The 57,142-nt window shown below is 71.2% G+C and carries 48 protein-coding genes (1 of these 48 only partly in view); 27 read left to right on the top strand and 21 right to left on the bottom strand.

The features are described 5' to 3' along the window. Window positions 1–27 precede the first annotated feature (27 nt). Both HMPREF2833_RS05475 and HMPREF2833_RS05470 read left to right on the top strand, forming a co-directional pair. Entirely contained in the window at window positions 28–525 is a 498-nt protein-coding gene (locus HMPREF2833_RS05475; RefSeq protein ID WP_070636865.1) for a TadE family type IV pilus minor pilin, read from the top strand. Further along, window positions 512–880, top strand: coding sequence for an Rv3654c family TadE-like protein (locus HMPREF2833_RS05470; RefSeq protein WP_070636863.1), 369 nt, complete (start codon window positions 512–514; stop codon window positions 878–880). Before HMPREF2833_RS05475 ends, HMPREF2833_RS05470 begins: the two co-directional genes overlap by 14 nt. Window positions 881–1,074: 194 nt before the next feature. On the opposite strand, the gene HMPREF2833_RS05465 is transcribed toward HMPREF2833_RS05470, so the two are convergent. After that, on the bottom strand, window positions 1,075–3,405 hold the full coding sequence (locus HMPREF2833_RS05465) for a DEAD/DEAH box helicase (RefSeq protein WP_070636862.1): 2,331 nt from the start codon (window positions 3,403–3,405) through the stop codon (window positions 1,075–1,077). Between the two features lie 298 nt (window positions 3,406–3,703). Between HMPREF2833_RS05465 and HMPREF2833_RS05460 the strand changes: the two genes are divergently transcribed. The 5 genes from HMPREF2833_RS05460 (at window position 3,704) to HMPREF2833_RS05440 (ending at window position 11,122) form a co-directional block, all read left to right on the top strand. After that, window positions 3,704–4,162, top strand: a complete 459-nt coding sequence (locus tag HMPREF2833_RS05460; RefSeq protein WP_070636860.1) for a pyridoxamine 5'-phosphate oxidase family protein — start codon at window positions 3,704–3,706, stop codon at window positions 4,160–4,162. 2 nt (window positions 4,163–4,164) lie between these two features. Then, a complete protein-coding gene (locus HMPREF2833_RS05455) occupies window positions 4,165–6,075 on the top strand; it encodes a DUF7059 domain-containing protein (protein WP_070636858.1) in 1,911 nt (636 codons plus the stop codon). 232 nt (window positions 6,076–6,307) lie between these two features. Beyond that, window positions 6,308–9,250 (top strand): type I DNA topoisomerase, encoded by a 2,943-nt coding sequence (gene topA, locus HMPREF2833_RS05450; protein ID WP_070636857.1) that lies wholly within the window; start codon window positions 6,308–6,310, stop codon window positions 9,248–9,250. A gap of 88 nt (window positions 9,251–9,338) precedes the next feature. Further along, a complete protein-coding gene (locus HMPREF2833_RS05445; RefSeq protein ID WP_070636855.1) occupies window positions 9,339–10,319 on the top strand; it encodes a Ppx/GppA family phosphatase in 981 nt (326 codons plus the stop codon). Then, entirely contained in the window at window positions 10,316–11,122 is an 807-nt protein-coding gene (locus HMPREF2833_RS05440) for a sugar phosphate isomerase/epimerase family protein (protein ID WP_070636854.1), read from the top strand. The genes HMPREF2833_RS05445 and HMPREF2833_RS05440 overlap by 4 nt, the downstream gene beginning before the upstream one ends. A 25-nt stretch (window positions 11,123–11,147) precedes the next feature. On the opposite strand, the gene HMPREF2833_RS05435 is transcribed toward HMPREF2833_RS05440, so the two are convergent. Beyond that, window positions 11,148–11,474, bottom strand: a complete 327-nt coding sequence (locus HMPREF2833_RS05435) for a hypothetical protein (protein WP_070636852.1) — start codon at window positions 11,472–11,474, stop codon at window positions 11,148–11,150. A 469-nt stretch (window positions 11,475–11,943) separates the two neighbouring features. Here HMPREF2833_RS05435 and proC point away from each other — a divergent pair, with 469 nt between their 5' ends. Both proC and HMPREF2833_RS05425 read left to right on the top strand, forming a co-directional pair. Next, window positions 11,944–12,783, top strand: coding sequence for a pyrroline-5-carboxylate reductase (proC, locus tag HMPREF2833_RS05430; protein WP_070636851.1), 840 nt, complete (start codon window positions 11,944–11,946; stop codon window positions 12,781–12,783). A gap of 46 nt (window positions 12,784–12,829) precedes the next feature. Further along, entirely contained in the window at window positions 12,830–13,921 is a 1,092-nt protein-coding gene (locus HMPREF2833_RS05425) for a carboxylate-amine ligase (protein WP_070636848.1), read from the top strand. Window positions 13,922–13,961: 40 nt separating this feature from the next. On the opposite strand, the gene HMPREF2833_RS05420 is transcribed toward HMPREF2833_RS05425, so the two are convergent. Together HMPREF2833_RS05420 and HMPREF2833_RS05415 are read right to left on the bottom strand one after the other, a co-directional pair. Continuing rightward, window positions 13,962–14,630 (bottom strand): potassium channel family protein, encoded by a 669-nt coding sequence (locus HMPREF2833_RS05420; RefSeq protein WP_019311110.1) that lies wholly within the window; start codon window positions 14,628–14,630, stop codon window positions 13,962–13,964. Continuing rightward, entirely contained in the window at window positions 14,623–16,068 is a 1,446-nt protein-coding gene (locus HMPREF2833_RS05415) for a TrkH family potassium uptake protein (protein WP_070636846.1), read from the bottom strand. The genes HMPREF2833_RS05420 and HMPREF2833_RS05415 overlap by 8 nt, the downstream gene beginning before the upstream one ends. A gap of 140 nt (window positions 16,069–16,208) precedes the next feature. Between HMPREF2833_RS05415 and HMPREF2833_RS05410 the strand changes: the two genes are divergently transcribed. The 11 genes from HMPREF2833_RS05410 (at window position 16,209) to ccsB (ending at window position 26,542) form a co-directional block, all read left to right on the top strand. Continuing rightward, complete coding sequence (locus HMPREF2833_RS05410; protein ID WP_019311112.1) at window positions 16,209–17,420, top strand: acetoin utilization protein AcuC; 1,212 nt, start codon at window positions 16,209–16,211, stop codon at window positions 17,418–17,420. A gap of 72 nt (window positions 17,421–17,492) precedes the next feature. Then, entirely contained in the window at window positions 17,493–18,599 is a 1,107-nt protein-coding gene (locus tag HMPREF2833_RS05405; RefSeq protein WP_070636844.1) for an ArsR/SmtB family transcription factor, read from the top strand. 39 nt (window positions 18,600–18,638) lie between these two features. Further along, window positions 18,639–19,979: an NADP-specific glutamate dehydrogenase gene (gdhA, locus tag HMPREF2833_RS05400; protein WP_039100592.1), complete on the top strand. Its 1,341-nt coding sequence runs from the start codon at window positions 18,639–18,641 to the stop codon at window positions 19,977–19,979. A 95-nt stretch (window positions 19,980–20,074) separates the two neighbouring features. Further along, window positions 20,075–20,872, top strand: coding sequence for a FadR/GntR family transcriptional regulator (locus tag HMPREF2833_RS05395; protein WP_070636843.1), 798 nt, complete (start codon window positions 20,075–20,077; stop codon window positions 20,870–20,872). 154 nt (window positions 20,873–21,026) lie between these two features. Next, window positions 21,027–21,125, top strand: a complete 99-nt coding sequence (locus HMPREF2833_RS12125) for a 30S ribosomal protein bS22 (protein WP_005504750.1) — start codon at window positions 21,027–21,029, stop codon at window positions 21,123–21,125. 69 nt (window positions 21,126–21,194) lie between these two features. Next, window positions 21,195–21,545: a glutaredoxin family protein gene (locus HMPREF2833_RS05390; RefSeq protein WP_083310985.1), complete on the top strand. Its 351-nt coding sequence runs from the start codon at window positions 21,195–21,197 to the stop codon at window positions 21,543–21,545. 58 nt (window positions 21,546–21,603) lie between these two features. Next, window positions 21,604–22,275 (top strand): histidine phosphatase family protein, encoded by a 672-nt coding sequence (locus HMPREF2833_RS05385; RefSeq protein ID WP_070636841.1) that lies wholly within the window; start codon window positions 21,604–21,606, stop codon window positions 22,273–22,275. Window positions 22,276–22,319: 44 nt separating this feature from the next. After that, window positions 22,320–22,952, top strand: a complete 633-nt coding sequence (locus HMPREF2833_RS05380) for a TlpA family protein disulfide reductase (protein WP_070636839.1) — start codon at window positions 22,320–22,322, stop codon at window positions 22,950–22,952. Then, window positions 22,949–23,707 (top strand): cytochrome c biogenesis CcdA family protein, encoded by a 759-nt coding sequence (locus HMPREF2833_RS05375; protein ID WP_019311119.1) that lies wholly within the window; start codon window positions 22,949–22,951, stop codon window positions 23,705–23,707. Before HMPREF2833_RS05380 ends, HMPREF2833_RS05375 begins: the two co-directional genes overlap by 4 nt. Beyond that, a complete protein-coding gene (locus HMPREF2833_RS05370; protein WP_070636837.1) occupies window positions 23,704–25,395 on the top strand; it encodes a cytochrome c biogenesis protein ResB in 1,692 nt (563 codons plus the stop codon). The genes HMPREF2833_RS05375 and HMPREF2833_RS05370 overlap by 4 nt, the downstream gene beginning before the upstream one ends. Next, entirely contained in the window at window positions 25,388–26,542 is a 1,155-nt protein-coding gene (gene ccsB / locus HMPREF2833_RS05365) for a c-type cytochrome biogenesis protein CcsB (protein WP_070636835.1), read from the top strand. The genes HMPREF2833_RS05370 and ccsB overlap by 8 nt, the downstream gene beginning before the upstream one ends. A gap of 231 nt (window positions 26,543–26,773) precedes the next feature. Here ccsB and HMPREF2833_RS05360 read toward each other — a convergent pair whose 3' ends face one another. Then, on the bottom strand, window positions 26,774–27,346 hold the full coding sequence (locus tag HMPREF2833_RS05360) for a PLDc N-terminal domain-containing protein (RefSeq protein ID WP_246829083.1): 573 nt from the start codon (window positions 27,344–27,346) through the stop codon (window positions 26,774–26,776). A 103-nt stretch (window positions 27,347–27,449) separates the two neighbouring features. Here HMPREF2833_RS05360 and HMPREF2833_RS05355 point away from each other — a divergent pair, with 103 nt between their 5' ends. Next, the gene (locus HMPREF2833_RS05355; RefSeq protein WP_070636831.1) at window positions 27,450–27,728 is read left to right on the top strand and encodes a DUF4229 domain-containing protein; all 279 of its coding nucleotides are present in this window, start codon (window positions 27,450–27,452) and stop codon (window positions 27,726–27,728) included. Between the two features lie 6 nt (window positions 27,729–27,734). On the opposite strand, the gene HMPREF2833_RS05350 is transcribed toward HMPREF2833_RS05355, so the two are convergent. The 4 genes from HMPREF2833_RS05350 to HMPREF2833_RS05335 form a co-directional block, all read right to left on the bottom strand. Continuing rightward, window positions 27,735–28,619, bottom strand: a complete 885-nt coding sequence (locus HMPREF2833_RS05350) for a 1,4-dihydroxy-2-naphthoate polyprenyltransferase (RefSeq protein WP_070636829.1) — start codon at window positions 28,617–28,619, stop codon at window positions 27,735–27,737. A 135-nt stretch (window positions 28,620–28,754) separates the two neighbouring features. Beyond that, complete coding sequence (locus HMPREF2833_RS05345) at window positions 28,755–29,267, bottom strand: 2'-5' RNA ligase family protein (RefSeq protein WP_070636827.1); 513 nt, start codon at window positions 29,265–29,267, stop codon at window positions 28,755–28,757. A 19-nt stretch (window positions 29,268–29,286) separates the two neighbouring features. Beyond that, a complete protein-coding gene (locus tag HMPREF2833_RS05340) occupies window positions 29,287–30,936 on the bottom strand; it encodes an AMP-binding protein (RefSeq protein ID WP_257965599.1) in 1,650 nt (549 codons plus the stop codon). A gap of 8 nt (window positions 30,937–30,944) precedes the next feature. Continuing rightward, the gene (locus HMPREF2833_RS05335; protein WP_070636825.1) at window positions 30,945–31,901 is read right to left on the bottom strand and encodes a 1,4-dihydroxy-2-naphthoyl-CoA synthase; all 957 of its coding nucleotides are present in this window, start codon (window positions 31,899–31,901) and stop codon (window positions 30,945–30,947) included. Between the two features lie 314 nt (window positions 31,902–32,215). On the opposite strand from HMPREF2833_RS05335, the gene HMPREF2833_RS05330 reads away from it, so the two are divergent. The 4 genes from HMPREF2833_RS05330 to HMPREF2833_RS05315 all read left to right on the top strand — a co-directional run bounded on the left by HMPREF2833_RS05330 (window position 32,216) and on the right by HMPREF2833_RS05315 (window position 38,637). Continuing rightward, window positions 32,216–32,983 carry a sulfite exporter TauE/SafE family protein gene (locus HMPREF2833_RS05330; protein ID WP_070636823.1) on the top strand — a complete coding sequence of 256 codons (768 nt, stop codon included), beginning with the start codon at window positions 32,216–32,218 and terminating at the stop codon, window positions 32,981–32,983. A gap of 33 nt (window positions 32,984–33,016) precedes the next feature. Next, on the top strand, window positions 33,017–35,716 hold the full coding sequence (gene hrpB / locus HMPREF2833_RS05325) for an ATP-dependent helicase HrpB (RefSeq protein ID WP_070636821.1): 2,700 nt from the start codon (window positions 33,017–33,019) through the stop codon (window positions 35,714–35,716). 502 nt (window positions 35,717–36,218) lie between these two features. Further along, window positions 36,219–37,154, top strand: a complete 936-nt coding sequence (locus HMPREF2833_RS05320; protein WP_070637546.1) for an HpcH/HpaI aldolase/citrate lyase family protein — start codon at window positions 36,219–36,221, stop codon at window positions 37,152–37,154. Between the two features lie 514 nt (window positions 37,155–37,668). After that, a complete protein-coding gene (locus tag HMPREF2833_RS05315) occupies window positions 37,669–38,637 on the top strand; it encodes an L-lactate dehydrogenase (protein ID WP_019311134.1) in 969 nt (322 codons plus the stop codon). Between the two features lie 103 nt (window positions 38,638–38,740). Here HMPREF2833_RS05315 and putP read toward each other — a convergent pair whose 3' ends face one another. From putP to gluQRS, 3 genes are all read right to left on the bottom strand, one after another. After that, the gene (gene putP / locus HMPREF2833_RS05310) at window positions 38,741–40,279 is read right to left on the bottom strand and encodes a sodium/proline symporter PutP (RefSeq protein ID WP_019311135.1); all 1,539 of its coding nucleotides are present in this window, start codon (window positions 40,277–40,279) and stop codon (window positions 38,741–38,743) included. Window positions 40,280–40,389: 110 nt separating this feature from the next. Beyond that, on the bottom strand, window positions 40,390–41,127 hold the full coding sequence (locus HMPREF2833_RS05305) for a hypothetical protein (protein WP_070636820.1): 738 nt from the start codon (window positions 41,125–41,127) through the stop codon (window positions 40,390–40,392). Window positions 41,128–41,276: 149 nt separating this feature from the next. After that, the gene (gene gluQRS / locus HMPREF2833_RS05300; protein WP_180956154.1) at window positions 41,277–42,206 is read right to left on the bottom strand and encodes a tRNA glutamyl-Q(34) synthetase GluQRS; all 930 of its coding nucleotides are present in this window, start codon (window positions 42,204–42,206) and stop codon (window positions 41,277–41,279) included. Between the two features lie 187 nt (window positions 42,207–42,393). On the opposite strand from gluQRS, the gene HMPREF2833_RS05295 reads away from it, so the two are divergent. After that, window positions 42,394–43,293, top strand: a complete 900-nt coding sequence (locus HMPREF2833_RS05295; protein ID WP_019311137.1) for an MBL fold metallo-hydrolase — start codon at window positions 42,394–42,396, stop codon at window positions 43,291–43,293. On the opposite strand, the gene HMPREF2833_RS05290 is transcribed toward HMPREF2833_RS05295, so the two are convergent. From HMPREF2833_RS05290 to HMPREF2833_RS05280, 3 genes are all read right to left on the bottom strand, one after another. Continuing rightward, the gene (locus HMPREF2833_RS05290; protein ID WP_246829082.1) at window positions 43,202–44,452 is read right to left on the bottom strand and encodes a phosphatase PAP2 family protein; all 1,251 of its coding nucleotides are present in this window, start codon (window positions 44,450–44,452) and stop codon (window positions 43,202–43,204) included. The genes HMPREF2833_RS05295 and HMPREF2833_RS05290 overlap by 92 nt on opposite strands. Window positions 44,453–44,623: 171 nt before the next feature. Beyond that, complete coding sequence (locus HMPREF2833_RS05285; protein WP_019311139.1) at window positions 44,624–45,826, bottom strand: acyl-CoA dehydrogenase family protein; 1,203 nt, start codon at window positions 45,824–45,826, stop codon at window positions 44,624–44,626. A 72-nt stretch (window positions 45,827–45,898) separates the two neighbouring features. Continuing rightward, complete coding sequence (locus HMPREF2833_RS05280; protein WP_070636818.1) at window positions 45,899–47,170, bottom strand: CaiB/BaiF CoA transferase family protein; 1,272 nt, start codon at window positions 47,168–47,170, stop codon at window positions 45,899–45,901. Between the two features lie 122 nt (window positions 47,171–47,292). Between HMPREF2833_RS05280 and HMPREF2833_RS05275 the strand changes: the two genes are divergently transcribed. Next, complete coding sequence (locus HMPREF2833_RS05275; protein WP_070636817.1) at window positions 47,293–48,216, top strand: LysR family transcriptional regulator; 924 nt, start codon at window positions 47,293–47,295, stop codon at window positions 48,214–48,216. Between the two features lie 6 nt (window positions 48,217–48,222). Here HMPREF2833_RS05275 and HMPREF2833_RS05270 read toward each other — a convergent pair whose 3' ends face one another. The 6 genes from HMPREF2833_RS05270 to HMPREF2833_RS05245 form a co-directional block, all read right to left on the bottom strand. Continuing rightward, a complete protein-coding gene (locus tag HMPREF2833_RS05270) occupies window positions 48,223–49,098 on the bottom strand; it encodes a 3-hydroxyacyl-CoA dehydrogenase family protein (RefSeq protein WP_083310934.1) in 876 nt (291 codons plus the stop codon). Then, window positions 49,095–49,925 carry an enoyl-CoA hydratase/isomerase family protein gene (locus tag HMPREF2833_RS05265; protein WP_039100606.1) on the bottom strand — a complete coding sequence of 277 codons (831 nt, stop codon included), beginning with the start codon at window positions 49,923–49,925 and terminating at the stop codon, window positions 49,095–49,097. Before HMPREF2833_RS05265 ends, HMPREF2833_RS05270 begins: the two co-directional genes overlap by 4 nt. 173 nt (window positions 49,926–50,098) lie before the next feature. Beyond that, window positions 50,099–52,246 (bottom strand): TRAP transporter permease, encoded by a 2,148-nt coding sequence (locus HMPREF2833_RS05260; protein ID WP_039100607.1) that lies wholly within the window; start codon window positions 52,244–52,246, stop codon window positions 50,099–50,101. Further along, window positions 52,243–53,451: a TAXI family TRAP transporter solute-binding subunit gene (locus HMPREF2833_RS05255; protein WP_019311145.1), complete on the bottom strand. Its 1,209-nt coding sequence runs from the start codon at window positions 53,449–53,451 to the stop codon at window positions 52,243–52,245. Before HMPREF2833_RS05255 ends, HMPREF2833_RS05260 begins: the two co-directional genes overlap by 4 nt. Window positions 53,452–53,757: 306 nt before the next feature. After that, entirely contained in the window at window positions 53,758–54,054 is a 297-nt protein-coding gene (locus tag HMPREF2833_RS05250; RefSeq protein WP_019311146.1) for a hypothetical protein, read from the bottom strand. Between the two features lie 245 nt (window positions 54,055–54,299). After that, window positions 54,300–57,142, bottom strand: partial view of a type I restriction endonuclease subunit R gene (locus HMPREF2833_RS05245; protein WP_070636816.1) — the 3' portion only. It continues 358 nt past the right edge of the window; only the last 2,843 of its 3,201 coding nucleotides appear in the window; its start codon lies off the right edge, out of view; its stop codon occupies window positions 54,300–54,302.

Below are 57,142 nucleotides of genomic sequence, written 5' to 3'. Positions count from 1 at the left end.
ATCACCCACCACCCGTCAGGAGGAACCATGATCGACCGGAGCAGAGCTCGTCCAGACCACACCGACCCGGACCGGGGTGCGGTGACCGTGGAGACCGCCGTCATCATGCCCGCCCTCGTGCTGCTGCTCGCGGTCCTGCTCGCGGCGGCCGCCGCGGGGATGACCACCGTCCGCTACGAGGAAGCGGCGCGGGCGTCCGCCCGTGCTGCCGCGCGCGGTGAGAACACGGCGGTGGTCGAGCGCACCGCGCGGGAGATCGCCGGTGAGTCGGCCAACGTTGTCGTGGGCGGGGCAGCCGGTCGCGTGACGGTGGCCGTGAGCGGTCCAGCCCCCGGGATCCTGGGTCAGTGGAGCAACTGGCGCCTCGACGCGAACGCGAGTGCCGCGGTGGAGAGTGGCGCGGGAGCGCGGTCGAACGACGGGCAGAGAGAGGCCGAGGAGCTCAAGCAAAAGGGCGCCACGAACGGATCCGGTGGCAACGAACCCGCCACGGACCAGGATGGAGCCGGTGATGGAGGACCGTGACGATGGTTCCGGGACGGTGCACGGGCTCACCCTCGCGGCGGTGCTGTGCACGCTGCTGATCGCGCTGCTTCTCGTGGCGCAGGCGGGGATCGCCACCCACCGGGCCGCCAAGGCCGCGGACCTGGCGGCGCTCGCGGCCGCGGACGTCGCCCGCGGACTCAGCCCTGGCATCCCGTGCGAGACCGCCCAGGCGGTGGCCCGGGAGAACGGTGCGGACGCCGTCGAGTGCGCGGTGGTGGCCCCGGAGAACACCACGGTGGACGTCACCGCGACCATCGACCTGCCGCCGCCCCTGACCCCGCTCGGCCCGGCGCGCGGGGTGTCCCGCGCAGGGCCGCCGCCGGGGGAGCCGTGATGGTCATCACCCGGGGGAGGCCCCCGGTATTGCCGAGGTCAGGTGGGAACGGAGGGCGCCGGCCGGTGTCCTCGGAAGAAAGTCACCACCGTCTGACGTCCGCCCTGGCCCGCCCTCGCTCTCGCGGTGGTCGCGACCGGCGCCGCGGACGCCAAGGTCACCTGCACGGCCCCACTCGCCCGCGCGGAGGCCGCTCAGGGTGCGAAGCGCAGCACCCCGTGGAGCAGCTTCAGGGCTCCGGCCTTGTCCAGCGGGTTGTTGCGGTTGCCGCACTTGGGGGACTGCACGCAGGACGGGCAGCCGGACTCGCACTCGCACTGGGCGATCGCGTCCCGGGTGGCGGTGACCCACGTGCGGAACATGTCGTAGCCGCGTTCGGCGAAACCCGCGCCGCCGGGGTGGCCGTCGTGCACGAAGATCGTGGGCAGCTCGGTGTCCACGTGCAGCGCGGTGGACAGCCCGCCCACGTCCCACCGGTCGCACGAGGCCAGCAGCGGCAGCAGCCCGATCATGGCGTGCTCTGCGGCGTGCAGGGCTCCGGGGATGTCCGGCTCCTCGATGCCCATGGCGGCCAGCTGAGGCCCGGACACGGTGAACCACGTGGCCACCGTGGACAGCTGCCGCGGTGGCAGCTCCAGAGGCTCCTCCCCGGCCACCTCGTTGGAGGCCACGAGCTTGCGCTGGTAGCTGACCACCTGCGTGGTCACGTCCACGGCACCCCGGTGGACGGTCACGGGACCCCACTGCATGGAGTCCGCCACCGAGTCCACCCGCACCTCGGTGACGTCCCGCGCCACCGTGTAGAAGTCCGGGAACGCCCGCCGCACGGCCGCCACGTGCAGCTCCTCATCCAGCTCGTCCACCAGGTAGGTTCTGCCCTGGTGCACGTACACCGCCCCCGGGTGCGCCTGGTAGTGGGACTGCGGCGCGCCCATGGTGCCCAGCACGGTACCGGTGTCCGAGTCGATGATCTGCACCGGTCCGCCGTCCCCGGAACGGATCGAGACCATGCCCGCGGGCTGCTCGGAGCGGGTCCAGAACCACCCGGAAGGGCGGCGTCGCAGGTGGCCCGCCGCGGTGAGAGAGTCCACCACGTCGCGGGCCGTGGGACCGAAGCGCTCCAGCTCCTCTGGCCGCAGCGGCAGCTCGGCGGCCGCCGCGCACAGGTGGGGTGCGAGCACGTAGGGGTTGGACGCTTCGAAGACCGTGGCCTCCACGGGGACGTCGAAGATCGCCTCCGGGTGGTTCACCAGGTACCCGTCCAGCGGGTCGTCCCCCGCGATCAGCGCCGCGAGCGCCTGCTGCCCGGCCCGCCCGGCCCTGCCGATCTGCTGCAGGAACGAGGCCCGGGTGCCCGGCCACCCGGCCACGAGCACGGCGTCGAGGCCCGCGATGTCGATCCCCAGTTCCAGCGCGGAGGTGCTGGCCACCCCGAGCAGCCGCCCGTCCCGCAGCTGCTGCTCCAGCTCGCGCCGCTCCTCCGGGAGGAAACCGGAGCGGTACGCCGCCACCCGGTGGCCGAGGGAGGGGTCAACCTCTTCCAGCTGCCGGTGGGCGGCCTGCGCGATCGTCTCCGCGCCCCGCCGGGAACGGATGAACGCGATGGTGCGCACCTGGCGCAGCACCAGGTCCGTGAGCATGTCCGAGGCCTCGGCGGTGACCGTGCGGCGTCGTGGAGCGCCGTTGTCCGAACCGCCGGGGGACTGCTCCGGCTCCCACAGCACCACCGTGCGGGAGCCGTGGGGAGAGGTGTCCTCGGTGACCGCCGTGACGTCCTCGGGAGGGCAGCCGATGAGCTTGGCGAAGGACTCCTGCGGGGACGCACTCGTCGCAGACGCCCCGATGAACCGGGGGGACGCCCCGTAGTGCGCCGCGATCCGCGCGAGCCGGCGCAGCACCACCGCCACGTGCGAGCCGAAGACACCGCGATAGGAGTGAGCCTCGTCGATGATCACGTAGCGCAGCCGCCGCAGGAACCGGGACCACCCGGCGTGGTTCGGCAGGACTCCGTGGTGGAGCATGTCCGGGTTGCACAGGATCACGTCCGCGTGCTCGCGGATCCAGCGGCGCTCCCCGAGATCGGTGTCCCCGTCGTACGTGGCGGCCCGGACGTCGTCGAACCCCAGGGAGCGCAGGGACGTGAGCTGGTCCGCGGCGAGCGCCTTGGTGGGGGAGAGGTAGAGGGCGGTGGCCTCGTCCGGGTGGTGGAGCATCCCGGGACGCTCGGCCACAGCCAGGCGGCCGCGATGCACGGCGTCCACCACGAGGGACTGGTAGACGAGCGACTTGCCAGAGGCCGTGCCGGTGGCCACGATCGCGTGCCGCGGGGCGTTCAGTGCGACCACCTGGTGGGCGTAGGGCTCGTGGATGCCCAGGCGTTCGTAGGCGGCCGCCACGTCCGGGTGCAGCCAGTCCGGCCAGGGCGCGTGGACCGGGGCGCGCTCGGGAATCTCCCGGACGTGGCGCACCTGCTCGGGGCGCGGTCCGCGGCCGAGCAGGTCCACCATCTCCTGGGAGGTCGTCATCCCGTCATTGTCGCCCACCCGGTGGGGGATCACGAACGAGCTGCCCGGCTCACGGGGACGGAAGGCGGCCCGCACCGCCGCAGCCCCGCACCGCCATCGCTTCCCACCCCGGCCGGACCGCGTGCCAGCCGTACCGCGCCGGCCACACCGCACCCCGGCCACACGGCGAATCGGCGGCCTCGCCCGCCCCGGCCCCGTTGGTCTCCCCGCTGCCCGCTGCCCGCTCCCCGCCCGGGGTGCCGACGACGCGTCCGGCCACCCTCACCCACCGCGCCCACCTGCGTGGAATCATGGGGGCATGAGCAACGACGCACATCCCCACCCCATGAACATCTCCGGCGAGCACGCGGACGCGCCGCAGGGCTCGCCCGTCACGGAGCTCAGCGAGGAGCAGAGCTGGGAGCTGCTCCGCCAGGCCCGCTTCGCCCGGCTGGCCACCCGCGACGGGGACGAGATCGACATCACGCCCCTGAACATCGTGGCCGACGGCGAGAAGATCTACTTCCGCTCCGCCAAGGGCACCAAGGTGCTGCACCTGCAGCTGAACCCGAACGTGGCCCTGGAGATCGACCGCACCGCTGGTTCCGAGGCACACTCCGTGGTGGTCCGCGGCACTGCTGCCATGATCACGGACGCGGACGAGATCAAGCGCGTGGAGGAGCTCGGGCTGCGGCCCTGGCTGAACACCGAGAAGATCGAGTTCGTGGAGATCACCCCCACCCGCATCACCGGCCGCGCGTTCCGGCTGGGTCACTGAGCGTGGCCGAGGCCGTCTCCGGTCCCGCCCGGTTCAGCACCGTCCCGGACGCACCCCGTTCCGACGACGCCGCCCTGGTCGCCGCCCTGCGCGCGGACCTCTCCACGGCGGGCTTCACGGTGGACCGCGTCACGGACCTGGTGGGCCCGGAGGCCATGTCCGCGTGGTCACGTGACCAGGCCGTGCCCGCCCGGCGCGCCCTGCGCGAGCGCGGGTCACAGGATCCTGCGCTGAGCACACTGTCGGCGTTCTTCCTCCTGGGCGACCCCGTTGAGTCCTCAGAGCTCGACATCGCCCTGCCCACCGTGGGTGCCGCCGGACTGGCGCGCCTCGGGCTGGTGGAGGGAACCTCCGAGCCCACGAGCACCGGCGGGGGCACCGGCGCAGACTCCGGCGCGGGCACCGACCCGTTGCTGAGCGCCGCGATGGACCTGCGTCCCTACGCCACGGACTCCTCCGAGGAGCTCTGGGTCGCGAGCGACCTGGGGGCCTTCCAGCGTCCGGGCGTGCTGCGCCACGACCACGTGCTGGGCATCGGCGGCGCCTCCACCACCCTGGTGCAGTCCACCCCGCGCCGCCCGGTGGCCACGGCCCTGGACCTCGGCACGGGCTGCGGCATCCAGACGTTCCACCTGCTGGCCCACGCGGAGCACGTCACCGCCACGGACATCTCCGAGCGTGCCCTGGCCACCACGCGCTTCAACCTGGTGCTCAACGCCCCGGCCCTGGGCCTGGACCCCGAGCGTCTGGAGGACCGTGTGCGCCTGGAGCTGGGCAGCATGCTGGAGCCGGTGGCCGGGCAGCACTTCGACATGGTCGTCTCCAACCCGCCGTTCGTGATCACCCCGCGCACCCCGGAGGAGTCGGACACCGAACGCTTCACCTACCGGGACGGCGGCCTGCCCGGGGACCGGATCGTGCGTGAGCTGCTGAGCGCGCTGCCCTCCGTGCTGGCCCCCGGCGGCACCGCGCACCTGCTCGCCAACTGGGAGATCCCCCACGATCCGCAGGACGCCCCCGAGGCCACGTGGTCCCGCGGTCCGGCGTCGTGGATCCCGGAGGGCACCGGGGCATGGCTCATCCAGCGCGAGCTGCAGGACCCGTGCGAGTACGCCGAGACCTGGCTCCAGGACGCCTCCCAGCAGCGCGACCCCGAGGGTTTCGACCGCGCCTACGCCGCCTATCTGGACGACTTCGCCTCCCGGGACGTGGCCGCGATCGGCTTCGGCATGGTGTGGCTGCAGCGCCCCGAGGACACCGAGCGCACGGCTGAGTCCCGTCACGGCGCCCTCACCACGGACGACGCCGCGGGGTCCCCGAGCGCGCCGCGGGGTGCCTCCCGTGACGCGGACGACGCCGCCGGCGCCCCGAGCGCCGCACACGCCGCCTCCCAGCCTGAGGTGTCAGCCCCCGGCGGTCCGGAGGGAGAGCGCACGGCGAGCGGGACCGTGGAACCCGGCCGTGCGGCGTCGTCGTCCCTGCCGCGGATCTTCGAGACCGTCCCGCACCCGATCCAGCAGCCGATCGCCCCAGCCCTGGCCGCGGAGTGGGAGCGGACCGTGCGCCTGGGCCGGGAGGCGGCGGACGCCCAGAGCGGTGCCGCCGGGCAGCCCGCGTGGCTGGAGCGTCGTCTCACCGTGGCGCCGGACGTCACCGAGGAGCGCCACGGCACCCCGGGCGCGGAGGACCCGTCCCTGATCCTGCTGCGGCAGGGCGCAGGACTGCGGCGCACCGTGATCCTGTCCAGCGAGGCCGCGGGCTTCGCCGGGGTGTGCGACGGCGAGCTCAGCGCCCAGCAGATCCTCACGGCCCTGGGCGTGCTGCTGGGGTGGGAGGAGGGCCCGTCCGAGCAGCTGGTGGCCGAGATCGCAGGTCTCATCGCCCACGGGTTCCTGCTGGAGGTGTCAGACTGACCCCGTGGGCGAGCGCGTGATCCTGATCCGGACCATGGCCGCCCACCGGGTGTGAACGTCTGCACAGTTGCGAGACACAGCGGGGCCGGTGAGCCGCGTGACGTACGCTGACGTCTCAGACGCGGGACGAGACACCCCACAGAGCACCAGACCGGGCGCCGTCGCCTACGCTGAACGGCGACCACCACAGACAGACCCGCCCCGCAACCACGGGTCACGACGAGGAGCACCTTTGGCACCGAAGGCCACCAAGACCGCCGGCACGGGCAAGAGCCTGCTGATCGTGGAGTCACCGTCCAAGGTGAAGACGATCGCGGGCTACCTGGGGGACGCCTACGAGGTGGAGTCCTCCATGGGACACATCCGTGACCTGCCGCAGCCCTCCGAGCTGCCCACGGACATGAAGAAGGGCCCATACGGCAAGTTCGCGGTGGACGTGGAGCACGAGTTCGACCCGTACTACGTGGTGAACCCGGACAAGAAGAAGAAGGTCACCGAGCTCAAGCGCAAGCTCAAGGACGCGGACGCCCTCTACCTCGCCACGGATGGGGACCGCGAGGGCGAGGCCATCGCGTGGCACCTGCTGCAGGTGCTCAAGCCCAAGGTGCCCGTCTACCGCCTGACGTTCCCCGAGATCACCAAGGAGGCCATCGAGCGCGGCTTCGGCCAGCTGCGGGACATCGACCAGGACCTCGTGGACGCCCAGGAGACCCGCCGCATCCTGGACCGCCTCTACGGCTACGAGATCTCCCCGGTGCTGTGGCGCAAGGTGGCCGCGGGCCTGTCTGCGGGCCGTGTGCAGTCCGTGGCCACGCGCCTGGTGGTCCAGCGCGAGCGTGAGCGGATCGCCTTCGTGCCCGCCGACTACTGGGACCTCACGGGCCAGTTCTCCCGCCCCGAGGGCCAGGACGCCGGGCGCGCCTTCTCCGCGCGCCTGAGCTCCGTCAACGGCCGTCGCGTGGCCACGGGCAAGGACTTCGACGACCGCGGCCAGCTCAAGTCCCCCTCGTCCGGCAACGCCCCGGTCACGCTGAACGAAGCCGTGGCGACGGCGCTCGCGGCCGGTCTGCAGGACGCGCCCTTCTCGGTGCGTTCCCTGGAGACCAAGCCCTACACGCGCCGCCCCGCCGCACCGTTCACCACCTCCACGCTGCAGCAGGAGGCCGCGCGCAAGCTGCGTTTCACCTCCCGCACCACCATGCGCGTGGCGCAGCGGCTGTACGAGAACGGCTACATCACCTACATGCGAACGGACTCGGTGGCCCTGTCCGACCAGGCCGTCAACGCCGCCCGCGCGCAGGCCAAGGAGCTCTACGGCCCCGAGTTCGTGCCGTCCTCCAAGCGCGTGTACGTCTCTAAGTCCAAGAACGCGCAGGAGGCCCACGAGGCCGTGCGCCCCGCCGGGGACACCTTCCGCACGCCCTTCCAGGTGCGCTCGCAGCTGTCCGTGGACGAGTACAAGCTCTACGAGCTGATCTGGAAGCGCACCGTGGCCTCCCAGATGCAGGACGCCAAGGGCGACACCGCCACGGTGCGTCTGGGCGCCACGGCCACCTCCGCCGCCGGTGAGCACGCCGGGGCCGACGCCGAGTTCTCGGCCTCCGGAACCGTCATCACCTTCCGGGGGTTCCTGGCCGCGTACGAGGAGGGTCGGGACGTGAACCCGGACCTCACCGCGGACTCGGGCAAGAAGGGCGCGAAGGACGAAGACAAGCGTCTGCCCGTGATGGCCGAGGGCGACGCCCTGGACGCCTCCGAGGTCACCGCGGACGGGCACACCACCACCCCGCCGGCCCGCTACACCGAGGCCTCCCTGGTGAAGACCCTGGACGAGCTGGGCATCGGACGCCCCTCCACGTACGCCGCCACGATCTCCACGATCATGGACCGCGGCTACGTGCAGGTGCGCGGCTCCGCGCTGATCCCGTCCTGGCTCGCGTTCTCCGTGGTGCGCCTGCTGGAGGAGCACTTCTCCGACTACGTGGACTACGACTTCACGGCGGAGCTCGAGGACGACCTGGACCGGATCGCCCGCGGCGAGGCCGAGCGCGTGAAGTGGCTCTCTGGCTTCTACTTCGGGGAGAACCCGTCCGAGCCCGGGCTCAAGCCCATCGTGGACGACCTCGGGGAGATCGACGCCCGCGCGGTGAACTCCATCCCCATTACGGACGAGATCACCCTGCGCGTGGGCAAGTACGGCCCCTACCTGGAGGCCGGCGGCACCGTGGACCCGGAGACCGGGGAGATCACGGATCCCGTGCGCGCCAACGTTCCCCTGGACCTCGCCCCGGACGAGCTCACGCCCGAGAAGGCGCAGGAGCTCATGGAGATCGGCAAGGCGGACGGCCGGGAGCTCGGCGTGAACCCGGCGAACGGGCGCACCATCGTGGCCAAGGACGGCCGCTACGGCCCATACGTCACGGAGATCGTGCCCGAGCCCACGCAGGAGGAGCTCGACGCGATCCCCACCGAGTACTACAAGAACGGCAACCCCAAGCCCAAGAAGATCGAGAAGCCCAAGCCGAGCACGGCCTCGCTGTTCTCCTCCATGAACCTGCAGGACATCACGCTGGAGGACGCCCTGAAGCTGCTGTCCCTGCCGCGTGAGCTCGGCCAGGACACGGACGGTGAGACCATCACGGTGCAGAACGGCCGTTACGGGCCGTACCTGAAGAAGGGCTCGGACTCCCGCTCGATCTCCTCCGAGGACCAGATCTTCACGATCACCCTGGAGGAGGCGCAGACCATCTACGCGCAGCCCAAGCAGCGTGGCCGCCAGGCCGCGCGGCCGCCGCTCGCGGACCTGGGCGCGGACCCCCTCACGGAGAAGCGCATGGTCATCAAGGAGGGCCGCTTCGGGGCGTACATCACGGACGGCGAGACCAACGTGACCGTGCCGCGCGCGGAGGCGATCGAGCAGATCACCGCGGCGCGGGCCTCCCAGCTGCTCGCGGAGAAGCGCGCCAAGGGCCCCGCCCCGGCCAAGTCCCCGGCGCGCGGCAAGGCCCGCACCGCGTCGAAGAGCTCCACGTCCAAGGCTTCCGCCTCCAAGGGCACCTCCTCGAAGGCCAAGGCCGGGACGACGACGGCGAAGCGCGCCTCCACGACGAAGGCCAAGAGCACCACGGGCACGGCACGGACCACCCGCAAGGCCCCCGCGAAGAAGTCGAGCTGAGCCCGGGGACGCCGCGAGCGGCGTCGTCGACCGGTGAATCCGCGGGGTGGGACACGCACCCGCCCCGCCCGCGAGCGAAGGAGCACACATGCGTCTGTCCGTCCTGGACGTCGGCTCCAACACGGTGCACCTGCTGCTGCTGGACGTCTACCCCGGCTCCCGCCCGGAGCCGTACGCGTCCCACAAGGTGGCGCTGCGGCTGGTGGACTACCAGGACGCCGAGGGGCGGATCACGGACGAGGGCCGGGACCTGCTCACGTCCTTCGTGGTGGAGGCCCGGGACTTCGCGGTGGAGCACCGCGCGGAGGACCTGCTGGCGTTCGCCACCTCGGCCATCCGTGAGGCCACCAACGGCAACGACGTGCTGGAGCACGTGCAGTCCACCTCGGGGGTGACGCTCACGGAGCTGTCCGGGGACCAGGAGGCCGCCATCACGTTCTCCGCGGTGCGCCGCTGGTTCGGGTGGAGCGCGGGGCGCATCCTGGACTTCGACATCGGCGGCGGCTCGTTCGAGATGGCGATCGGCACCAATGCGCTGCCCACGGTCGCCACCTCCGTGCCGCTGGGCGCGGGTCGTCTGTACCGGGCGTACCTGGCGGGGGCCGACGTCGCCTCGCCCGCCCAGTTCAAGGCCCTGCGCAAGCACGTGCGCACCACGCTGCGCCCCGCCGTGGACCGGATTGCCGGGGGTGGGCACCCGAACCTCGTGGCGGGAACCTCCAAGACCTTCCGCTCCCTCGCCCGGATCTGTGGCGCGGCGCCGTCCGCCCAGGGGCCGTACGTGGAACGGCTCATGCACCTGGAGGACCTGCGGCTGTGGACCCGCCGCATGGAGGCCATGACCGTGGGTGAGCGTGCGGACCTGCCGGGAGTCTCCGAGCACCGCGCCGCCCAGGTGGTGGCCGGGGCGATCGTCGCGGAGACCGCGATGGACATGCTCGCGGTGGACACCGTGCAGATCTCCCCGTGGGCGCTGCGCGAGGGCCTGATCCTGCGCCGCATGGACCGCCTGGCCCGGGACGCCACCAGCGAGACCGTCAACCCGAAGGACCTGGTGAACCGCCGATGAGCGAGACCCCCGCCGCCTACCGTCCGCACGTGGCGCTGTCCACGAGCTCGTTGTACCCCCAGGGCGTCCCGGAGACCTTCGAGGCCGCCACGCGCCTGGGCTACGACAGTGTGGAGGTGCTCGTGACCCACGAGCGCATGAGCCAGCTGACCCACCAGCTGCTGGACAGCGTGCAGAAGTACCAGATCCCCATCTCCACCATTCACGCGCCCACGCTGCTGTTCACCCAGCAGGTGTGGGGCAAGTCCTGGACCAAGATCCAGATGGCCGCGAAGCTCACCCACCAGGTGGGCGCAGAGGTGGTGGTGGCCCACCCGCCGTTCCGGTGGCAGCGCAAGTACGCCAGGAACTTCGTGGCCGGGGTCCGGGAGGTCTCCCGCATGACGGACACCAAGATCTCCGTGGAGAACATGTACCCGTGGCGCGTGGCCGGGCGGGAGGCCGTGGTCTACTCCCCGCACTACAGCCCGCTGGGCCAGGACTACGACTGGGTCACGTGGGACTTCTCCCACGCCGCGACCGCCAAGATGGACTCCCTCGCGGCCGTGAAGGAGCTCGGCTCCCGGCTGGGCCACGTGCACCTCACGGACGGTTCCGGCGAGACGCTCGCGGACGAGCACCTGCTCCCGGGCCACGGCGTGCAGCCGGTCGCGCAGACCCTCGAGTACCTGCGGGACCAGCGCTGGCAGGGCGTGGTGGGTGTGGAGGTCTCCACGCGCAAGTGCGAGACCCCGGACCAGCGCGACGAGTGGCTCGCGGAGTCCCTGGACTTCGCCCGTCGTCACATGACGGTCCAGGGCTGAGGCGGCCGCCCCGGCACGGGCACTGTCATTTGTCGAACCGCGCGCTCGCACCGGCAGCGCGGCTGTGGACGCAGCCGGGCGACGTCGCCGGGCCGGCACCGCGCGCGGGGACGGCCCCGCGGCGCAGGTGGCGGATGATCACCGCACCCACCACGGCCAGACCCAGCAGTGCGGCGATGATGCGTCCCACCAGGTCGCGGTCCGTGTCCAGGGGGATCGCGTAGTACGTGGCGGTCACTGCCAGCAGCCCGATCACGGCCCGGACGGGGCGGATGGAACTGGTCAGACCGCGCCCGTGGGAACCACGCCGCGGACGGGACGGGGTCGGCGCCTCAGGCTGCTCCGAGGACATCGCGCACCTCCTGCCCCGTCAGCGGAGACAGAGCCGCCGGGCGGGCCGCCCGTGGGCGCAGAGACGCCACGGGAACCACCCGTGGGCGCCGTGCCACTGCGCGGTCCACCCGCGGATGGTGAGCCGCCAAGAGCGGACGCGGCGCGGCATCCGCGGACGCGGCTCAGAGGCGCTGCCCGACGCTCTGGACGGCGCTGCACCCCCGCGAGGCACGGTGGAGGGAAGCGGACACACGGACTCCTGACTCGTTGCGTGGTGTGCTGGGCCCAACCCTAATCGGGCAACCCGCGAGCGCTCCCGTGTGCTCGGCCCGGAGGGCTCGTCCTGTCGTGAGCTCCCACGGGCCACGGAGCACCCCCGCTCGCGGGCCCCCGGCGCGGCGCGGTACCGTCGAGGGAGCTTCCCGACCACCACAGCCCGTGAACGGCGCCACCCGGCGTGCCCGCGGGGCCCGAGAGGATGAGACACCATGGCTGGACTGACACTGACGTTCCTCGGAGCCGGTTCCATGAACGGCTCCATCCTGCGCGGCGTGCTGGCCGCGGGCACGGAGGCGGGCGGGGTGCGCGCGACGACCCGTTCGGCGTCGTCGGCGGATGCCCTGCACGAGGAGACCGGCGTGGAGGTCTTCGCCGGGGAGTCGGACCCGGAGGCCAACCGGAAGGCCGTGGCGGGCGCGGACGTCGTGCTGCTGGGCGTGAAGCCCTACGCCATCCTGGACCTGGCCCGTGAGGTCGCGCCCGCGCTGGACCCCTCCACCGTGGTGGTCTCCGTGGCCGCGGGCGTCACCCTGGATGCGCTGCAGAAGGCCCTGCCGGACGGCCAGCCCGTGGTGCGCTGCATGCCCAACACGCCCTCCAGCGTGGGCCGCGGGGCGCTGTCCGTGACGCCGGGCGAGCACACCTCGGCGGAGCAGCTCGCCCAGGTCAAGGACGTCCTCTCCACGGTGGGCACCGTGGTGGAGGTCCCCGAGCACCTGATCCGCGCGGTCACCGGCGTCTCCGGCTCGGGCCCCGCGTACGTGTTCTACCTGGCCGAGGCCATGCAGCAGGCGGGCGAGAAGCTCGGCCTGGACCCGGAGACGGCGCGCGTGCTCGCCAAGGAGACGGTCTCGGGCGCGGGTGAGCTGCTCGCCCCGGACGACGCCGATCCCGCGGCCCTGCGCCGGGCCGTCACCAGCCCGGGCGGCACCACCGAACAGGCCATCACCACGTTCGACGAGAAAGGCCTGCGGGACATCGTCGCCGCAGGGGCGGAGGCCTCCGCGACCAAGGGCGACGAGATGGAGAAGGAGTACGACGGGCAGTGACGCCCGCTCCCGCGCCCACCCCACGATCCCAGCAAGGCGGTACACCATGAGCACGTTCGGCATCGAGGAGGAGTTCCTCCTGATCGACCGCGGGGACAGGCTTCCCGCCCGTCCCACCCCCGAGCAGTCCGCGCAGCTGGTCTCCCTGGAGGCGGGCGGCGGCGCGGCCACACCCGAGTGGCTCTCGTGCCAGGTGGAGGAGACCTCCCCGATCTTCCACGACGCAGCCGGGGCCGTGGCCTCGCTCGTGGACTTCCGCACCGCGCTGCACGAGGCCACGGACGCCATGGGCATGGACGTGGTGGGCGTGGCCGCCGCGCCGGACATCCGCCCCGAGCCCGCGGACATCACGGTGAACGAGCGCTACCAGCGCCTCGCCGGGTACACGCCCGCGATCGCCGCGGACCAGTACATCAGCGGCATGCACGTGCACCTGGGCTTCCCGGACATGGAGGACGCCGTGCGGGCCCTGAACGGGCTGCGCGGCTGGCTGCCCGCCCTCGTGGCGATCGGCGCCAACTCGCCGCTGTGGCGGGGCGCGGAGTCCGGCTTCGAGTCCTGGCGCTCCATCCACTACCGCCGCTGGATCGCGAACGACATCCCGCCGCACTTCAAGGACCTCGCGGACCACGAGCAGCGCGTGGCCGTGCTCAGCGCGTTCGACGTGATGGAGAGCCCCTCCACCCTGAGCTGGCTGGCCCGGCTGTCCCACAAGCACGGCACCCTGGAGATCCGGGCGTGCGACGTCCAGCTGGAGGCGCAGGACTCCGTGGCCATCGCGGTGCTGATCCGCGCGCTCGCGGACTACGCCGTGGACGTGCCGCCCACCGTGGAGCTGAGCCAGGAGTACCTGGACATCGCCCTGTGGCAGGCCGCCCGGTGGGGTCTGAGCGGACGGGTCCTGGACCCGGTGGCCGCGCAGCTCGTCCCCGGGGAGACCCTCGTGGACACGCTGCTGCAGCGGGCGCGGGACTACTACCCCTCGGCCGCGGACCGGGAGTTCGCGGAGTCCGGCGTGCGCCGGATCGTGGAGCGCGGCAACGGCGCCATCCGGCAGCGCCGCGCGTTCGCCCGCGCCGGGATCCCCGGGCTCATGGACATGGCCACGCAGGCGATGACGGCGGACCCGCGCGCCTGAGCCGCGATGCGCGCCGGGGAGGCGACCGTGCGGCGTCGTGCTACGGGCGGGCGGCGAAGCGCTCGATGAGGTCCACGTGCCCGGAGACGATGAGCAGGTCCCGTGAGGACACCGTGGTCTCCGGACGGGCGTAGGTGAAGTCCTCGCCGGGGGACTTCACGCCCACCACGGTCACGCCGTACTTGGAGCGGATGTCGGACTCGCCCAGCGTGAAGCCCTGGGTCTCGCGGGGCGGGTACATCTTGACGATCGCGAAGTCGTCGTCGAACTCGATGTAGTCCAGCAGCCGCCCGGAGACCAGGTGCGCGGTGCGCCGCCCGGCGTCCGCCTCCGGGAAGATCACGTGGTGCGCGCCGATGCGCGCCAGGATCTTGCCGTGGGCGGGGGAGATGGCCTTGGCCCAGATCCGGTCGATGCCCAGGTCCACCAGGTTGGCGGTGATCAGCACCGAGGACTCGATGGACGTGCCCACGCCCACCACCGCGGAGGAGAACTCCGCGGCGCCGATCTGGCGCAGGGCGTCCATGTCCGTGGCCTCGGCCTCCACCACGTGGGTGAGCTGCCCGGCCATCTTCTGCACGAGGCTCGCGTCGCGTTCCACGCCGAGCACCTCGCGGCCCTGCTGGATCAGCTGCAGCGCGGTGGCCGCGCCGAACCGGCCGAGACCGACCACCAGGACGGGAGCGGCGTGGGAGGAGTTCTTAGCCAATGATCGGCCTCTCTTCCGGGTAGGAGTACAGTCGGCGGCGGGAGCGCAGCGCCAGGGCGGTGGCCACGGTGGTGGTGCCGATGCGCCCCACCAGCATGATGACGGACAGCACGTACTTCCCGGCGTCCGGGGATGCCGCGGAGACACCCGTGCTCAACCCGCACGTGGCGTACGCGGAGATGACCTCGAACAGCACGTGGTCCAGGGGCAGGTGCGTGAGCGCCACCATCACGGCGGAGCCGGCGAGCACCACGGACGCCCCCATCATGATCACGGAGATCGCGATGCGCAGCACGGAGTCCGGGATGGTGCGGAAGAACGCGATCACGGACTGGTCGCCGCGCGCCTCCGCGAGGATCGCCAGGAACACGACGGCGAGCGTGGTCACCTTGATCCCGCCCGCGGTGGACGCGGAGCCGCCCCCGGCGAACATCATGGCGTCCGTGAGCAGCAGCGTGACCTGGGAGGTGTCCGGCATGTCCACCAGGTTGAAGCCGCCGGAGCGCATCATCACGGACGCGAAGAACCCCTGGAAGATCCGCTCCGGGACGGACTTCCCGCCCAGCGTCTCGGGGTTGTTCCACTCCACGGCCAGGAACAGCACCCACGCGAGCAGCAGCAGGATCGCGGTGGTCACCACGGTGAGCTTGGCGTTGAGGTTCCAGCGGTTGAAGCGGAAGCCCACCTGGCGCAGCACCAGGATCACAGGAAAGCCCAGGGAGCCCATGACCACGCCCACGCACACCGGGAGCAGGATGAGCCACACCGTGGGCCCGGCGTGGTCGTAGGGGACCAGCCCGTCCGTGTGGGGGGTGAAGCCGGCGTTGTTGAAGGAGGAGACCGCGTAGAACACACCGTGCCACAGGGCTGTGCCCAGGGGCTCGCCCTCCGCCAGGAAGCCCACGGAGAGCACCACGGCCAGCGCGGCCTCGATGGTGATGGAGGTGATCACGATGATCTGCAGCAGCGAGCCCACCTCGCCCAGGCGCCCGATGTTCAGCGCCTCCTGGGTGATGAGCTTGGACTTCAGCCCCAGTTTCCGCCCGATGGCCAGGGCCAGGATGGAGGTCATGGTCAGGGTGCCCAGGCCGCCCACCTGGATGGCCACCAGGATGACCACCTGCCCGAACAGGGACCACTGCGCGGCGGTGGACACGGTGGTCAGCCCCGTCACGGTCACGGCGGAGGTGGCGGTGAACACGGCGTCGGCGAAGTCCGTGTGCCGCCCGTGCTGCGCGGAGACCGGCAGCCACAGCAGCAGCGCGAAGCCGAGGTCCACGATCACGAAGACGATCACGGCCAGCCGCGCGGGGGAGGAGTCCGCGATCCGGTCCACGAAGTCGCGGATCCCGCGCGCGGTGCGCGTGGTCAGGGGTTCCGCGGGGGAGGTGTCGGTGTCGTGCTCCTCCACGGCGCTGGGTTGCTCGAGCTCGCTCACGGCACCTCCTCGGGCGGCCACGGGGTGATCCGGGGTGCGCGGAGCGGATCCCGGGGGTTGCTGGGCGCAACGTCCCCCAGTATTCCCTGTCCCGGTGCGGTGCGGCGACAGCCCCGCAACCCGAGTGGTCTAATGGGTTTGTGAGCTCCGCGACAAAGGGCAACGACGCCCAGCACCCCACCAGCGTCTACTGGGACCCGCAGCTGCTGCAGTACAACTTCGGGGACTACCACCCCATGAGTCCCACGCGGCTGGACGCGACCATGCGCCTGGTGCAGGACCTCGGCCTGGACACGGCGGAGAACGTGCGGGTCACGGTGCCGGAGGTTCCGGAGGACAGCGTCCTGGAGCTCGTGCACACCCCGGAGTACGTGCAGTCCGTGCGCGCGGTCTCCGAGGACCCCACCCGCGAGATCCCGGAGTGCGGCCTGGGCACGGAGGACACCCCCGGCTACGCGGGCATCCACGAGTCCAGTGCGCGGCTGGTGGGCGGCAGCTACCAGGGAGCCGTGGAGCTGCTGAGCGGAAAGGTGGTCCACGCCGTCAACTTCAGCGGCGGCATGCACCACGCGGCCGCGGACAAGGCCTCGGGCTTCTGCGTCTACAACGACTGCGCCGTGGCCATCCAGCACCTGCTGGACAACGGTGTGCAGCGCGTGCTCTACCTGGACGTGGACGGCCACCACGGGGACGGCACGCAGTCGATCTTCTACGACGAGCCCCGCGTCATGACCATCTCCCTGCACGAGACAGGGCTCTCCCTGTTCCCGGGCTCGGGCTTCGCCAACGAGATCGGCGAGGGCGAGGCCGCCGGAACGGTGGTCAACGTGGCCATGCCCACGCGCTCCGACGACGCCCAGTGGCTGCGCGCGTTCGACGCCGTGGTCCCCCCGATCACGCGGGAGTTCGCTCCCGAGGTGATCGTCTCCCAGCACGGCTGCGACTCCCACTTCCAGGACGAGCTGACCCATCTGCGCGTGAGCGTGGACGGTCAGCGTCAGGTGGCGCTCGCCGTGCGCGACCTCGCGCAGGAGGTCTGCGAGGGCCGCTGGCTCGCCACGGGCGGTGGCGGCTACGACGTCCACGACGCCGTGCCGCGTTCCTGGGCGCACCTGGTGGGTGTCGCGTCCGGTCACCCCGTGGCCGTGACCACCAGGGTGCCGCAGTCCTGGCGGGACTACATGAGCGAGACGTACGGCGGCCGGCCCCCCGAGGTCATGGGCGACGACGTGGACCTGTGGTGGCGCTCCTGGGAGATCGGCTACGACCCCAACGACGAGACCGACCGCAGCATCATGGCCACCCGCAAGGAGGTCTTCCCCCACTGGGGGCTGGACCCCTGGTACGACTGACGCATCTGCCGGCCGGGGCGCACCTGGCGGCGGATTGGGGCGGACGCGCGCGCTCCCACTAGGCTGTTTCCCATGTCCCACGATGCATATTCCGCGCTCTCCGATCCCACACGACGCCGCATCCTCGCGGCCCTGCAGGACGGCGCGCGGCCGGTGGGCGAGCTCGTCACCGAGCTGGAGGTCTCCCAGCCCACGGTGTCCAAGCACCTCAAGGTGCTGCGTGACGCCCGCATGGTGAGCACCCGGGCACAGGGGCAGAAGCGCTTCTACAGCATCGCCCCGGAACCCCTGGAGGAGGTCGTGGCCTGGCTGGGCGAGCTCGTCGCCGCCGCCGGCGCCGCGGATCCTGCTGAGGGGACGACGCCGCCCGCGCCGGCCCCGGCGCCCGTTCCGTCGGTGGCGTCAGACGATGCCGCAGCGCCGCACGGCCACCCCGCTGAGCCGGAGGACGACGCCGCCGCTGTTGATGCCGCGCACTCGGAGGAGACCGCCGCAGCAGAGGCCGCGGAACCCGGTGAAGCCGTCGAGGAGACTGCCGCCGCGGACATCGGCGCCGCGATCGAGCTCTCCGATCCGGACGGGTCGGCACCAGAGCTCGCCCCCGTCGTTCAGGAGTCCGTACCGTCCTCGGAGGAGGACCGCTCCCCGGCCGCCGAATCCGCCCCCGAGCGGTCCGTGCCGTGGTTCACCGCGGAGGTCACCGAGGTGACGGAGGAGGAGGAGGCCGGGACCGGCGTCGTACCGGCTTCCGTGGAGGACGCGCCCGGGGCCGGGATGGCGGGCCACGAGCCCGGGATGGCGGAGCGCGAGTCCGGGGCGTCCGCCCTGCCTGACGCCGAGGACGAGGCCGCGGAGCACCGCACAGGGTTCGCAGAGACGGACCCCGCCGCCGACCGCGAGAGCGAGGACCTCGAAACCACCGCGGAGCACTCGGCCGACCCCCTCCCCGACGCGGAGACCCCGGTCACACAGGCTAGTGTGGAGCACGATGTCCCTGCCGACGCTCGCGCGCAGTCCGATGCCGCGCGCGAGACCGGCCCCCGCGATCCTGCGGGGTCCGACCCCTCCGAGAGCGCGGAGCCGCTGCGTCCGCGCGGTGGGGCGCATCGTCGTCAGAGCGGTCTGCTGTCCACTCTGACGGGGTTCCGGCGCCGTGGCCGCGGCACACGCCGCGACTGAGGGCCCCACCCACCGACACCACGAGACGGCAGGAGAGCCATGCACGAGAAACTGATCCCCATCCGGCAGATCATCACGGCACGCAACCCGGGAGAGTCCGAGTTCCACCAGGCCGTGGACGAGGTCTTCGAGTCCCTGGGACCCGTGGTGGCGCGCCACCCGGAGGTGCTGGACTCCGCGATCGTGGAGCGGATCTGCGAGCCCGAGCGGCAGATCATCTTCCGCGTGCCCTGGGTGGACGACCAGGGCGAGGTGCACATCAACCGCGGTTTCCGCGTGGAGTTCAACTCCGCCCTGGGCCCGTACAAGGGCGGGCTGCGCTTCCACCCCTCGGTGTACCTGGGCATCGTCAAGTTCCTGGGCTTCGAGCAGATCTTCAAGAACGCGCTCACGGGCATGCCCATCGGCGGCGGCAAGGGTGGCTCGGACTTCGACCCCTCCGGGCGCAGCGACGCCGAGATCATGCGCTTCTGCCAGTCCTTCATGACCGAGCTGTACCGCCACATCGGCGAGTACACGGATGTTCCCGCCGGTGACATCGGCGTGGGCGGCCGGGAGATCGGCTACCTGTTCGGCCAGTACAAGCGGATCACCAACCGCTACGAGTCCGGGGTGCTCACGGGCAAGGGCCTGTCCTGGGGCGGCTCGCTCGTGCGCACGGAGGCCACCGGCTACGGCGCGGTGATGTTCGCGGAGGAGATGCTCAAGACGCAGGGCAAGAGCTTCGACGGCCGGGACGTGATCGTCTCCGGTTCCGGCAACGTGGCCATCTACGCGATCGAGCGCGCCCAGTCCCTCGGGGCCAAGGCCCTCACCGCCTCGGACTCGGGCGGCTACGTGGTGGACAAGGACGGCATCGACCTGGAGCTGCTCAAGCAGGTCAAGGAGGTGGAGCGTGGACGCATGAGCGACTACGCCGAGCGCCGCGGCTCCTCCGCCACCTACGTGGCCGGTGGTTCCGTGTGGGACGTCCCGGGATCCGTGGCCCTGCCGTGCGCCACCCAGAACGAGCTCAACGGCCGCCAGGCCAAGACACTGCTGGAGAACGGCGTGGTGGCCGTGGCCGAGGGCGCGAACATGCCCTGCACCACGGACGCCGTGCACCTCTTCCAGGAGTCGGACGTGCTGTTCGCACCGGGCAAGGCCGCGAACGCCGGCGGCGTGGCCACCTCCGCGCTGGAGATGCAGCAGAACGCCTCGCGGGACTCGTGGAGCTTCGAGCACACGCAGGACCGGCTGCAGGAGATCATGCGCGGCATCCACGAGACCTGCGCCGCGACCGCCGACGAGTACGGCATGCCCGGCAACTACGTGGCCGGCGCGAACATCTCCGGGTTCATCAAGGTGGCACGCGCCATGGTGGCCCAGGGCATCATCTGAGATCGCGCACGAGAGCACGAGAGCACGAGGGCTCGCGAAAATGACCGACCGCCGCATCCAGCGGTTGGTCACCCGTCGAGTCTAGGGTGGAGACTATGGCAACGCATCGAGAGGTTCTGCAGTGGCTCGAGAACGAGCTGTTCGACGGACACCTGGTGCTTGGGCAGCGGCTGCCCACTGACAAGGACATGGCCGCGATCTTCCGCGTGTCCCGCAACTCCATGCGAGAGGCCCTGAAGATCCTGGAGGCGCAGGGCATCGTCAAGCTCTTCGAGGGCCCCCACCGGGCCATCCTGCCCATCCTGGTGCGGGAGCCCGCCGCGTCCGCCGGCCCGGCGCTGCAGCTGCACATGGCCACCTCCGAGCACCCCCTGCGGGACATCGTCCAGACCCGGGTGCTGCTGGAGACCGCCGCCCTGCACGCCTCGGAGCAGCGCTGGATCCCCCGGGACGAGCTGCAGGGGATCATGACGGAGATGGACCGGGAGGACCTGGGGCTCAAGCAGTTCCACGACCTCTACGTGAGCTTCCACATCGCCCTGGTGAAGTCCTGCGGCAACGCGGTCAGCACGGCACTGTTCACCGCGCTGCGCGACTCGATCTACGAGTACACGATGGCCCTGGTGGGTCACGTCCCGCTGTGGTCCACCACCTCCAGCCGCATCCGCGCCGAGCACCGGGCGATCGTCGGGGCCCTGGATGCCGGGGACTGCACCCTCGCGGCCCGGCTGGTGCGCGAGCACATCGAGTACCAGTACGAGGAGGCCGGCGTGGACCCGGATCAGGCCCACACCACCGCGGCGGACCCGCACGCCCTGGGCGACGCCGCGGCGTCGCCGGAGTCGGCCGCCGAGGACGACGAGTTCTCCGCCGCGCCCCGCGCGAGCGCGTGAGCCCCGCCCCCGTTTTCAGGCGGGGCGGGGTCACGCGGTAGGCTATGGCGTAGTTTGCCGTTAATCGGATGTTGCCCCTGAGTTCGATGGGGCGGGGTGGCGTTGACTCGCAGCCCCCAGCAAACACACTGTCCAGAGAATTGTGAGGGATCCTATGGGTTCGGTCATCAAGAAGCGCCGCAAGCGCATGTCCAAGAAGAAGCACCGCAAGCTGCTTCGCAAGACCCGTCACCAGCGCCGCAACAAGAAGTAGGCAGCGCTCGTGCCAGGCCCCGTTCCCCGTGGGGGAGCGGGGCCTTGCCATGTGCGTAGCATGGTCGCCATGACCGATCAGCCCCGTTCCCCGCAGGCACCCGCAGGCACCGGCCCGGGCTCGTCCGGGCGTGCGGGGCGCACGGGTGGGTTGCTGTCCGGCGTGGACTGGACCCGCACGCGTCCGCGGCACGAGGTCACGCTGCTGACCAAGCCCGGGTGCCACCTGTGCGACGACGCCCGGGACGTGGTGGAACGGGTCTGCGCACAGACCGGCACCGAGCTGCGCGAGCAGGACATCACTGGGGACCCCGCCCTTGTCCGGGACTACGCCGAGTTCGTGCCCGTGGTGTTCGTGGACGGCGCGGCCTGGGACCGCTGGCGGATCGACGGCGAGCGGCTGCGCGCGGTGCTCGCCTGAACCTCGGAGCCTGAACCTCGGATTGGGGCCTCCCGGCGGGGTTTGAGACACTGGGGCCATGCCTTCAGCTACCGTCCACCTCCTGCGCCACGGCGAGGTCCACAACCCCGAGCACGTGGTCTACGGTCGCCTGCCGGAATACCACCTCTCCGAGAAGGGCGCCCGCATGGCGGAGGCCGCCGCGACGGACCTCGCGCAGCGCGTGCAGGACGGGGAGAACATCGTGCTCCTCGCGTCCTCCCCGCTGACCCGCACCCGGGAGACCGCCGCACCGGTGGCCCGTGAACTGGGTCTGGACGTCCGCACGGACGAGCGGCTGATCGAGCCCGCCAACCACTTCGAGGGCCTGCACGTGTCCGGGCGGGAGCTGGCCAAGCCCAAGCACTGGCCGCACCTGCTCAACCCCCTGCGCCCCTCGTGGGGCGAGCCGTACCGCCAGCAGGTGGAGCGCATGGCACAGGCCGTGCGGGAGCTCGCCCGGGAAGCCGTGCGGATCGGGGGCGACGGCGCCCAGGCCGTGGCCGTGTCCCACCAGCTGCCCATCTGGCTGACCCGCCTCTCGGTGGAGGGACGCCCCCTGCCGCACGATCCGCGGCGCCGCCAGTGCAACCTCGCGTCGCTGACCTCCCTGACGTTCAGGGACGTTGACGCCGCCGAGGTCCCGCAGCTGACCTACCGGGAACCGGCCGCCCACCTCTATCCAGGTGTCAACCAGCTTCCCGGCTCATAATCGATGTCCCACTGCACCCCCTCACGTCTTCAGGTGATGACTCCGTGACCCCACAGCCCTCCTCCGCCCGGCGTCCGCGCGCCCGCACGCGTGTGCGCACGGGGCTGATCGCCGTGGTGGCCGCGGCGGGCCTCGCGCTCACGGGCTGCTCGGCGTCCTCCGACGACCTCGCGGACCAGGCGAACTCCGGCGGGGACAAGGGGTACGTGGCCGGGGACGGTTCCGTGAGCGAGTACGCACCGGACCAGCGCGGCGAACCGGTGTCCTTCGACGCCGCCATGTACGACGGCTCCACCGTCTCCGCCGACAGCCTTCGCGGCAAGCCCGTGGTGCTCAACTTCTGGTACGCCGGGTGCGCCCCGTGCCGGGCGGAGGCCCCGGACCTCGTGGCGCTGCACGACGAGTACGGGGACCAGGCCCAGTTCATGGGCGTGAACCTGCGGGACCAGCAGGCCACTGCCGAGGCGTTCGAGCGCACCTTCGGGGTGGAGTACCCCTCCGCCACGGACCTCAACGGTGAGGTGCTGCTGGCCCTGAGCGAGTACGTGCCCCCGCAGGCGGTGCCCACCACCCTGGTGCTGGACTCGCAGGGCCGCGTGGCCGCCCGGATCCTCGGCAAGGCGGACAAGTCCACCCTGGACGCGCTCATCAAGGACACGGTGGCCGAGTCCGCATGAACGGCAATCCCTTCGCCGAGGTTATCCTCGACGGCTCACTGATTGCCGCGCTGCCCGTGGCTCTGCTGGCGGGCTTCGTCTCCTTCGCCTCCCCGTGCGTGCTGCCGCTGATCCCGGGCTACCTGGGGTACATCACCGGGCTCACCGGGGCGGACCTGCGCGAGCAGCGCCGCGGCCGCATCTTCTGGGGGGTCCTGCTCTTCGTCCTGGGCTTCTCCCTGGTGTTCGTGGTGATGTCCGTGGTGCTCGCCCAGCTCGGGGCCTTCGCGTGGTTCCGGGGCCAGGAGTGGATCATGGTGGTGCTGGGGATCCTGGTGATGGTCATGGGCGTGGTCTTCCTGGGCGGGCTCTCCTGGTTCCAGCGTGACCGCAAGATCGAACGCCGGCCGCCGCCGGGTCTGTGGGGAGCGCCCGTGCTGGGCATGACCTTCGGGCTCGGGTGGGCGCCGTGCATCGGCCCCACCTTCGCGGCCGTGCAGGCGCTGGCCTACGTGGACGGTGCCTCCACGGGCAAGGCCGTGGTGCTGACCACCGCCTACTGCCTGGGACTCGGGGTTCCGTTCATTCTCATCGCCCTGGCCATGCGCCGGGGGATGGGTGCCATGTCCTTCTTCCGCCGCCACCGCCTCACCCTGCAGCGTGTGGGCGGCGTGGTGCTCGTGCTCATCGGCCTGGCCATGGCCACGGGTGTCTGGTCCGCGCTGGTCTCCTGGATCCAGTCCGAATTCGTAACCGATTGGGTGATGCCGATATGACGACAGCGCGCACTCCGCGTGAGCGGAAGCCGAAGCGCCCCGACGTGGAGGTCCCGGCCCTCGGGTTCGTCGGGATGCTGCGCTGGGCGTGGCGGCAGCTCACCAAGATGTCCACGGCGCTGGTGCTGCTGCTGCTCCTGGCCATCGCCGCGGTGCCCGGGTCCCTGTTCCCGCAGCGGGTGCAGGACCCGGAGGCCGTCACCAGCTACATCGAGGCCAACCCCACGATCGGCCCGGTGCTGGACACCCTGCAGCTCTTCGACGTCTACCAGTCCTACTGGTTCTCGGCGATCTACATCCTGCTCTTCATCTCACTCGTGGGCTGCGTGATCCCGCGTGCCATCCAGCACTTCAAGGCGTGGCGCTCCAAGCCGCCCCGCACCCCCCGGCGGCTCAGCCGCATGCCCCAGTACCGCAAGGTCATGCTGGGCGGACGGGACGGCGGCGCGGGCCCCACCCCGGACGAGGCGGTCGAGCAGGCGGCTGCGGCGCTGAAGAAGCGCGGCTACCGTGTGCAGGTCCAGGACCTGGGCTCCGCGGCGCCGTCGGTGGCGGCCGAGCGGGGCATGCTCAAGGAAGTGGGCAACATCCTCTTCCACGTGGCGCTGCTGGCCGTGCTGATCTCCGTGGCCATCGGATCCCTGTACGGGTACAAGGGTCAGAAGGTGGTCGTGGAGGGCGAGTCGTTCGTGAACACCCTGGTGGCCTACGACTCCTTCGAGCCGGGCAACAACTTCGACGAGGACTCCCTCAACCCGTTCTCCCTGCAGCTGGACTCGTTCGAGGCCACCTTCAGCCGTGACACCTCGGACCCCGAGCACTACGGCCAGCCCACGGACTTCAACGCGGACCTCACCGTCACGGAGGAACCCGGGGCCGCGCCGGAGGACGTGAAGCTGGAGGTCAACAAGCCGCTGAACGTGGACGGCACCAAGGTGTACCTGGTGGGCAACGGCTACGCCCCCGTGCTGCGCGTGAAGGACGGCGAGGGCAACGTGGCCTACGAGGGGCCGGTGGTCACGGTGCCCTCCGACTCGGTCTACACGTCCTCCCTGACCCTCAAGGTCCCCGACGCCGCTCCGGACCAGCTGGGCTTCGTGGGTCTCCTGCTGCCCACGGCGGTCTCCCAGGACGGGAAGATCCCGCAGTCCGTGGACCCGGCGCTGAACAACCCCGCGCTGCTGCTCTCCTCGTTCAGCGGCGACCTGGGACTGGACAGCGGCCAGCCGCAGAACGTGTACGTGCTGGACACCCAGAACCTCGAGGAGCTCAACTCCATGAGCTCTCCCAACGGGCCCATCGTGCTGGACGGCCAGCACCGCACGGCCACGCTGCCCGAGGGCAAGGGCAGCGTGGAGTTCGTGGACGTCAAGCGCTACGTGGGCCTGGACGTGCACTACGACCCGGGGCGGATCCCGGCCTTCATCTCCTTCCTGGTGGCGTTCACCGGGCTCATTATGAGCCTGTTCATCGCGCGTCGCCGGGCGTGGGTGCGGGCCGTGGAGACCGAGGACGCCCACGGGGTGCGGTGTACTGTTCTGGAGTACGGTCTGCTGGCGCGTGGCGAGGACCACCGCCTGGGTGCGGAAGCCGAAAAACTGACAGCTCTGTGGACGTCATTGTGGGAGGACCGCGGCGTGCGGGAGTTCCACCTGGATTCGTCGGATAAGGCGCAAAACAATGGGTAGCGACATCAATGTGACTTTGGGCAACTGGAGCGAGTGGTTCATGCTCCTGGCCGCCATGACCTACATGGTGGCGTTCGTGGCCTTCGTGTGGGACATGGCCACCCACTCCAAGACCCTCGCGGTCAAGGAGCGCTCACGGGCCGCCAAGCAGGCCGCCGCGGAGCGGAAGTCCGAGCAGCTCGTGGGCGCCGGTGCGGGGGTCGCGGGCGGTTCCTCCGCGGCGGGTTCCGCGGGTACGGTCGCCGGCCCGTCGGCGTCGCGCGCGAGCGGCGGGGCCACCTCGGCGGCGGACGCGGGCGGGACGGTCTCCGCCGAGTTCCGCACCTCCGCGCAGAACACCACCAAGGGTGCCGGCGAGTTCGAGGCGCTGAACTACCAGCACAGCACCCGCCGCCCGGCGGCGCGCGTGGCCGTGGCCCTCATGGTCATCGCGTTCGTGCTCCACGCCTTCGCCGTGGTCTCCCGCGGGATCGCCGCGGACCGCGTGCCGTGGGCCAACATGTACGAGTTCTGCAGCACGGGTGCCCTGGTGGTCTCCGGTGTGTACCTGGTCACGCTGATCTTCAAGGACCTGCGCTTCGTGGGTCCCATGGTCTCCGGGCTGGTGCTCACCATGCTGTGCCTGGCCACCATCGCGTTCCCCACCCCGGTGTCCCCGCTGCAGCCCGCGCTGCAGTCCTACTGGCTGATCATCCACGTGTCCATCGCGGTCGCGGCGTCCGGCGTCTTCACCATCACGTTCGCCATGGCCGTGCTGCAGCTCATGCAGTCCCGCCGCGAGCGGCTGCTGGCCTCCGGGCAGGAGTCCCGCATGGGCTTCCTGCGCGCGGTGCCGGACTCCGTCACGCTGGAGAACTTCGCGTTCCGCCTGAACTCGGTGGGCTTCGTGTTCTGGACCTTCACCCTGGCCGCGGGAGCCATCTGGGCGGACCAGGCGTGGGGCCGCTTCTGGGGCTGGGACACCAAGGAGGTCTGGACCTTCGTGGTGTGGACGGTCTACGCCGCCTACATGCACGCCCGCGTGACCCGTGGCTGGAACGGCAACCGCTCCGCGTGGCTGTCGATCGCCGGCTACATGTGCGTGGTCTTCAACTTCACCGTGGTCAACACGCTGTTCCCGGGTCTGCACTCCTACTCCGGCCTGTGACGCGCGGGGTGGCGTCCGCACGCATGACGACGCCGCCCGCACCCTTCCACGAACGAGCCCGCCTCCGCTGCTGCGGAGGCGGGCTCTGTCGTGCGGTGCTGGCTGCTGGGTGCTCGAGGGCCCCCGACGCGAGCGGGGTGCCCGTGGTGCTGGGGGACGCCGAGGGCGCACGGTGGCCGGACGCCAGGAGAAACCGCGTGCGGCCGGTCAGCGACCGTGTCGCGGACGGGGTCAGTCGTGGCGGGGAGGCTCTCCCTCGGGGTGACCGGGGCCGGTGCCGTCGCCGTCGGTGTTCTCGTCCAGGTCCCCGTCGGTGGGCTGCTCACGGCCGGTGCTCCGCCCGCTGTCCGGGTTCGCGTCCGTGCCGTTGCGCGTGTCCTCCGCGGCGTGCGACCCCGTGGTGGGCTCCGTCCAGCGCGGGTCGGAGGGGTCCAGCGGCTCATCCACCTGCGGCTTGGCCCCCGGGGCCTGACCGGTGCGCTTGAGCTCGTTCTCCCACTCCTGCAGCTTGCGCGCCTGCTCCTGCTGCTTGCGGCGCTCCTCGAGGTTGCGCAGGAACTGGGGGTCGTCGTCCGGGCCGCGGCCGCGTGCGGCGTCCCGGGCGGCGTCGTCCGTGCGGGGACGGCCGAAGAAGGGCCACAGCACGGCCCCGACCACGGGCAGCAGCAGGATGATGAGCAGCCACGCGCCCTTGGGGACGGCCCGCACCCGGTACCTCTCCGACTGTGCGCACTCGATGAGCGCGTAGATGACGAGGCCCACTGCCAGTGCGCCGGACCCGATGATGAGAATGGCTCTGCCCATGCCGATCATCCTAGGGGAGTGCGCCGGGGCCACCGCGTTCACGGTCGTGGGTGTGCAGCGCCGCGCCCGGGGTGCACACAGCGAGACCACCTAGAATGGGCCCGTGAACTTCTTGAAGTACTCCCTGCTGCGCCTGGGCATCCTGGTGGTCCTGTTCCTGCTGTTCATGCTCCTGGGGCTGGGACTGGTGTTCTCCGGGATCGCGGCCGTGGTGGCCGCGTTCGCGATCTGCTACATCTTCTTCCCCACGCTGCACTACGCCGCGGGCCAGGACTTCCACCGTTTCATCGCGCGCTCGCCCAAGCCCACCAACCGTGTGGAGCTCGAGGACCAGGAGATCGAGGACTCGTACACGGACGCCGAGGCCCGCAGGGAGCTCTGAGCGGACTCAGCCCACGTACTGCTGCACGAACACCGCCACCGCGTAGAGCACGGTGACGCCCAGGTTGATGAACCCGCACATCTTGAGCACGGGGATCAGCTCGCGCCGCTCGGGAGTCTTGAGCACCGTGGAGGCCGCGTTCACGGCCAGGGGCGTCATGGCGTAGACCAGCAGCACCCACGGGTTGCCGGGAACCAGCAGCAGGGGCAGGACCATGCCCACGAACAGCTCTGCGGTGAACGTGAGCCGGGCCTTGGGGTCCCCGAGCCGCACGGCCAGGGTCTGCTTGCCCACCTCGCGGTCCCCGGGGATGTCCCGGATGTTGTTGGCCATGAGCAGGGCGCACGCGAAGAGCCCGGTGGAGACCGCCATGACCCAGGCGTCCATGTTCAGCTGGCCGGCCTGGGTGATCGTGGTGCCCAGCGTGGCCACCAGCCCGAAGAAGAGGAACACGAACAGGTCCCCGAGGCCCATGTAGCCGTACGGCTTCTTCCCACCCGTGTAGCCCCAGGCGGCCGCGATGGCGAGCAGCCCCACCACAGCGAGCCACCACTGCTGCGAGAGCACCACAAGGGCGGCACCCGCCACGGCGGCAATGCCGAAGCACGCGAACGCGGCCGACTTGACCTCACGCGGGGTGGCGGCGCCGGAACCGGTCAGGCGCAAGGGGCCCACGCGCTCGTCGTCCGTGCCCCGCACGCCGTCGGAGTAGTCGTTGGCGTAGTTCACACCGATCTGCAGCGCGAGCGCGACCACCAGGGCCAGCAGCGCGGGCACCACACGGGCTTCGTACATGGTCTGCGCGGCGGCCGTGCCGGCGATCACCGGGGCCGCGGCCATGGGCAGCGTGCGCAGGCGTGCCCCTTCGACCCACTGAGCTGGTGTGGCCACGGTGCAACCTTTCATGAACGGACGAGGACGTCCCGTCATTGTTTCATGCTCTGTGCAGGTGCACATGCCGTGCGGACGGCGCCGGCGCCGGCGCGGGCGGTCTCGGAGCGCTCCGAGCGCGGGGCGCAGCGGGGCTCAGGGCACCTCCACCGTGACCTCTCGCGCGTCAGGGTCCCAGCGCCGCAGCGCGGTGACGTCCAGCGAGCGGGGTGGCGCGACGTCGCTCAGCACCTCCAGCGCCCGGCCCACGGTGGGGGCGTCCAGGCGCGTGCCGAGGGTGACGTGGGGAACCCACGGGCCGGAAGGGGTGCGCTGCTCCGGCAGCAGGGCCCGCAGCTCGGCCACGGCGCCGAGGACAGCGGGCGGAACCGCGAGCGACTCGGCCAGCACGTACGGACCCCTGCCCAGGACCGTGAGCCCGGTGACGGGCACGACGAACGGCAGCAGGGGGCCGAACAGCTCCCGGGCCCGCCGCAGCACTGCCTCGGAGAAGCACGGGGCCGAGACCACCGTGAGGTGCGGGGCGTTCGAGGAGCTGCGGTGGCGGGCCTGGCTCGGAAGCCCGGCACGGTTCAGGGCATCCCACCGGGCGCGGACGAGGGCGTCGTCGCCCGGAGCGAGAACGAGGTCCAGGGAGTGCAGGGGCACAGTTTCTCCGCTCCGCCGTTCAGCGTTCGCCGGGGCGCGCGCTGGGTTCCGCGGCGGTGTCGGCATGCGCCCCCACGCTCGGACCCGCACCAGGGCTCGCTCCCGGTTCCGCGGTGAACAGCGCGGCGGCTGCACGGCGGTCGGGCTTGCCCGTGGCGAGCAGGGGGAGGCGGTCCACCCGGCACCAGCGTTTGGGCACGGCGGGGGCTCCCAGTCGTTCGCGCACCGACTGGGCCAGCTCTCGTTCGAGGCCGGGGTCGAGGTCGCCGTCGAGACGGCTGTCGGGATGGTGGTCGTCCGGGACGGGTTCGTTGTGCAGGGGCCGCCGCACGGCCACCACTGCGGCCACCTCCTGGCCCCACTCCGGGTGGGCCAGGGGAAGCACCAGGGCCTGCCGCACCCGGTCGTGGTCCAGGAGCACATCGGCCACCCGGCCCGCGGAGACTTTCACGCCGCCGGTGTTGATCACGTCGTCGGTGCGTCCCAGCACGGTGAGGCGGCCGTTCTCGTCCAGCGATCCGAGGTCGTCGGTGCGGTACCAGCGCCGCCCCTCGGAGACACGGAAATGGGCGGCGGTCTGCTCGGGGTCATTCAGGTAGCCCGAGGCGACCACTTCACCGCCCAGCCAGATCCGGCCCTCGAGCGGTGACGCCGGGCCCGCCTGATGTGCGAACGATGCGGCGGGGGACTCCCCCGCGGCCCCCGCCTCTGCGGGTGAGGCCCCTACTGGCTCCTCCTTGGCGGACAACGTTCCTGCGGAGGCCTCCTCGGCGGGAGGGGCGCTCGGCGCGGGGGCGTGCGCGAGGTGGGGACCGGCGTCGTCGGGCAGGATGCGGACGGCGACCGTGTCCAGCGGGACGCCGTTGTAGACGCAGCCCCCGCACGTCTCCGACATGCCGTACGTGCGGACCACGCGCACCCCGGCGGCGTCGGCCAGATGTGCCAGTGCCGGGGAAAGAGGAGAGCCGCCCACGAGCACGGCGTCGAAACGCGCGAGCGCCGCCACCGCGCGGGGGTCGGGGGAGCCGTCGGCCGGGTCCAGGATGCGCTGCAGCTGGGTGGGCACCACGGACACGTACCGCACGGGGTGGTTCATGCCCTCCGCGGCATCGGCGAACGCCCGGGGTGTGAAGTGCTCGCCGGTCATGACCACGGGGGTGGTGCCCGCGAGGACAGAGCGGGCGAGCACCTGCACCCCGGCCACGTAGTGCGCGGGCAGACACAGCAGCCACTGGCCGGGCCCGGAGGTCGCCCGCTCCGTCGCGCGCCCGGATGCCGTGAGCGCCTCGGCGCTGAGCACGGTCTTCTTGGGCCGTCCCGTGGATCCCGAGGTGGCCACGACCACCGCGGCCCCCGGGCGGGACAGCACCGCCCGCAATCGGGGCAGCAGCTCGGTGAGGTCCCCCTCCACGGGGCCGTCCAGGACCACGACGTCGCTCGGCAGCTCCGCGGCCTGCGGTGCGTCGAGCGGGTGGCCGGGCTCTGGTCCGGATGCGGAGGTGCCTGGCCCGCGGTGGGCCACCAGAGCGGATGCTGCATGGGCCGCCGGGGCAGGGGATTCCGGTACGGCAGGGGAGACCGCAGAGCCCGGCCCCGCCGCGGAGGTGCCGGGCGTGCGGTGGGCGGGCACGGTGTCGTCGTGGGCCGGTGCGGGGCCGTCGGGGCTCACGCGGCGGCTCAGAAGTAGTACGGGAACGCGGACCAGTCCGGGTCCCGCTTCTGCAGGAAGGCGTCGCGGCCCTCCACGGCCTCGTCCGTCATGTAGCCCATGCGGGTGGCCTCGCCGGCGAAGACCTGCTGGCCCACCATGCCGTCGTCCGGGAGGTTGAACGCGTACTTGAGCATGCGCACGGCCTGCGGGGACTGTGCGGTGATCTTGCGCGCCCAGTCCAGGGCGGTGGACTCCAGATCGGCGTGGGGGACCACGCGGTTCACGGCGCCCATGCGGTGCATGTCCTCGGCGGAATACTCGTCCGCGAGGAAGAAGATCTCCCGGGCGAACTTCTGGCCCACCTGGCGGGCGAGAAGTGCGGAGCCGTAGCCGGCGTCGAACGAGCCCACGGTGGCGTCCGTCTGCTTGAACTTCCCGTGCTCGGCGGAGGCGATGGTCAGGTCGCACACCACGTGCAGCGAGTGCCCGCCGCCCGCGGCCCACCCGGAGACCGCCGCGATCACGACCTTGGGCATGGTGCGGATCAGGCGCTGCACCTCCAGGATGTGCAGGCGACCGGCGCGGGCGGGGTCGATGGAGTCCGCGGTCTCGCCCTCCGCATAGTGGTAGCCGTCCCGGCCGCGGATGCGCTGGTCCCCACCGGAGCAGAACGCCCAGCCGCCGTCCTTGGCGGAAGGCCCGTTGCCGGTGAGGATCACGGCGCCCACGTCCGAGGACATGCGGGCGTGGTCCAGCGTGCGGTAGAGCTCGTCCACGGTGCCCGGGCGGAAGGCGTTGCGCACCTCCGGGCGGTCGAACGCGATGCGCACCCACGGCAGGTCCTTGACCACGGCGCCGTCCGCGTCCCGCTGCACCCCGCGGTGGTAGGTGATGTCCTGCAGGTCCGTGAAGCCCTCCACGGGCCGCCACTGCTGGGGGTCGAAGATCTCGGACACTCGTTCGGGAAGCTGCTCGTTGGTCATGGATACCACTGTAGGACGGGGTGGGCGGTGCCCTCGCGTGCCCTCGGCGGTCCGCACCACCCTCGCCGGGGCGCAGCTCGCTCCTGCCCGGCGCCCCACGGCAGATCCGCGATGGTCCGGACCTCCGCCCAGGCACCGCCCACTCCTGCCCGGCCAATGCGCCTCGCTCGCTTGCCCTCCGCACCACCCACCCCGGCTGGGCATCTCCATTTGCTCCGTTAGTGCAGATTTCGGGCCGCTGGGCTGTCTTTGCTCCACTAGATTGTGCGGGGCGCCGGGGAAGTTCTCCGCCCCTCACGCGGAAAGGACCTCCCATGACCCTGCTCCCGGATCTGAGCACCCTCGCCTGGGCCGCCCTGGCGGTGAGCGCGGTGCTCGTGGGCTTCTCCAAGACGGCACTGCCGGGCATCAACACCCTGGCGGTTGCGATCTTCGCCGCCGTGCTCCCCGCCAAGCCGTCCACCGGCGCGCTGCTCCTGCTGCTGATCGTGGGGGACATGTTCGCGCTGTGGACCTACCGCAAGCACGCGCACTGGCCCACGCTGATCCGCATGCTCCCGGCGGTTCTGGTGGGCCTTGCGCTGGGGGCTGCGTTCCTCGCGTTCGCGGGGGACTCGCTCGTCCGCCGCGTGATCGGTGTGATGCTGCTGATGCTCATGGCACTCACGCTCTGGCAGCGTCACCGGGACGCCGCACTCCGGGACGACGACGCCGCTCCGCCCGCCCCTGCCTCTCGCGCCGTGGCCGCGGGGTACGGCTCGCTGGGCGGGTTCACCACCATGGTTGCGAATGCCGGGGGACCGGTGATGTCCATGTACTTCCTGGCCGCGCGCTTCCCCAAGCACGCGTTCCTGGGCACCGCGGCGTGGTTCTTCGCGGTGATGAACCTGCTGAAGGTTCCGGTCTCCGTGGGGCTCGGACTCATCACCACGCAGACCCTGGTGCTCGACGCCCTGCTGGTGCCGGGCGTGGTGCTCGGCGCGTTCGCGGGGCGGTGGGCGATCACCCGCATCCGGCAGCGGGTGTTCGACACTGCGGTCATCGTGGTCACGGTGCTGGGGGCGCTCTACCTGCTCGTGTGAACCACGGGGGAGGGCTCCGCAATACTGGACACCATGCTCACCCCCTTCGACCTGGACCGCATCGGCTCGGGGCTCCCGTTCGCGGAGTCCGTTCCCGAGCTGGAGCGCGCCCTGTCCGGGGGAGTGGCCGTGGTGCAGGCACCTCCGGGCACGGGCAAGACCACGGTGGTGCCGCCCGTCGTGGCGAACCTGGTTCTCGCGGGGAGCGCCGCCACGGAACCGCCCGCGGACACGGAGGGTGCGGATGGTTCAGCGGACGGCCCCGCGCTCAATCCCGCCACCGCCCGCGTCGTCGTCGTCCAGCCCCGCCGGGTGGCCGCCCGGGCCGCCGCGCGCCGACTGGCCGCGCTCACGGGAACGGAGCCGGGCGGCGTCGTCGGCTGGACCGTGCGCGGGGAGCGGGAGACGTCGAAGGCCACCCGCGTGGAGTTCGTGACCCCCGGGATCCTCCTGCGCCGCCTGCTGCGTGACCCGGAACTGGTCGGGGCCGCGGCCGTGGTGCTGGACGAGGTGCACGAGCGCGGCGTGGAGTCGGACCTGCTCGTGGGGATGCTCGCGGAGCTGCGGCAGCTGCGGGATGACCTCGTGCTCGTAGCCATGTCCGCCACGGTGGAGGCGGAGCGGTTTGCGGCTCTGCTCGGCGGGGACGCGCCCGCCCCGGTGGTGGACTGCCCGTCGGCCCTGCACCCGCTCACGGTCCAGTGGGCGCCAGGCCCGCAGCGCCTCGACGAGCGGGGCGTCACGCCCGCGTTCCTTTCCCACATGGCCCGCACAGCGGCCGACGCACATCGCAAGGCCCTGGCACAGGACCCGTCCGTGGACGCCCTCGTGTTCCTCCCCGGCGCCCGGGAGGTCTCCCGCGTGGCGGCCGAGCTGCGCGGCCTCACTGACGCCGAGGTCCTGGAGCTGCACGGCCAGCTGCCTCCGCGCGAGCAGGACCGCGCCGTGGCGGGCCGCGCGCCGGGGGAGCGCCCGCGCATCGTCGTGACCACGTCCCTCGCGGAGTCCTCGCTCACGGTCAACGGGGTGCGCCTCGTGGTGGACTCCGGCCTGGCCCGCCAGCCCCGCCGGGACGCCGGGCGCGGAATCTCCGGGCTCGTCACGGTCTCCGCATCCAAGGCGTCGGCCGAGCAGCGCGCGGGCCGCGCCGCCCGCCAGGGCCCGGGCACCGTGGTGCGCTGCTACGACGACGCCGCCTGGGGCGCCATGCCCGCCCACACCGTTCCCGAGGTGCGCACCGCGGACCTCACCGCCGCGTGCCTCGCACTCGCGGTGTGGGGTAGCCCGGGTGGTGAGGGCATGGCCCTGCCGGACCCGCTGCCGCCCCGGGCCCGCGCGGACGCCGAAGCCGAGCTGACCCGGCTGGGTGCGGTGACCGAGGACGGCCGCGCCACGGATCTCGGATGCCTGCTGGTCTCCCTGCCCGTGGAACCCCGCTGGGGTCGCGCCCTGCTGGACGGCGCGGACCTCGTGGGCACCAGGACGGCGGCGGAGGTCATCGCCGCGGTGTCCGACGGCGCCCGCGTGCCCGCCGCGGACATCCCCGCCCTGGTGCGCGGTCTGCGCTCCTCCCGCGGTGGCGAGTCCGCCCGGTGGCGCCGCGAGGTGCAGCGGTTGGAGCGGATGACGGGTCAGCTCGCGGCCGGCGGCTCGGCGGACGGATCCGGGGAGAACACGGACGCCCCGCCCCGCGGCCCGGAACCGGTGGTGCCCGCCGACGTCCGGGTGGGCGTCGTCGTGGGCCTGGCGCGGCCCGAGTGGGTGGCCCGGCGGATGGACGCCCACGGGGACCAGTGGCTGCTCGCCTCCGGAACCCGCGCGGGGCTGGAGGCCGGGAGCCCGTTACGCCACCACGAGTGGCTGGCCGTCGCCGAACTGACGCGCGCCGCGGGCAGGGCCGCCGCGGGCACCGGCGCGGTGATCCGCGCGGCGGCACCCCTGGACCTGTCGCACGCGCAGCTCGTCGCCGGTCCGCTCGCCCGCACCGAGACGCGCGCGAGCTTCTCGAACGGGCGCGTGAGCACACGGGAGGTGCGGGCGGTGGGCGCGATCGAGCTCTCCGCCACGCCTGTCCGCGCGGACCCGGACACCGCCGTGCCCGCCATCCGCGCGGCGCTCACCGCCGAGGGCCTGGACCTGCTGCCCTGGGACGACGCCGCCCGTGGGCTGCGCGCCCGCCTTGCCCTGCTGCGTCGTCACCTGGGGGAGCCGTGGCCCGCGGTGGACGACGCCGCCCTGCTCGCCCGCGCCGAGGAGTGGCTGGGCCCCGAGCTGCGGGACGTGGCCCGCGGCGGGTCGCTGCGCTCGGTGCGCGTGGCGGACGCCCTGCGCCGGCTGCTGCCGTGGCCCGAGGCCGCCGGCCTGGACGAACTGGTCCCGCGGCGGCTCGACGTGCCCAGCGGGAACACCGCGCGGATCGACTACCCGGAGGTCTGGGACGAGGCGGAACCCGAACAACCGCCCGTGGTGGCCGTGAAGCTCCAGGAGTGCTTCGGGTGGGCCGAGACCCCGCGCGTGGCGGACGGGCGCGTGCCCGTGCAGTTCCACCTGCTGTCCCCGGGGAAGGCCACGCTGGCCATCACCGAGGACCTCGCCTCGTTCTGGTCCGGGCCCTACGCCCAGGTGCGCGCGCAGATGCGCGGACGCTATCCCAAGCACCCCTGGCCCGAAGACCCGTGGAACGCGGTGGCCACCGCCAAGACCTCGCGGGCCCTGCGGCGGGACGGCTGCTGAGCAAGGGTCCGGGCGCGGACGGCCATCGCGGGCCCGGTGTGCGCACGTGGCGGGGTGCTGGGGTCTGGACGGTTGCCCCGGTCCGGGGCGGGACGGTGCGGGTGGACGCAGGCTGCCGACCCGTTACCGCGGAGGGGGTGCGGTGCGGCCGGGACCGCCCGTTGTCACCCCGGTTGAGATGGAATGTGACCTGGGTTACTGTGAAGTTTCGCCCGATCCCCGGGGCGCACCACCACGTGCGTCGCGGGCCTGCCCGTTCACCTCACGGGTGGGGCCCGGGCAGCACGACTGGCAGACGACCCGCACCAGCCGACTCATCATCCAGGCTGGTTCGAGTGCTCGGCTGACCCGCGTCATCCCGTCTCACCCGTTCCACCGCGGGGACGGGCCGGTGAGCGAACCGGAGCACGCGCTCCGCGCCGCACACCGGCCGCACCCGCGCCGGGACCCGAGGGGCGAGGAGGCGTGTCCGTTCTCAGACACAGATCGCGAAGTGACTCTCATGACCACCACCACAGCGGAAACCGCCATGACCATCGACCCCACCGAGATCCCCGCCGTGGGCCCCGAGCTCGCCCGTTCGTGGCTGCTCGTCAACGGCTCGCACGTCTCCCGCTTCGACCAGGCCGCCCAGAGCGCCGCGGACGCCGTGGTGCTGGACGTCGAGGACTCCGTGGCACCCGCGGACAAGGCCCAGGCCCGCGAGAACGTGATTGCGTGGCTCGGTTCCCGCAACCAGGACGGCCAGGTCAACCGCGCGTGGGTGCGCATCAACGGCTTCGGCACCGCGTGGTGGGAGGAGGACCTCCAGGCCCTGCGTGACGTCCCCGGCCTGGACGGCGTGATGCTCGCCATGACCGAGTCCCCCGAGCACGTCACCCGCACCGCGGAGCTGCTGCGCGGCACCCGGATCGTGGCCCTGGTGGAGACCGCCCGCGGGGTGCAGAACCTGCAGGACATCGCCACCGCCCGCTCCACGTACCGCCTGGCGTTCGGCATCGGCGACTACCGCCGCGACACCGGCTTCGGCGAGAGCCCCATGGCGCTCGCGTACACGCGCTCGCAGTTCACCATCGCCTCCCGCGCGGCGAACCTCCCGGGTCCCATCGACGGCCCCGCGGTCGGGGCGCTCGGCGCCAAGCTCGCCGAGGCCACCGGTGTCACGGACGAGTTCGGCATGACCGGCAAGCTGTGCCTGATGCCCGAGCAGACCGCCACGGTCAACGAGGGCCTGTCCCCGTCCCTGAGCGAGCTGTCCTGGGCCACCGAGTTCCTGCAGGAGTTCGAGGAGGACGGCGGTCAGATCCGCAACGGCTCCGACCTGCCCCGCCTGGCCCGCGCCCGCAAGGTGCTGGGCCTGGCCACGGCGTTCGGCATGCGCCTGCCCGAGGGCTACGACATGCACTTCGAGGCCCCCACGGACACCTACCACTGCTGAGCGCGCGGCGCCCCACCCGGGCGTTCGTGCGGAACCCGGCGCGGCGGCGTCGTCATCCCCGGATGGCGACGACGCCGCGCCGTCTCGTGCGCGCACGTCCCCGCCCCGTCCGGAGCCCGCAGGTCCCCCGCGCCGTCCGGTGCCAGCACATCCCCGCGGCGTCGGGTTCCCGCACATCCCCGCCTCGTCGGTTGCCCGCACCTTCCCGCGACGTCCGGCGCCCGCGCATCCCCGCGCCGTCGGGCACGGCCGCGGTGGGGGCGCGGCGGAGGGCTCCCGGCCCGTCGTTGGGCCCCGGCGGAGACACGCCGCCGCGGAGTGGGCTGCGTCATTGCCCGGGACGGGGCGACGGCGGAAGATGGTGGTGGGAACGCATTTCGGTGCCACCTGTATCCGGCCTCGGCCGGGCGCGGAACGCGGAACCGGGAGGTGTTCCCGCCAACCGGACCGTGTCCGTGCCGCCCAAGCGGCCGGGCGTGGCCGGACAGTCCGCGTCGAATGGAGCAGTGACACCGTGAGCCCGTCCAACGAAACCACCGTCCGCCGTACCAAGATCGGAATCGTGGGAGCGGGGTCCGTGGGCACCTCGCTGGCCTACGCCGCGATGATCCGCGGCACGTCCACGGACATCGCGCTCTACGACCTGCAGACCGCCAAGGTGCAGGCCGAGGCACTGGACCTCTCCCACGGGCAGATGTTCGCCCCGGGGGTCCGGGTGGAGGGCTCGGACGACGTCGCCGTGCTCAAGGACGCGGACATCGTGTTCGTGACCGCCGGCGCCAAGCAGAAGCCCGGGCAGACCCGCCTGGACCTGGCCGGTGCCAACACCGCGATCCTGAAGTCCCTCATGCCGCAGCTGCTGGAGCAGGCCCCGCAGGCGGTCTTCGTGCTGGTCACCAACCCGTGCGACGTGCTCACCGTGGTGGCCCAGCAGATCACCGGGCTGCCGTACCAGCGGATCATGAGCTCCGGCACCGTGCTGGACACCTCCCGCCTGCGCTGGCTGATCGGCAACGAGGCGCAGGTCAACACCAGCAGCGTGCACGCCTACATCATCGGTGAGCACGGGGACAGCGAGTTCCCCGTGTGGTCCTCCGCGAGCATCGGCCAGGTGCCGGTCAGCGAGTGGGAGGTGGACGGGCGCCGTCCGTTCACCCCGGAGCGCCTGGTGGAGCTCAAGGACCAGGTGGTCAACGCCGCGTACCGCGTGATCGAGGGCAAGGGCGCCACCAACTACGCGATCGGCCTGGCCGGTGTGCGGATCGCCGAGGCCGTGCTCAAGGACCAGCAGGCGGTGCTGTCCGTGTCCACGGTGCTGGACGACTACTACGGCGTGAGCGGCGTGGCCCTGTCCGTGCCGTCCGTGGTGGGCGGCACCGGTGTGGGCCAGCGCCTGCGGATCCCCATGGGTGAGCCCGAGAAGGAGCAGCTGCGCGCTTCCGCGGAGACCATGCGCGGGTCCCTGCGCGACCTGGGGTTCTGAGCCGGTTCGTGGCGGAACCGCCACGGCCGTGGACGTGAGAACGCCCTCGCACCGTACGGTACGAGGGCGTTCTCACGTGTCAGCGCCGGGGCGCCGGGTCTGCTCAGACGGTCCCGGCGGGGGCCTCACCGGCAGCGGCCTTGGCGGCGGCAGCGGGGTCAGCCTCCTCGGGGTGGTTGACCAGGCGCAGGGTCTCGTCGAACTCGCGGTCGATCTCCGGGTTGTCCCGGTGGGTGATCAGGGATACGACGACGCCCACCAGGCCACCCAGGATGAAGCCGGGGATGATCTCGTAGAGGTCGCTCCACGGGGTGTACTGCCACAGGAACACCGTGGCGGCGCCCACCACCATGGCGGAGATGGCACCCGCGTTGGTGAGCTTGCGCCAGAACAGGCTCATGAGCACCACGGGGCCGAAGGCGGCACCGAAGCCGGCCCACGCGAAGCCCACGAGGTCCAGGATGGTGGAGTTCTGCTCCCACGCCAGTGCGGCGGCCACCACGGCCACGAGCAGCACGCCGCCGCGGCCGAGCCACACCTGCGCCCTGGGGGACGGGGTGCGCTTGGCGGCCAGGTTGTAGAGGTCCTCCACCAGGGCGGAGGAGGAGACGATCAGCTGCGAGGAGATCGTGGACATGATCGCGGCGAGCACCGCGGCCAGCACGAACCCGGCCACCAGGGGGTGGAACAGCACCTGGGACATGTCCAGGAAGATGGCCTCGGGGTCGGTGGGCTCCTCGCCGGGGCGGTTGCCGTAGTACGCCAGGCCCACCAGGGCGGTGCCGATCGCGCCCAGCACCGTGAGCAGCATCCAGCCGATGCCGATCCGGCGCCCGGCCTTCGCATCCGCGGGGGTGCGCAGCGCCATGAAGCGCACGATGATGTGGGGCTGGCCGAAGTAGCCCAGGCCCCACGCGAGAGACGAGATGATGCCCACGGCGGTGCCGCCCGCGAAGAGCGAGAGCGCATCCGGGTTCACGGCCTCGATGCGGTTGACCATCTCACCGGGCCCGCCCACCAGGAAGACGCCCACGATGGGCACCAGCAGCAGCGCGATCAGCATGAGCAGGCCCTGGAAGAGGTCCGTGTAGGACGCGCCCAGGAACCCGCCGAAGAACGTGTACAGGACGGTCACGCCGGCCACCAGGAGCATGCCCGTGAGGTAGCTGGTGCCGAACGAGGACTGGAAGAACACGCCGCCGGCCACCATGCCGGAGGACACGTAGAACGTGAAGAACACCAGGATGATCACGCCGGAGATCACGCGCAGCACCCGGGTGTTGCCCTTGAGCCGGTTGTCCAGGAAGGACGGGATGGTGATGGAGTTGTGGGAGACCTCCGTGTACGCGCGCAGCCGCGGCGCCACGATCTTCCAGTTCACCCACGCACCCGCGGTCAGGCCGATCGCGAGCCACGCCTCCACCAGACCGGAGAGGTACACCGCACCGGGCAGACCCATGAGCAGCCACCCGGACATGTCCGACGCCCCCGCGGAGAGCGCGGCCACGCCGGGCTTGAGGTTGCGCCCGCCCAGCATGTAGTCGTCGAGGTTCTTGGTCTTGCTGTTGGCCCACAGGCCGATGCAGATCATGACGATGAAGTACGCCAGGATCGCCATGAATTGGTACGCCTGATCGGACATGCGCGTGCCTTCCGGTACGGGGTCGTTGGACTGCGCCCACTGTATAGGTGTGCGAACATCCACCGGGATTCATGAAGTGAGGCAGAGCACAAGAGTACGCCGCCGGGTCCTCAGGTGGGGCGACGCTGGCTGGTCTCCTTGACTCTGCTCATACCGGCGCACCAGTCCCTGGTGGCTGGGCTGACAGCGGCTATGACGCGAAGAACATCCGTGTGACGTGCCGACACGTTGACGGTCAGCAACGGTTCCAGGTGGGAGACCCGGTTGCGCAGTGCGTGCAGGCGCCCCACGCGGTCAGCGAGAACGATCCCCAGGGGGTCGTAACTGTCGTTGTGCGGGAACGCGGCTCTCATGGCCTCGCTCCACAGGATGTGGCGCGCGCGGTACGTGGGGGCATCCTCATCCGAAGTTGGTAGTAGCTTCACGAACGCGCCGAAGGTCAGCTGGGCGAGAATGTCGTCGTGCGTGATGGGCGCGAACTTCCGGGGGTGGTTCTGAGGCCGGGCGGAGCGTGCAGCTTCGGCCTGTCGACGTGCATTGTCCCGCGTCCTACGGGTCAGTGAGGCGAGCGGGCGGGCGGGGTCCTGGAGCCAGTGCGGGGAGTGCAGTCCTTCACCATCGGGGCGTGGTTGCCCCGCGTTCCATGTGCGCAGCGCGTGGTCCACCGCGTTGCGGAGGGTGATTTCTGTCACGGCGAGAACTTCCTGGAATGCCGCTCCCAGCTGGAGGTTCCACCGGTACAGGTCAAGTGCGCGGGCGACATCGTTGTGGGCGGAGCCCAGGTAGGTGGCCATTCTGGCCGAGTGCAGCGTGTGCGCAATCTGCAGGAGGGAGGACCGTTGAGCCATTCCCTGATTCTGTGACGGAAAAGGGTCCTGGGGTAGACTGGGAGCAACACGAGGACAAGGTCCCTCGTTCACTACATGGAGTTTCCCCCAGGGCAGATTGGTCCTGGGGGTTCTTCGTTTAACCCGTGCGGAATCCTTTCATCTACGGGTCAGACCTCAGCCGCATCCCACGGCTCGAACACCGTGGGCTCCCTGGTCCAGCTCGCGGGGTCCCAGTGATCCATGACATCCGCGGCCGTGCGCACCGGGTGGGTGATCCCCAGCGAGCGGGCCAGCCACCCCACCACGTCCTGCGCCGTGTGCCCGAGCTCCTGCAGCTCCCGCAGGGTCACGGCGCCGTCCCGTTTGGCCAGCCGGTCCCCGGAGGGGCCCAGCACCAGGGGAACGTGCGCGTACTCGGGGACGCCGTGGCCCATGAGTCCCGCCAGGTAGGCCTGCCGGGGAGCGGAGGGCAGCAGGTCGTCCCCGCGCACCACCTGGTCCACGCCCTGCTCGGCGTCGTCCACCACCACGGCCAGGTTGTACGCGGGGGTGCCGTCGTTGCGCACGAGCACCATGTCGTCCACGGCACCCGTGAACTCGCCCGCGAAGCGGTCGTGCACCGTGAACTCACGCACCCCTGCGCGCAGCCGCACGGCGGGAGGACGCTCCGTGCGGCGTCGTGCCCGCTGCTCCTCGGTCAGGTTCCGGCACGTGCCCGGGTAGGCGCCCGGGATGCCGTGGGGCGCGGAGGCCGCCGCGTGGATCTCCCTGCGCGTGCAGAAGCACTCGTAGGTGAGCCCGGCGTCCGTGAGGGTGCGCACGCGCTCCAGGAACAGGGGGATGCGCTCGGACTGCAGGTCCACGGGGCCGTCCCAGTCCAGACCGATGGCCCGCAGGTCCGCCACGTTGCGCTCGGCGGCGCCCCGCTTCACCCGGTCCAGGTCTTCCACGCGCAGCAGGAACCGGCGACCGGTGGCGCGTGCGAAACCCCACGCGGCCAGGGCCGTGCGCAGGTTGCCCAGGTGCAGGTCCCCGGAGGGCGACGGCGCGAAGCGGCCCGCGGGGGCGGGGGCGGTCTCGGGGCGGCGGGGAATCACGCGAGAGACAGTAGCACCGGCGGCCAGTCCACCCGAGGGGTGCGGGCGGGGCCGGGAAGGCTGCGCTCCCGCCCCCGCCCGGACCAGCGCGTGGCTCGCACCACGCCCGCTGCGCCCCCGTCCCGCGGGTTCCGCGAGGCCCTTCCCGATGCGGGACCGGTAGTGCGTTGCGGATAGAGTGAAGCGCATGGCACGCACCCAGGAGCTGCGCCCCGGCGTCTACGTGATCGGCACCGACAACTGGAGACTGAACTCCGGTCTGGTGCTGGGCACTCAGCGCGCCCTGGTGGTGGACACGGGTGCTGGGCCGCGTCAGGGCCGGGAGATCCTGGCCGCCGTCCGTGAGATCACGGACCTGCCGCTGACCGTGGTGAACACCCACGCGCACTACGACCACTTCATGGGCAACGCGGTGTTCGCGCGCGCCGGCGCCACCGAGTTCTGGGCGCACAAGGCCTGTGCGAGCGCGATGGCCGAGGTGGGGGAGTACCAGCGCAGCTTCGTGAGCACGCAGGAGCCGGAGATGGGCGCGGGCGAGGGGATCGACACCCGCCTGGTGCTGCCCACCAACACCCTGCCCGGCACGGGCCTGCGCCCGTCCCTCACACGCATCGACCTGGGCGAGCGGCCCGTGACCCTGTTCTTCCTGGGCCCCGGCCACACGGACAACGACGTCTGCGTGGGCGTGGACGACGTCGTGTTCTGCGGGGACCTCGTGGAGGAGGGCGCGGACCCCAACTTCGAGGACGCCTTCCCGCAGCGCTGGGTGGAGTCCCTGCGCGCGCTGGCCACCCTGGAGCGCTACACCGCGTTCGTGCCCGGTCACGGCACGCCCGTGACCGTCAACTTCGTCTCGCAGCAGGCGGACACCATGGAGCTGGCCCTGCGCCGCGCCCGCGAGGTGCAGGTCACGGAGGAGGGCCCCTCCACCGCGGCGATGTACCGCCTGCCCTACCAGGCCGGGGTGGCCCGCGTGTTCCTGGACCGCTGGGCACTCATCGAGTCGCAGAACGCAGCCGACGTGCCACCAGCGACCATCCCAGAGCAGCTGCGGCCGCAATCCCCAGATACCCCGCCGTCAGCGTGACGCGACCGCCGAACGTGCCCGCCACCGCGGGATAGGGCCACCAGATGGCCACGGCCAGCAGTGCGCCGGTGACCACGGTCAGCGTGATGGCGGTGCCCAGCCGCGGCCTCGTGAGAACGGTCACGAGGGCGCCCCGGTACCCGTACGGCTGGGGATCCCAGGCCCCGCGCTGCGCCCGCGGCCGGTTCCGGCGCTCCGCGTCCCTCGCCGCCGACGCCGCCCGCTCCAGTTCCCGGGCCTGCCGTTCGTGCGCGGGCGGCACGTAGGCGCTGTCCCCGCGGTCCTCGCTCCATGCGCGCTCCTGGCGGCGGTGGGAGCGCTCGTCCATGAACCGGCGGTAGCTGCCGGCCGGGGTGCCCCCGGTGCGGAGCCGGGTGCGGGCCACGGCGGCGTCGATCAGCTGGGTGGCCAGCGCCGCCAGGACACCCCAGCCGCCCACGATGAGCAGGGCGGCCACGGCGTCCGTGGGGCGGTGCCAGCCGTTGAGCACGGTGGTCATGCCCACCACGGCCGCGAGGAACGCCCCCCACCGTCCGGCGCGGGCCCGACGGTGCGGCGGGGCCACGAGCAGCGCGGCCATGAGCAGGGAGGCGGCCGCGGTGGTGTGCCCGGACGGGAACGAGTTGGAGGCGATCTGCTGCACCCCCAGATCCGGTTTGTCGAAGACCCCGTGCTTGAGGACCTGGGTGCTCACGTTGGCGGCGACCACGGCCACCGCTGCGCACGGGGCGGCCACCCACCGGCGGTAGCGCACGGCCCACACCAGGGCCAGCGCCCCGGCGAGCACCGCCACCACCTCGGGCAGGAACTGGGCGGCCACGAGCACGAAGGACGGGAAGAAGGTGTTGCGGTCCGCCTTGGCCTGCTGCAGGGCGGTCTCGTCCAGGGCCTGACCGGTCACCGTGTTCAGCCCGGCATGGGCCACCAGCAGCACGAGCCCCCACAGCAGGGCCACGGACAGCGCCGCGGCCACCACGGTTCCCGCGCTCAGTGTCCTGGCCGGGGGAACAGGAATGCGGCCCGGGGAGCCGGGAACCGGAGCGGGGGCACCGTAGCCGCCGTACGCCGGGGCAGGGTACTGGCCGCCGCGGTACGGATCACCGTGCTGCGGGCCGGCGCGGTAGGGGTCGGGGCCTGGGGGGTACGGGGTGTGGGACACGGACGGCGGACCTCATCGGAAGACAGCGGACGGGTCCCCTCGGAGATGGTGGACCCGGCCCTCCATGGTGACATGCTCCGCCCGGGCACGGCTGTGAGCCGCACGTCACGGTGCTGGACGGTGGCTGCGAACCACCCGGAGTGGCCCGTTCCCACCCCTGCCCGCCCGGACTCAGCGGCGGGAGCGCGTGAACGCGGAGACGCCGGTGATGGCCCGGCCCACGATCAGCGCCTGGACGGAGTCCGTGCCCTCGTAGGTGGAGACCACCTCCATGTCCGTGAGGTGGCGGCCGATGTGGTTCTCCAGCAGCAGCCCGTTGCCGCCCAGCATGTCCCGGGCGGTGCGGCACATGTCCAGGGCCTTGCGGGACGTGGTCATCTTCACCAGGGAGGCCATGGCGTCCGTGAGCTGGTCGCTCTCCTGCAGCTGGGCCATGCGGGTGCACATCAGCTGCAGGGAGGTCAGGTCCGAGAGCATGGTGGCCAGGCGCTCCTGCACCAGCTGGTAGTTGGCGATCGGCATGCCGAACTGCTCGCGCTCCAGGGCGTAGTTCGCCGCGATCTCGAACGCCGCCATGCCGTGGCCCACGGCCTCCCAGGACGCACCGCCGCGGGTGGCCTTGAGGACCTTGTTGACGTCCTTGAAGCTGTGGCAGTTCTCCAGCCGGTTCTCGTCCGCGATCCGCAGGTCCTCGATCACGATGTCCGCCTGGTTGATGGCGCGCTTGCCGATCTTGCCGGCAATGACCTCGGGGCGGTAGCCCTGCGGGTACTGACCGTCCTCCTGCTTCTCCACCACGAAGCACTTGACCTGCCCGTCCGCCTCGTCCCGGGCGTAGAGCACGATGACGTCCGCGGCGTGGCCGTTGCCGATCCAGCGCTTGTGCCCGTTGAGCACCCAGTGGTCCCCGTCCCGGCGAGCGGAGGTCTCCAGGGACACGGAGTCCGAGCCGTGGGCGGGCTCGGTAAGGGCGAACGCCCCGGTCTTCTCGATCCTCGCCATGGTGGGCAGCCACCGCTGGCGCTGCTCCTCGTTGCCGAGCATGTAGATGCTGCCCATGCACAGGTTGGAGTGCACGCCGAAGAACGTGTTCACGGAGCCGTCGATCCGGCCCATCTCCCGGGCCACCAGCCCGGCCGCCTGGCGGGAGAGCCCCGGGCAGCCGTAGCCCTCAATGAACGTGCCCACGATGCCCAGGTCCGCGAGGCCCTTGAACACGGGCAGGGGGTGCTCCCCGGCCTCCCACGCCTCGTTGATGGTGGGCAGCACGTGCTCCCGGCCGTAGGCCCGCACGCGGTCACGCAGGGCGGTCTCCTCGGCGGAGAGCTCCTGGTCCAGGAGGAAGAAGTCGGGGTTCTCGAGCAGTTCGCTCATCACGGGTCCTTTCGGTGGCCGGGAGGCGGTGGGTCGCCTCGCTGCGGCGCGGGATTCTGGTGCGGGGAGGGACTACGCGCGGTCCGGGGCGGCGTCCGGGGAGCCGGCGGCGTCGTCGTGCGCGGCCGTGGGCACTGCACCGGCGGCCGCGCGGTCTGGTGCGGGGGCGTCGTCGTGGGCCGTGCGGCGGGAGCGGAGCCAGTCCATGACCTCCGTGCCGTCCGCGCCGAGGGCGGGCGGGGCCTTGTCGTAGCGCACCGGGGTGCGGCTGAAGGTCACGGGGTTCTTGATCAGGGGTACGGCCTCCTCGCCCTCGCCCACCTCGACCACGGGCTCCAGGCCCAGGGAAGCGGCGTACTCCACGCCCTCGGGGATGCTGAGGATGGGGGCGCACGGGAGGCCCTCGGCCTGCAGCCGGGAGGCCCATGCCTCGGCGGTGTCCGAGGAGAGCGCCTCGTTGAGCAGCGGGCGCAGCTCGTCCCGGTGGTTGTTGCGCTTCTCCACGGTGTCGAAGCGGGGGTCCTCGCCGAGCTCGGGCAGGCCCAGCACCGTGACGAGGCGCCTGAACTGGGGGTTGTTGCCCACCGTGATGATGAGGTCCTTGTCCGCGGTGGGGAAGGGGCCGTAGGGGAACAGACTGGGGTGGTCGTTGCCCATGCGCTGGGGGTCGTTGCCGCACGCGGCGTAGCCCGTGGTCTGGTTGACCAGGGAGGACAGCGCGGAGGAGAGCAGGTCCAGGTGGATGTGCTGGCCCTTCCCGGAGGCGTCCCGCTCGTGCAGGGCCCCGAGGACCGCCACGGCGGCGTGCAGCCCGGTGAGGACGTCGAACATCGCCACACCCGCGCGCTGCGGAGGGCCGTCCGCGGAGCCGGTCACGGACATGAAGCCCGAGACCCCCTGCACCAGCAGGTCGTAGCCGGGCAGGTGAGCGCCGCCGGCCGTGCCGAAGCCCGTGATGCTCGTGTGGATGAGCCCGGGCCACCGTTCGGCCACGGTCTCGGGGTCCAGGCCGAAGCGGGCCAGCCCGCCGGGCTTGAAGTTCTCGATGAACACGTCCGCGGCGTCGATGATCTCGTACGCGGTCTCCAGGTCTGCGGGCTCGCCCAGGTCCAGCACGATCGAGTGCTTGTTGCGGTTCACGGACAGATAGTAGGTGCCCACCCCGTCCCGGCTGGGAGGTTTGAACCCGCGGGTGTCGTCCCCGGCCGGGCCCTCCACCTTGATCACGGTGGCACCCATGTCCGCGAGCAGCATGGTGCAGTACGGACCCGCCAGCACGCGGGAGAAGTCCGCGACGACGATGCCGCTGAGCGGCCCGGGGGTCGACTCCTGAATGGGGGACATGAACGCTCCACTGTGCCGGGGACTGTGTTTCACCACACACAACCACCGGCATTGGGTTCTGTCCAATACAAGACGAGATGCTCAGTAATGCTCCTGTGGCAACAATCACGTAGGCTCCGGGCATGGAAGTCCACGAGGCCAAGGCGTTCCTGGCCGTTGCCGAGGAACTGCACTTCGGCCGCGCCGCCGCCACCCTGCGCATCGCGCAACCACCCCTGAGCCGGCTCATCAAGAGCATCGAGAAGTCCCTGGGGGCTCAGCTGTTCGAGCGCAGCACCCGGCAGGTCTCCCTGACTCCGGCCGGGCAGGCCCTGCTGGATCCCGCGCGCGAGCTGGTGGCGGCGTCCGAGAACGCGCGCCGCGCCGTCGCCAAGTCCGTCTCCGGGGAGACCGGGCGGGTGCGCCTGGGATTCGCAGGCGCCTCGATCAACCGCAAGGTCGCGGAGCTGGCGCGTCACGTGCGCACCCACCGCCCCGGGGTCCACCTGGAGCTGCACGGCTCGCAGTTCTCCCACACCGCCATGCAGAAAGTCCTGGACGGATCCCTGGACGTGGCCATCGGGCGGTGGGACTTCATCCCCTCGGAGCTGCGCTGCTCCGTGGTCGGGCGCGAAGAAGTCATGGTGGTGCTGCCCAGCAACCACCCGCTGGCCGATTCCGCCCGCGTGGACATGGCCCAGCTGTCCGAGGAGTCCTGGGTGGTGCTGCCCGCGGGTCCGGGGGCCGCGCTGCAGAACCGGCTGACCTCCCTGGCCACCGCGGCGGGCTTCGTGCCCCGCGTGGCGCAGGTGGCCCCGGACTCGTGGACCCTGGTGGTGCTCGTGGCCGCCCAGATCGGCTGCGCCCTGAGCCTGGACAGCGTGCGGGACAACGTGTCCTCGGACGGCGTGGTGTTTCTGCCCCTCGTCCAGCCGCAGCGGCCGCTGGACGTGCAGCTCGTGTGGCGGGCGGCGGACCCCAACCCCGCGCTGCGCGCCGTGGTGCGCCTGGCCCAGAACCTCTACGGGGACCCCCGCGGCCAGGCCGCAGAGGTCCCCGGGAGCTAGCGGGTCCTACTCGTAGTCGTACCAGCCCTTGCCGGTCTTGCGGCCGTAGTCACCGGCCTCGTACTTCTCCTTGATCGACTCCGCGGGCAGGGAGGCGGGGTCACCGGTCTGCTCGTACTCGGCCAGGCGGATCAGGTAGACCACGTCGATGCCCACCATGTCCATGAGCTCGAACGGGCCCATGGGGTGGTTCAGGGCGGTCTTGGCCGCGACGTCGATGTCCTTGTAGTCCGCCACCCCGTCCTCGTAGAGCTTCAGCGCCTCGGAGCGCAGCGCGCCCAGCAGGCGGTTGGCCACGAAGCCCGGGACCTCCTTCTTGAGCTCCACGGGGGCCTTGCCGATCGAGCGGGCCAGCTCCATGGCGGTCTCCACGGTCTCGCGCGAGGTGCCCTGGTGCGGGACCACCTCCACGCACTTCATCACCAGCGCGGGGTTGAAGAAGTGCACGTTGCACACCTTCTCCGGGCGGTTGGTGGCGTCCGCCACGCGCGAGGACACGATGTTCGAGGAGTTCGTGGCCAGGATCGTGTGCTCGGGGCACACCGCGTCCAGCTCCGCGAAGACCTGGCGCTTGATGGTGAGGTCCTCCACCGCGGCCTCGATCACGAAGTCCGCCTGCGCGGCGCACGCGTCCCGGTCCGTGGAGAACGTCAGGCGCTCGAACGCGGCGTCCACGTCCTGCTGGGTGCGGCGGCCCTTGCTGACGTCCCGGTCCATGCGGGAGTGCAGCTGCTCGGAGGCCTTGTCCACGGCTTCCTGCTTGATGTCCACCACGTCCGTGTCGTACCCGGCCAGGGCGCACACCATGGCGATCTGGGAGCCCATGGCCCCGGCGCCGATCACGGTGATGTGCCGGATGTCCTTCAGGGGGTTCTCGCTCACTTGCTCACGTCCTTCTGTGCGTTCTGCGGGGCGTCCTTCTGTGCTGCAGTGCGGAAATCGGGGGCGCGCTTCTCCAGGAACGCCGTGGTTCCCTCGGCCTTCTCGGCGCTGCTGTAGAGCACGGACTGGGCCAGGCGCTCCAGCAGGATCCCGGTCTGGTGGTCCACGTCGAAGCCGTGGCGGATCACGGTCTTGGCCAGCTGGATGGCCAGCGGACCCTTGGCCATGATGGCCTGCGCCGTCTCGCGGGCGGTGTCCAGCAACTCGTCCGGCTCCACCACCTGGGTCACCAGCCCCATGGCCAGGGCGTCCTCGGCCTTCACCCGGCGCCCGGTCAGCACGATCTCGGTGGCGCGGCCCAGTCCCACGAGCTTGGCCAGGCGCTGCGTGCCGCCCGCGGCGGGCATGATGCCCAGCCCGGTCTCGGGCAGTGCAAACTGCGCGTTCGTGGAGGCAATGCGGATGTCGCACGCCAGGGCGAGCTCGTGCCCACCGCCGAACGCGTAGCCGTTCACCGCAGCGATGGTGGGCTTGGGGAACTGCTCCACCTTCTCGTACACGCCCTGCATGGTGGCCTTCAGTCCGTCCTTGGGCGTGCGCACCGCAAGCTCGTTGATGTCCGCGCCCGCCACGAACGCCTTGTCCCCGGCGCCGGTGAAGACCAGCACCTGCACGTCCTCGTTCTCGGCCAGTTCCGCGAGGGTCTCGGTGATGGCCCGCAGCACGGCCGCGTTGATCGCGTTGCGCACCTCCGGCCGGTTCACGGTGACCAGGGCGATCCCGTCCGTGACGTCCACGGTCAGGACGTCGGTGTTCTCTGTGCTCATGGGGCGTTCTCCTTCGGTGTGCTCGTACGGAGCCTTGCGGCCCGCGCTCGTCGTCACCTTCTTTCATACCGCCTGAAGGTGACGCGGGTCGCATTCGCCGGGCATTCATTCCGATCCGGCATCAATCCGTTGCGGTGCGGGCAACGCGCCCGGGGGTTGCGCTCGGCGGTGGGTCACGCACCCTGGGGGACCCGGGTGATCTCCCCGGTCTCGGGGTCGACGACGGCGCGGGGCTTCCTGAGGCGCGCCAGCGCGGCCGCGGCGACCACGAGGGCCAGGCCGATGACCGTGACGAGCACGCCGGGCAGGAACATCATGAATCCGCCCACCGCAAGAACGACCCGCAGGTACACGGGCAGCTGCCGCTCCACGAACGTGAGCCAGCCGCCCATGGCCGCGGCGATCGCGTAGACCGCCACGAGGCTGGAGAGGAAGGCCAGCACGATGTGTACAGGCTGGCCCTGGGCCACCAGTGCGGGGTTGAGCGCGAAGCCGAACGGCACCACGTACTTCACGGCGCCGAGCTTCATCGCGGAGAAGCACGTGGCCATGGGAGAGGCCTTGGAGATGCCCGCCGCCGCGAAGGCCGCGAGCCCCACGGGCGGGGTGATGTAGGAGACCGAGGCCCAGTAGATGACGAACAGGTGCGCGGCGATCGGGTCCACGCCCAGGGCCGTGACGGCCGGGACCATCACGATGGCCAGGAACACGTACGCGGCGGAGATGGTCAGGCCCATGCCCAGGACGAAGCACACCACGGCACCCGCGATGAGGATGAGCACCACGTTGTCGCCCACCAGGGCCACCAGGTCACGGGACAGGGACAGCGCCACGCCCGTGGCGGTGAGCCCGCCGAGGATCAGGCCCACGCCCGCGATGATCCCCACGATCTGCGCCAGCGTCTTGCCCACGTCCACGCCCATGTCCACCCACTGGCGGGGACCGAACGTCACGCTGGGCTTGACCAGGGCGATCAGCAGCAGGATGGCCACCACCCAGTAGGGCACCTGGGCCTCGGAGTCCGTGGTGAACAGCAGCACGGTGAGCACGGCCAGCGCACCCAGGTACGGCCAGCCCATGGCCAGGGCGTGGCGGGCGCGCGGCAGCAGGTTCTTGGGCGTTCCGCGCAGGCCGCGCTGGGCGGCGTAGCCGTCGATCTGCAGGAAGATGCCCAGGTAGTAGAGGATCGCGGGGATGGTGGCCGCCACCAGGATGGTCGTGTACGGCACGCCCACGAAGGAGACCATGAGGAACGCCGCGGTGCCCATGATGGGTGGGGTGATGGAGCCGCCGGAGGACGCAGTGGCCTCCACGGCCCCGGCCACCCGGGCGCTGAACCCGGAGCGCTTCATGGCCGGGATGGTCATGGGCCCCGTGGTCAGCACGTTGGACACCGCCGAGCCGCTCATCATGCCCATGGCTGCAGAGCTGGCCACGGCCACCTTGGCGGAGCCGCCGCGGTAGCGGCCGAACACGGCCATGGACAGCTCGTGGAAGAAGTCCGCGCCGCCGGTGTGCTGCAGCACCACGCCGAAGAGCAGGAAGCCCACCAGGATGGTGCCCGCCGTCTGCAGCGGCAGGCCCAGCACGCTGTCCACGCCCATGGTGTGCACCTGGGCCAGGGTGGGCAGGTCGTAGGAGATGCCCTGCAGGAAGGACAGCGGGATGATCCCCGCGATCAGCGGGTACACGGAGAACAGGAACGCGATCACGAGCACCACCAGACCGGCGGCACGGCGCAGGGTCTCCAGGATCAGGGCCCAGAACACGAAGCTCAGCACGGTGGCCAGGGTGGGGGCCATGTACTGCCAGCCGTACTCCTGGATCTCGATGCCGTGCACCGCGAAGTACGCGCACGTGCCCATCACCGCCAGCAGCAGCAGGACGTCGTACCACGGCACGCCCCGCCGCTGCCGAGCCGCGGACCCGGGGGCGCGCTTGCGAATGGGGGTCACGATGAACACGATCGGCACGAACACCGCGATCAGCAGGTACAGGAACGAGTTGGTGGGGATGGTCACCCCGCCCACGTTCCAGAAGAACACCTGGTTCATGGTCAGCAGCACGCCCACCACGGTCAGCACGATCACCAGGCTGCGCCAGAACGGCGTCAGCCGCGGGCTCGCGTCGTGCAGGGAGACGTCCGAGGGCATGGTGGGCTGGGCGGCGTCGTCGCCCCCGTGCGGGTGCGTGGCGGTGATCTCCGCGCCGGTGCGGGGGTCGATGGCCGGTCCGGGGGCGGTGACGGGGCCAGTGGTGCCAGCGGGACCCGAGGCACTGGCGGTGCCGGCGGCGTCGCCGGACTGGTACGGGGTGCTCATGCGTGGCCTCCGGAGGGTGCGGTGGTGGACGAGGCGCCGGGCAGGGTGCCGGGGGTGTCCGGGAGCTCGGGGAGGTTGGCTTTCTTCCAGTCCACCCACTCCTTGCGCGCGGACTTAGGGTCGTCGCGGTCCTTGTGGTCCTGCCAGAACGCGGGCCAGGCCTCGTGCATGCGGCGCTCGCGCTCCAGCAGGGCGTCCTGGCGGGTCTGCAGGTCCTTGCTCCAACGGCCCTTGCCCTCAAGGAACTCCACCATGGCGTCGTGGAACGGGATCACCAGGGGCGTGAGCTGGATCTGGTCCGCGCCGAAGCGGTGGGCGTCCGGGGTGGTGTCCTTGTAGTCCGGGTAGTAGCGGTCCATGTCCGCGACCAGAGAGGCAACTTCCTCGTGGGGCCGGTCCGCGCGGGCGACCACCGGGATGGTGTACTGCATGTTCACCGCTGTCTCTCCCTTGGCAAGGCCCGCTCCCTTGGAGAACTCGCCGGGCTTGACCATGGGGGCCAGCTCCTTCCACGTGGCGTACTGGGCGGGTGTGCCGCCGCCCAGGTCCAGCCAGCGGATGGGGTACTGGGAGGCCAGCTCGGAGACGTTGGCGCCCACCACGTTCTGGTACAGGGTGTCGATCTGCCCGGTCTTCAGCGCCTCGATCTGGCCGCTGTAGGTCACGTCCACCATCTGGACGTCCTTGCCGGTGAGGCCGCCGAAGTTAAGGATCGCCTCCATCTTGCGGTTGATGGACGTGCTCGCGATCAGCTTGGGGAACTTCCGGCCCTTGAGGTCCGCCACGGTCTCGATGCCGCTGTCCTTGCGCACCAGCACCCCGTAGTTGCCCGGGGGAGTCCACACCAGGCGCAGTGCCTGCGGCCCCCACTGCTCCGAGCAGTACTCGTCGTTGCCCTCGAACGCGTAGTAGTACTCGTCCCCGGTGCGCGAGTACTGCGCCGTCCCGTTGATCAGCGGCGCCAGGCGCCCGATGCCGGTGTCCGAGGTCATCAGCCGGATCTGCCGGCCCGTCTTCTGGGTCAGGGTGTTGGCCACCGCGGCGAGGTCGTTGTACGTGCCCGTGCCCACGCCGTATGTGGACCACACGAGCTGCTGGGTGCCCCCGGCGGCCGTCGAGCCGCCCGAGCACCCGGCCACACCGGCCAGCACGGGCAACGACGCCGCTGCGGCCAGAAGCGCGCGGCGGTTGAGTGTACGGGGCATGGGGCCTCCACTGAGCTGGTCCGACGGATCGACCGGGTCCTGCGTCCCGCCCCAGTGGGCGCGGCCAGGGGAACCGGAGGTTCTCATTCATACAGCCACGAAGTGATCTACGACACTTACTCGCGAGTTTTATGCGTAACGGGTATCAGCGGTGGTTGGGGCGGGCAACGCCGGGCCGGGGTGCGACACGGGTGGGCGCCGTTTCCGGTCCAGATGCCCGGCGGGGCGGGCATGGAGCGTGGGCTCAGGTCGGTCCGTGATCGGAGCGGGTCTCCGGTCAGGCCCCGTCCCGGGCGTCCGCGGGACTCAGCGCGACGCCGCCGGGCCCCCTCCGTGAGCCACGTTGCGCTGGTGCGCCTGCACGTCCGCCAGCAGACGACGCCGCTGGTCTCGGACCTTGCGCTCCTCACGGTTTCGCGCGGCCTCCTGAGCCGCCCGCTTGCGGGCCGCCGTCCCCGGCGCGGGAATCTGGCCGATCACGAGCCCCAGCAGCCCCATCATGAGAGCCCAGGTGCTCTGGTGCCACAGGAACTGCAGGAGCAGCGCAATCACCACGCACAGCAGGGAGATGATCCCGGGCAGAAATTTCTCGATCTGGCTCACGACGACTCCTCGGGTCCTGGCCCCGTTCGTCGCAGGGCGTGGGCTGGTCTTCTTTCACGCTGGCATGATGGAGCGGACAGCACATCAGCCGAATGGCCACTCTTCTCGGCTCTCGGTCAGTAGCCGCCAGCAGCCGCCCAGTGCGCCCGCGCTCGACCTCAACCGGGTTCAGGTCTGCCGTGAAAACCGTCAGCACATGGCCGCCAGGCACCGCGGAAACCCATGCACCACGGGTTCCCCGCGCCCTACCCCGCCTGCCCCCGCAGCCGCTCGTAGAACCCGGCCGCCATGGCCAGGGACACCAGCTCCTCGGTGGGCATGTCCTGCAGGAGCTTCGCGAACTTCTCGGAGAGGTCGTTGTGCCGCCACACGCTGTCCTCCAGCACCACCCGCAGCTCGGGGGAGCGGGCAAAGTCCGCCGGGGTGTTGTTGCGGGCCTGCTGGCGGAGATTCTCGTTCTCCTGGGCAGGGGTGAGCCACAGGTCCACGGACGTCACCTTGTACTCGTCCGAGGCGTCCAGCCCACCGAGGTACTTGTTGACCTTCTCCACCAGCTCGGCCTTGGCGGCCCGCTCGCGTTCCGCCTGCTTGCTCATGCCCACTTCGGTGAGCCCGCGCAGCCCCTCGGCCTGGTCTTCCTGTAATTTCAAGTCTTCTTCGCGCTGCTTCTCCAGGTGGTAGTGCGTGAGCACCACGTCCTCCGCGGTGACCGTCTCGGGGATCTCGGTGTCCAGCCTGGCGTTGAGCTGGCGCCCCAGCAGGTCCGCGAACACGGACAGCTTGATGAACTCCGGGTCCCCGAAGTTGAGGATCTGCGAGAAGAACGCGTAGGACGTCACGTACTGGCCCAGCAGGGAACGGAACTCCTCGAGCGTGTCCCGCTCCGCGGCGTCGTCGCCCGCGCGGTCCCAGCGCTCCATGAAACGCGCGACGGCGGGGTCCAGGCCCGGGAGCAGCGCCGTGTGGCGGCCGTGGACGTGGTTCCACGCCTCCCACACCTGGTCCACCTCCGCGTCCGTGAAGATGGCGGCGGCCTTGAGCTTCTCCAGCTGCTTGATCACCAGGTCCAGGTCCGAGGGGGTCTTGATCTCGGCGTCCTCGTAGTACTCCTGGAACGCAGCGAGGATCTGGTCCGGATCGTTCACGAAGTCCAGCACGTACGTGTTCGTCTTGCCGTCCATGCGGCGGTTGAGCCGGGACAGCGTCTGCACAGCGGCGATGCCGGAGAGCTGCTTGTCCACGTACATGCCAACCAGCAGGGGTTGATCGAAGCCGGTCTGGTACTTGTTCGCGACGATCAGGATGTTCTGGTCGTCCTGGTTGAACACCGCCGCGAGGTCCCGCCCGCGCACGTCCGGGTTCATGGACGCCTCGGTCACCTCGGGGCGCTCGCCGTCCCCGATCACCGCCACGTCCGGGTCCGGCAGTGTGCCGGAGAACGCCACCAGGGTCTTCAGTGGCAGGTTCTCGCGCTCGATGTGGCGCTGGAATGCGCGCTGGTACTGCACCGCGGCCGCACGCGAGCCGGTGACCACCATGGCCTTGCCGCGCCCGTTCAGCGCGGGCTGCACCGTGGTGAGGTAGTGCTTGACGATCACGTCCACCTTGGAGGTCACGTTCGTGGGGTGCAGCTCCACGAACCCGATGTACGCGCGCGTGCCCCGGCGCACGTCCACCTCGCCGCTCTCCGCACTCTCCCCGGACGACGACGCCGCTGCCGCCCCCTCCCTGCCGTTCGCCCCGTTCCTGCCGGGCACATTGGCGGGGTCCGTACCCCGCAGGGCGATCTTGGCCACGCGCTCGTAGGTGGTGTAGTTCTTCAGCACGTCCAGGATGAAGCCCTCCTGGATGGCCTGCTTCATGGAGTAGAGGTCGAACGGCTCCTTCTTGCCCGCCTCGTTGGGGGTGCCGAAGAGCTCGATGGTCTTGGCCTTGGGAGTGGCGGTGAACGCGAAGTAGCTGATCCGGTGGCCATCGTCCGCCTGGGCAGCCATGCGGACCAGGGCGTCCTGGTCGGCGCCCGGTTCCAGGTCCCCGTTCTCGTCCACTGCGGGGGAGTCTGTGCCCGTGGCGGCGGTGGGGTCGTTGAGGTACAGGAGCTCCTTGACCGCGCTGGCCGCATTGCCGGACTGCGAGGAGTGGGCCTCGTCGGCTATCACCGCAAAGCGCTTACCTGCGAACGAGCCGCCCTCCTCCTGGATCTTGGAGAGCGCATAGGGGAACGTCTGCAGGGTCACGCCGATGATGGGCACTCCCGCGGAGAGCGCCTCGATGAGCTGCCCGGTCTTGGAACCCTCCGAGCCCGAGGTGATGGGCTGGAACTGGCCCGTGCTGTTGACCAGCTGGTCCACGGCGTCCTGGAGCTGACGGTCCAGCACCTGGCGGTCCGCGATCACGAAGACGGTGTCGAACACCTTTTCGCCCGCAGAGGTGTGGAGCGTGGCCATGCGGTGGGCGGTCCACGCAATCGAGTCCGTCTTGCCGGAACCGGCGGAGTGCTGGATGAGGTACTTGTGGCCCGGGCCGTCCTCACGGGCGGCGGCGGTGAGCCGGTTGACCGCGCGCCACTGGTGGTAGCGGGGGAAGCGGATCTGCGCGCGGTCGATCTCCGCACCCGTGCGCGGGTCCACCTTCTTCTGGTGGTTCACGTACACGAACTTGGTGAGGATGCTCAGCCACGTGTCCCGCTGCAGGGTCTCCTCCCAGAAGTACGAGGAGCGCGCGCCGTTCGGGTTGGGTGGGTTGCCCGCGCCGTTGTGGTGGCCGCGGTTGAAGGGCAGGAACGACGTCCCCGGGCCCTTCAGCTCGGTGGTCATGTAGACGTCGTGGTCCGTGAGCGCGAAGTGCACGAGCGCGCCCCTGAACGGGGTCAGCAGGGGTTCGCCGGCGGGGGTGCGGTCGTTCTCATACTGTTTGATCGCCGCTTGGAGCGACTGGGTGAAGTCGGTCTTGATCTCCACCGTGGCCACGGGCAGGCCGTTGAGGAAGAACACCAGGTCGATCCGATCCGCCTTGCGGGTGGAGTACACGACCTCCTGGACCACGCGCAGCCGGTTCTGGGCGTAGCGGGCGGCGATCTGGGGGTTGC

The sequence above is a fragment of the Kocuria sp. HMSC066H03 genome (assembly GCF_001812045.1).
GTDB classification, from domain to species: Bacteria; Actinomycetota; Actinomycetes; order Actinomycetales; family Micrococcaceae; genus Kocuria; species Kocuria rhizophila.
The sequence above is the reverse complement of the archived record's forward strand: the minus strand, read 5'-3'. Positions and strand labels throughout refer to the sequence as shown.

Coding starts and splice junctions, on each gene's coding strand:
- HMPREF2833_RS05475 (WP_070636865.1), top strand. CDS start 28: ATGATCGACCGGAGCAGAGCTCGTCCAGACCACACCGACCCGGACCGG.
- HMPREF2833_RS05470 (WP_070636863.1), top strand. CDS start 512: ATGGAGGACCGTGACGATGGTTCCGGGACGGTGCACGGGCTCACCCTC.
- HMPREF2833_RS05465 (WP_070636862.1), bottom strand. CDS start 3,405: ATGACGACCTCCCAGGAGATGGTGGACCTGCTCGGCCGCGGACCGCGC.
- HMPREF2833_RS05460 (WP_070636860.1), top strand. CDS start 3,704: ATGAGCAACGACGCACATCCCCACCCCATGAACATCTCCGGCGAGCAC.
- HMPREF2833_RS05445 (WP_070636855.1), top strand. CDS start 9,339: ATGCGTCTGTCCGTCCTGGACGTCGGCTCCAACACGGTGCACCTGCTG.
- HMPREF2833_RS05440 (WP_070636854.1), top strand. CDS start 10,316: ATGAGCGAGACCCCCGCCGCCTACCGTCCGCACGTGGCGCTGTCCACG.
- HMPREF2833_RS05435 (WP_070636852.1), bottom strand. CDS start 11,474: ATGTCCTCGGAGCAGCCTGAGGCGCCGACCCCGTCCCGTCCGCGGCGT.
- proC (WP_070636851.1), top strand. CDS start 11,944: ATGGCTGGACTGACACTGACGTTCCTCGGAGCCGGTTCCATGAACGGC.
- HMPREF2833_RS05425 (WP_070636848.1), top strand. CDS start 12,830: ATGAGCACGTTCGGCATCGAGGAGGAGTTCCTCCTGATCGACCGCGGG.
- HMPREF2833_RS05405 (WP_070636844.1), top strand. CDS start 17,493: ATGTCCCACGATGCATATTCCGCGCTCTCCGATCCCACACGACGCCGC.
- gdhA (WP_039100592.1), top strand. CDS start 18,639: ATGCACGAGAAACTGATCCCCATCCGGCAGATCATCACGGCACGCAAC.
- HMPREF2833_RS05395 (WP_070636843.1), top strand. CDS start 20,075: ATGGCAACGCATCGAGAGGTTCTGCAGTGGCTCGAGAACGAGCTGTTC.
- HMPREF2833_RS12125 (WP_005504750.1), top strand. CDS start 21,027: ATGGGTTCGGTCATCAAGAAGCGCCGCAAGCGCATGTCCAAGAAGAAG.
- HMPREF2833_RS05390 (WP_083310985.1), top strand. CDS start 21,195: ATGACCGATCAGCCCCGTTCCCCGCAGGCACCCGCAGGCACCGGCCCG.
- HMPREF2833_RS05385 (WP_070636841.1), top strand. CDS start 21,604: ATGCCTTCAGCTACCGTCCACCTCCTGCGCCACGGCGAGGTCCACAAC.
- HMPREF2833_RS05375 (WP_019311119.1), top strand. CDS start 22,949: ATGAACGGCAATCCCTTCGCCGAGGTTATCCTCGACGGCTCACTGATT.
- HMPREF2833_RS05370 (WP_070636837.1), top strand. CDS start 23,704: ATGACGACAGCGCGCACTCCGCGTGAGCGGAAGCCGAAGCGCCCCGAC.
- ccsB (WP_070636835.1), top strand. CDS start 25,388: ATGGGTAGCGACATCAATGTGACTTTGGGCAACTGGAGCGAGTGGTTC.
- HMPREF2833_RS05360 (WP_246829083.1), bottom strand. CDS start 27,346: ATGGGCAGAGCCATTCTCATCATCGGGTCCGGCGCACTGGCAGTGGGC.
- HMPREF2833_RS05335 (WP_070636825.1), bottom strand. CDS start 31,901: ATGACCAACGAGCAGCTTCCCGAACGAGTGTCCGAGATCTTCGACCCC.
- HMPREF2833_RS05330 (WP_070636823.1), top strand. CDS start 32,216: ATGACCCTGCTCCCGGATCTGAGCACCCTCGCCTGGGCCGCCCTGGCG.
- hrpB (WP_070636821.1), top strand. CDS start 33,017: ATGCTCACCCCCTTCGACCTGGACCGCATCGGCTCGGGGCTCCCGTTC.
- HMPREF2833_RS05320 (WP_070637546.1), top strand. CDS start 36,219: ATGACCACCACCACAGCGGAAACCGCCATGACCATCGACCCCACCGAG.
- putP (WP_019311135.1), bottom strand. CDS start 40,279: ATGTCCGATCAGGCGTACCAATTCATGGCGATCCTGGCGTACTTCATC.
- HMPREF2833_RS05305 (WP_070636820.1), bottom strand. CDS start 41,127: ATGGCTCAACGGTCCTCCCTCCTGCAGATTGCGCACACGCTGCACTCG.
- HMPREF2833_RS05295 (WP_019311137.1), top strand. CDS start 42,394: ATGGCACGCACCCAGGAGCTGCGCCCCGGCGTCTACGTGATCGGCACC.
- HMPREF2833_RS05285 (WP_019311139.1), bottom strand. CDS start 45,826: ATGAGCGAACTGCTCGAGAACCCCGACTTCTTCCTCCTGGACCAGGAG.
- HMPREF2833_RS05280 (WP_070636818.1), bottom strand. CDS start 47,170: ATGTCCCCCATTCAGGAGTCGACCCCCGGGCCGCTCAGCGGCATCGTC.
- HMPREF2833_RS05275 (WP_070636817.1), top strand. CDS start 47,293: ATGGAAGTCCACGAGGCCAAGGCGTTCCTGGCCGTTGCCGAGGAACTG.
- HMPREF2833_RS05265 (WP_039100606.1), bottom strand. CDS start 49,925: ATGAGCACAGAGAACACCGACGTCCTGACCGTGGACGTCACGGACGGG.
- HMPREF2833_RS05260 (WP_039100607.1), bottom strand. CDS start 52,246: ATGAGCACCCCGTACCAGTCCGGCGACGCCGCCGGCACCGCCAGTGCC.
- HMPREF2833_RS05255 (WP_019311145.1), bottom strand. CDS start 53,451: ATGCCCCGTACACTCAACCGCCGCGCGCTTCTGGCCGCAGCGGCGTCG.